58 protein-coding genes and 1 tRNA gene (1 of these 59 cut by a window edge) are annotated in these 54,523 nt (G+C 63.2%); 22 read left to right on the top strand and 37 right to left on the bottom strand.

The window, feature by feature from the left end:
• Positions 1 to 987 carry the 3' portion of a pyridoxal phosphate-dependent decarboxylase family protein gene (locus NKH06_RS26955; protein WP_023810283.1) on the top strand. It extends 393 nt beyond the left edge of the window, so 987 of the gene's 1,380 nt are visible here — the last part of the coding sequence; the start codon falls outside the window, past its left edge; it ends in the stop codon at positions 985 to 987.
• 23 nt (positions 988 to 1,010) lie between these two features.
• Here the strand turns inward: NKH06_RS26955 and NKH06_RS26950 are convergent, their stop codons facing one another.
• Complete coding sequence (locus NKH06_RS26950) at positions 1,011 to 2,114, bottom strand: NAD(P)/FAD-dependent oxidoreductase (RefSeq protein ID WP_128305447.1); 1,104 nt, start codon at positions 2,112 to 2,114, stop codon at positions 1,011 to 1,013.
• Between the two features lie 103 nt (positions 2,115 to 2,217).
• On the opposite strand from NKH06_RS26950, the gene NKH06_RS26945 reads away from it, so the two are divergent.
• A complete protein-coding gene (locus NKH06_RS26945; RefSeq protein WP_352442570.1) occupies positions 2,218 to 3,468 on the top strand; it encodes a cytochrome P450 in 1,251 nt (416 codons plus the stop codon).
• 66 nt (positions 3,469 to 3,534) lie between these two features.
• Positions 3,535 to 4,251: a transporter substrate-binding domain-containing protein gene (locus tag NKH06_RS26940; RefSeq protein WP_031212921.1), complete on the top strand. Its 717-nt coding sequence runs from the start codon at positions 3,535 to 3,537 to the stop codon at positions 4,249 to 4,251.
• Positions 4,252 to 4,321: 70 nt separating this feature from the next.
• Here NKH06_RS26940 and NKH06_RS26935 read toward each other — a convergent pair whose 3' ends face one another.
• The 6 genes from NKH06_RS26935 to NKH06_RS26910 all read right to left on the bottom strand — a co-directional run bounded on the left by NKH06_RS26935 (position 4,322) and on the right by NKH06_RS26910 (position 8,753).
• On the bottom strand, positions 4,322 to 4,669 hold the full coding sequence (locus NKH06_RS26935; RefSeq protein WP_023810280.1) for a cupin domain-containing protein: 348 nt from the start codon (positions 4,667 to 4,669) through the stop codon (positions 4,322 to 4,324).
• A gap of 95 nt (positions 4,670 to 4,764) precedes the next feature.
• Positions 4,765 to 6,045 (bottom strand): O-acetylhomoserine aminocarboxypropyltransferase, encoded by a 1,281-nt coding sequence (locus tag NKH06_RS26930; protein ID WP_023810279.1) that lies wholly within the window; start codon positions 6,043 to 6,045, stop codon positions 4,765 to 4,767.
• A 159-nt stretch (positions 6,046 to 6,204) separates the two neighbouring features.
• Positions 6,205 to 6,726: a CoA-binding protein gene (locus NKH06_RS26925; protein WP_023810278.1), complete on the bottom strand. Its 522-nt coding sequence runs from the start codon at positions 6,724 to 6,726 to the stop codon at positions 6,205 to 6,207.
• A complete protein-coding gene (locus NKH06_RS26920; RefSeq protein WP_352894670.1) occupies positions 6,723 to 7,499 on the bottom strand; it encodes an AAA family ATPase in 777 nt (258 codons plus the stop codon). The genes NKH06_RS26925 and NKH06_RS26920 overlap by 4 nt, the downstream gene beginning before the upstream one ends.
• Complete coding sequence (locus NKH06_RS26915; RefSeq protein ID WP_023810276.1) at positions 7,499 to 7,921, bottom strand: VOC family protein; 423 nt, start codon at positions 7,919 to 7,921, stop codon at positions 7,499 to 7,501. The genes NKH06_RS26920 and NKH06_RS26915 overlap by 1 nt, the downstream gene beginning before the upstream one ends.
• A 10-nt stretch (positions 7,922 to 7,931) precedes the next feature.
• On the bottom strand, positions 7,932 to 8,753 hold the full coding sequence (locus NKH06_RS26910; protein WP_023810275.1) for an enoyl-CoA hydratase: 822 nt from the start codon (positions 8,751 to 8,753) through the stop codon (positions 7,932 to 7,934).
• Between the two features lie 150 nt (positions 8,754 to 8,903).
• On the opposite strand from NKH06_RS26910, the gene NKH06_RS26905 reads away from it, so the two are divergent.
• The 3 genes from NKH06_RS26905 to rpsI all read left to right on the top strand — a co-directional run bounded on the left by NKH06_RS26905 (position 8,904) and on the right by rpsI (position 10,533).
• Positions 8,904 to 9,368: a PaaI family thioesterase gene (locus NKH06_RS26905; protein WP_023810273.1), complete on the top strand. Its 465-nt coding sequence runs from the start codon at positions 8,904 to 8,906 to the stop codon at positions 9,366 to 9,368.
• Between the two features lie 216 nt (positions 9,369 to 9,584).
• Positions 9,585 to 10,049 (top strand): 50S ribosomal protein L13, encoded by a 465-nt coding sequence (gene rplM / locus NKH06_RS26900; protein WP_013532205.1) that lies wholly within the window; start codon positions 9,585 to 9,587, stop codon positions 10,047 to 10,049.
• 1 nt (position 10,050) lies between these two features.
• Positions 10,051 to 10,533 carry a 30S ribosomal protein S9 gene (gene rpsI, locus NKH06_RS26895; RefSeq protein ID WP_352442562.1) on the top strand — a complete coding sequence of 161 codons (483 nt, stop codon included), beginning with the start codon at positions 10,051 to 10,053 and terminating at the stop codon, positions 10,531 to 10,533.
• 156 nt (positions 10,534 to 10,689) lie between these two features.
• On the opposite strand, the gene NKH06_RS26890 is transcribed toward rpsI, so the two are convergent.
• Positions 10,690 to 11,589, bottom strand: a complete 900-nt coding sequence (locus NKH06_RS26890; RefSeq protein ID WP_023810271.1) for a LysR family transcriptional regulator — start codon at positions 11,587 to 11,589, stop codon at positions 10,690 to 10,692.
• A 91-nt stretch (positions 11,590 to 11,680) separates the two neighbouring features.
• Here NKH06_RS26890 and NKH06_RS26885 point away from each other — a divergent pair, with 91 nt between their 5' ends.
• Positions 11,681 to 12,553 carry an aldo/keto reductase family oxidoreductase gene (locus NKH06_RS26885; protein ID WP_023810270.1) on the top strand — a complete coding sequence of 291 codons (873 nt, stop codon included), beginning with the start codon at positions 11,681 to 11,683 and terminating at the stop codon, positions 12,551 to 12,553.
• Positions 12,554 to 12,834: 281 nt separating this feature from the next.
• On the opposite strand, the gene NKH06_RS26880 is transcribed toward NKH06_RS26885, so the two are convergent.
• The gene (locus NKH06_RS26880) at positions 12,835 to 13,893 is read right to left on the bottom strand and encodes a glycerophosphodiester phosphodiesterase family protein (protein WP_023810269.1); all 1,059 of its coding nucleotides are present in this window, start codon (positions 13,891 to 13,893) and stop codon (positions 12,835 to 12,837) included.
• A gap of 97 nt (positions 13,894 to 13,990) precedes the next feature.
• Positions 13,991 to 15,199 carry an acyltransferase family protein gene (locus tag NKH06_RS26875; protein WP_023810268.1) on the bottom strand — a complete coding sequence of 403 codons (1,209 nt, stop codon included), beginning with the start codon at positions 15,197 to 15,199 and terminating at the stop codon, positions 13,991 to 13,993.
• 123 nt (positions 15,200 to 15,322) lie between these two features.
• Here NKH06_RS26875 and speB point away from each other — a divergent pair, with 123 nt between their 5' ends.
• The 4 genes from speB (at position 15,323) to NKH06_RS26855 (ending at position 18,522) form a co-directional block, all read left to right on the top strand.
• Entirely contained in the window at positions 15,323 to 16,330 is a 1,008-nt protein-coding gene (gene speB / locus NKH06_RS26870) for an agmatinase (protein WP_023810267.1), read from the top strand.
• Positions 16,331 to 16,360: 30 nt separating this feature from the next.
• Positions 16,361 to 17,287, top strand: coding sequence for an N-acetyl-gamma-glutamyl-phosphate reductase (gene argC / locus NKH06_RS26865; protein ID WP_023810266.1), 927 nt, complete (start codon positions 16,361 to 16,363; stop codon positions 17,285 to 17,287).
• Entirely contained in the window at positions 17,284 to 18,126 is an 843-nt protein-coding gene (locus NKH06_RS26860; protein WP_352677836.1) for an aminoglycoside phosphotransferase family protein, read from the top strand. The genes argC and NKH06_RS26860 overlap by 4 nt, the downstream gene beginning before the upstream one ends.
• Before the next feature lie 78 nt (positions 18,127 to 18,204).
• On the top strand, positions 18,205 to 18,522 hold the full coding sequence (locus tag NKH06_RS26855; protein ID WP_023810265.1) for a hypothetical protein: 318 nt from the start codon (positions 18,205 to 18,207) through the stop codon (positions 18,520 to 18,522).
• A 19-nt stretch (positions 18,523 to 18,541) separates the two neighbouring features.
• On the opposite strand, the gene NKH06_RS26850 is transcribed toward NKH06_RS26855, so the two are convergent.
• Positions 18,542 to 19,633, bottom strand: a complete 1,092-nt coding sequence (locus tag NKH06_RS26850) for a COX15/CtaA family protein (protein WP_023810264.1) — start codon at positions 19,631 to 19,633, stop codon at positions 18,542 to 18,544.
• Between the two features lie 198 nt (positions 19,634 to 19,831).
• Here NKH06_RS26850 and NKH06_RS26845 point away from each other — a divergent pair, with 198 nt between their 5' ends.
• Positions 19,832 to 20,047, top strand: coding sequence for a DUF2842 domain-containing protein (locus NKH06_RS26845; protein ID WP_023810263.1), 216 nt, complete (start codon positions 19,832 to 19,834; stop codon positions 20,045 to 20,047).
• Between the two features lie 15 nt (positions 20,048 to 20,062).
• Here the strand turns inward: NKH06_RS26845 and NKH06_RS26840 are convergent, their stop codons facing one another.
• On the bottom strand, positions 20,063 to 21,121 hold the full coding sequence (locus tag NKH06_RS26840; protein ID WP_128305460.1) for a polysaccharide deacetylase family protein: 1,059 nt from the start codon (positions 21,119 to 21,121) through the stop codon (positions 20,063 to 20,065).
• A 91-nt stretch (positions 21,122 to 21,212) separates the two neighbouring features.
• On the opposite strand from NKH06_RS26840, the gene NKH06_RS26835 reads away from it, so the two are divergent.
• Both NKH06_RS26835 and NKH06_RS26830 read left to right on the top strand, forming a co-directional pair.
• Entirely contained in the window at positions 21,213 to 22,436 is a 1,224-nt protein-coding gene (locus NKH06_RS26835; RefSeq protein ID WP_352774739.1) for a GNAT family N-acetyltransferase, read from the top strand.
• Between the two features lie 4 nt (positions 22,437 to 22,440).
• Positions 22,441 to 23,277 carry a GNAT family N-acetyltransferase gene (locus tag NKH06_RS26830; protein ID WP_352611707.1) on the top strand — a complete coding sequence of 279 codons (837 nt, stop codon included), beginning with the start codon at positions 22,441 to 22,443 and terminating at the stop codon, positions 23,275 to 23,277.
• A gap of 46 nt (positions 23,278 to 23,323) precedes the next feature.
• On the opposite strand, the gene NKH06_RS26825 is transcribed toward NKH06_RS26830, so the two are convergent.
• Positions 23,324 to 25,594, bottom strand: coding sequence for a GumC family protein (locus tag NKH06_RS26825; RefSeq protein WP_352894664.1), 2,271 nt, complete (start codon positions 25,592 to 25,594; stop codon positions 23,324 to 23,326).
• A gap of 257 nt (positions 25,595 to 25,851) precedes the next feature.
• Between NKH06_RS26825 and NKH06_RS26820 the strand changes: the two genes are divergently transcribed.
• The 5 genes from NKH06_RS26820 (at position 25,852) to NKH06_RS26800 (ending at position 30,584) form a co-directional block, all read left to right on the top strand.
• Positions 25,852 to 26,415, top strand: a complete 564-nt coding sequence (locus tag NKH06_RS26820; protein WP_013532220.1) for a polysaccharide biosynthesis/export family protein — start codon at positions 25,852 to 25,854, stop codon at positions 26,413 to 26,415.
• Positions 26,416 to 26,425: 10 nt separating this feature from the next.
• Entirely contained in the window at positions 26,426 to 27,556 is a 1,131-nt protein-coding gene (locus NKH06_RS26815) for a glycosyltransferase family 4 protein (RefSeq protein WP_352894661.1), read from the top strand.
• A gap of 94 nt (positions 27,557 to 27,650) precedes the next feature.
• On the top strand, positions 27,651 to 29,186 hold the full coding sequence (locus tag NKH06_RS26810) for an undecaprenyl-phosphate glucose phosphotransferase (RefSeq protein ID WP_128305463.1): 1,536 nt from the start codon (positions 27,651 to 27,653) through the stop codon (positions 29,184 to 29,186).
• The gene (locus NKH06_RS26805) at positions 29,183 to 30,451 is read left to right on the top strand and encodes an O-antigen ligase family protein (protein ID WP_128305464.1); all 1,269 of its coding nucleotides are present in this window, start codon (positions 29,183 to 29,185) and stop codon (positions 30,449 to 30,451) included. Before NKH06_RS26810 ends, NKH06_RS26805 begins: the two co-directional genes overlap by 4 nt.
• 56 nt (positions 30,452 to 30,507) lie before the next feature.
• Positions 30,508 to 30,584, top strand: a tRNA-Pro gene (locus NKH06_RS26800).
• Positions 30,585 to 30,703: 119 nt separating this feature from the next.
• Here the strand turns inward: NKH06_RS26800 and NKH06_RS26795 are convergent.
• Entirely contained in the window at positions 30,704 to 31,165 is a 462-nt protein-coding gene (locus NKH06_RS26795) for a YbaK/EbsC family protein (protein WP_352894659.1), read from the bottom strand.
• Positions 31,166 to 31,342: 177 nt separating this feature from the next.
• Positions 31,343 to 31,627: a helix-turn-helix domain-containing protein gene (locus tag NKH06_RS26790; protein WP_023810249.1), complete on the bottom strand. Its 285-nt coding sequence runs from the start codon at positions 31,625 to 31,627 to the stop codon at positions 31,343 to 31,345.
• 283 nt (positions 31,628 to 31,910) lie between these two features.
• On the opposite strand from NKH06_RS26790, the gene NKH06_RS26785 reads away from it, so the two are divergent.
• Both NKH06_RS26785 and NKH06_RS26780 read left to right on the top strand, forming a co-directional pair.
• Positions 31,911 to 32,525 carry a hypothetical protein gene (locus NKH06_RS26785; RefSeq protein WP_352894657.1) on the top strand — a complete coding sequence of 205 codons (615 nt, stop codon included), beginning with the start codon at positions 31,911 to 31,913 and terminating at the stop codon, positions 32,523 to 32,525.
• Positions 32,526 to 33,016: 491 nt separating this feature from the next.
• Positions 33,017 to 33,229 carry a hypothetical protein gene (locus NKH06_RS26780; protein ID WP_352629799.1) on the top strand — a complete coding sequence of 71 codons (213 nt, stop codon included), beginning with the start codon at positions 33,017 to 33,019 and terminating at the stop codon, positions 33,227 to 33,229.
• Between the two features lie 65 nt (positions 33,230 to 33,294).
• On the opposite strand, the gene NKH06_RS26775 is transcribed toward NKH06_RS26780, so the two are convergent.
• The 7 genes from NKH06_RS26775 to NKH06_RS26745 all read right to left on the bottom strand — a co-directional run bounded on the left by NKH06_RS26775 (position 33,295) and on the right by NKH06_RS26745 (position 38,038).
• The gene (locus tag NKH06_RS26775; RefSeq protein ID WP_023810245.1) at positions 33,295 to 33,597 is read right to left on the bottom strand and encodes a hypothetical protein; all 303 of its coding nucleotides are present in this window, start codon (positions 33,595 to 33,597) and stop codon (positions 33,295 to 33,297) included.
• Positions 33,598 to 33,688: 91 nt separating this feature from the next.
• Positions 33,689 to 34,228 (bottom strand): MerR family transcriptional regulator, encoded by a 540-nt coding sequence (locus NKH06_RS26770; protein ID WP_023810244.1) that lies wholly within the window; start codon positions 34,226 to 34,228, stop codon positions 33,689 to 33,691.
• Between the two features lie 124 nt (positions 34,229 to 34,352).
• The gene (locus tag NKH06_RS26765) at positions 34,353 to 34,676 is read right to left on the bottom strand and encodes an integration host factor subunit alpha (RefSeq protein ID WP_013532231.1); all 324 of its coding nucleotides are present in this window, start codon (positions 34,674 to 34,676) and stop codon (positions 34,353 to 34,355) included.
• Positions 34,677 to 34,779: 103 nt separating this feature from the next.
• Complete coding sequence (locus tag NKH06_RS26760; protein ID WP_023810242.1) at positions 34,780 to 35,751, bottom strand: beta-ketoacyl-ACP synthase III; 972 nt, start codon at positions 35,749 to 35,751, stop codon at positions 34,780 to 34,782.
• Between the two features lie 9 nt (positions 35,752 to 35,760).
• Positions 35,761 to 36,831, bottom strand: a complete 1,071-nt coding sequence (gene plsX, locus NKH06_RS26755) for a phosphate acyltransferase PlsX (RefSeq protein WP_023810241.1) — start codon at positions 36,829 to 36,831, stop codon at positions 35,761 to 35,763.
• A 113-nt stretch (positions 36,832 to 36,944) separates the two neighbouring features.
• Complete coding sequence (locus NKH06_RS26750; RefSeq protein ID WP_352894655.1) at positions 36,945 to 37,493, bottom strand: YceD family protein; 549 nt, start codon at positions 37,491 to 37,493, stop codon at positions 36,945 to 36,947.
• Complete coding sequence (locus tag NKH06_RS26745) at positions 37,490 to 38,038, bottom strand: ubiquinol-cytochrome C chaperone family protein (protein ID WP_023810239.1); 549 nt, start codon at positions 38,036 to 38,038, stop codon at positions 37,490 to 37,492. The genes NKH06_RS26750 and NKH06_RS26745 overlap by 4 nt, the downstream gene beginning before the upstream one ends.
• A 114-nt stretch (positions 38,039 to 38,152) precedes the next feature.
• Here NKH06_RS26745 and NKH06_RS26740 point away from each other — a divergent pair, with 114 nt between their 5' ends.
• Entirely contained in the window at positions 38,153 to 38,665 is a 513-nt protein-coding gene (locus NKH06_RS26740; protein ID WP_023810238.1) for an outer membrane protein assembly factor BamE, read from the top strand.
• A 267-nt stretch (positions 38,666 to 38,932) separates the two neighbouring features.
• On the opposite strand, the gene NKH06_RS26735 is transcribed toward NKH06_RS26740, so the two are convergent.
• The 15 genes from NKH06_RS26735 to NKH06_RS26665 all read right to left on the bottom strand — a co-directional run bounded on the left by NKH06_RS26735 (position 38,933) and on the right by NKH06_RS26665 (position 54,319).
• Positions 38,933 to 41,074 (bottom strand): sodium-translocating pyrophosphatase, encoded by a 2,142-nt coding sequence (locus NKH06_RS26735; protein WP_128305721.1) that lies wholly within the window; start codon positions 41,072 to 41,074, stop codon positions 38,933 to 38,935.
• A 239-nt stretch (positions 41,075 to 41,313) separates the two neighbouring features.
• The gene (locus NKH06_RS26730) at positions 41,314 to 42,063 is read right to left on the bottom strand and encodes an ABC transporter permease (RefSeq protein ID WP_128305720.1); all 750 of its coding nucleotides are present in this window, start codon (positions 42,061 to 42,063) and stop codon (positions 41,314 to 41,316) included.
• Entirely contained in the window at positions 42,060 to 42,998 is a 939-nt protein-coding gene (locus NKH06_RS26725; protein ID WP_023810235.1) for an ABC transporter ATP-binding protein, read from the bottom strand. Before NKH06_RS26725 ends, NKH06_RS26730 begins: the two co-directional genes overlap by 4 nt.
• A complete protein-coding gene (locus NKH06_RS26720; RefSeq protein WP_352629791.1) occupies positions 42,995 to 44,158 on the bottom strand; it encodes an ABC transporter permease in 1,164 nt (387 codons plus the stop codon). The genes NKH06_RS26725 and NKH06_RS26720 overlap by 4 nt, the downstream gene beginning before the upstream one ends.
• Positions 44,159 to 44,460: 302 nt before the next feature.
• Positions 44,461 to 45,372: a glycine betaine ABC transporter substrate-binding protein OsmF gene (osmF, locus tag NKH06_RS26715; RefSeq protein ID WP_502914507.1), complete on the bottom strand. Its 912-nt coding sequence runs from the start codon at positions 45,370 to 45,372 to the stop codon at positions 44,461 to 44,463.
• Positions 45,373 to 45,548: 176 nt separating this feature from the next.
• Complete coding sequence (locus tag NKH06_RS26710) at positions 45,549 to 46,766, bottom strand: MFS transporter (RefSeq protein ID WP_128305718.1); 1,218 nt, start codon at positions 46,764 to 46,766, stop codon at positions 45,549 to 45,551.
• The gene (nusB, locus tag NKH06_RS26705; protein ID WP_023798402.1) at positions 46,763 to 47,263 is read right to left on the bottom strand and encodes a transcription antitermination factor NusB; all 501 of its coding nucleotides are present in this window, start codon (positions 47,261 to 47,263) and stop codon (positions 46,763 to 46,765) included. The genes NKH06_RS26710 and nusB overlap by 4 nt, the downstream gene beginning before the upstream one ends.
• On the bottom strand, positions 47,260 to 47,754 hold the full coding sequence (ribH, locus tag NKH06_RS26700; protein WP_128305717.1) for a 6,7-dimethyl-8-ribityllumazine synthase: 495 nt from the start codon (positions 47,752 to 47,754) through the stop codon (positions 47,260 to 47,262). Before ribH ends, nusB begins: the two co-directional genes overlap by 4 nt.
• A 107-nt stretch (positions 47,755 to 47,861) precedes the next feature.
• Positions 47,862 to 48,065 (bottom strand): type II toxin -antitoxin system TacA 1-like antitoxin, encoded by a 204-nt coding sequence (locus tag NKH06_RS26695; protein ID WP_023810230.1) that lies wholly within the window; start codon positions 48,063 to 48,065, stop codon positions 47,862 to 47,864.
• Positions 48,065 to 48,682: a riboflavin synthase gene (locus NKH06_RS26690; protein WP_023810229.1), complete on the bottom strand. Its 618-nt coding sequence runs from the start codon at positions 48,680 to 48,682 to the stop codon at positions 48,065 to 48,067. Before NKH06_RS26690 ends, NKH06_RS26695 begins: the two co-directional genes overlap by 1 nt.
• A 12-nt stretch (positions 48,683 to 48,694) precedes the next feature.
• Positions 48,695 to 49,810 carry a bifunctional diaminohydroxyphosphoribosylaminopyrimidine deaminase/5-amino-6-(5-phosphoribosylamino)uracil reductase RibD gene (ribD, locus tag NKH06_RS26685; RefSeq protein WP_023810228.1) on the bottom strand — a complete coding sequence of 372 codons (1,116 nt, stop codon included), beginning with the start codon at positions 49,808 to 49,810 and terminating at the stop codon, positions 48,695 to 48,697.
• 2 nt (positions 49,811 to 49,812) lie between these two features.
• Positions 49,813 to 50,292 carry a transcriptional regulator NrdR gene (gene nrdR / locus NKH06_RS26680; RefSeq protein WP_023810227.1) on the bottom strand — a complete coding sequence of 160 codons (480 nt, stop codon included), beginning with the start codon at positions 50,290 to 50,292 and terminating at the stop codon, positions 49,813 to 49,815.
• Positions 50,293 to 50,452: 160 nt separating this feature from the next.
• Positions 50,453 to 51,103, bottom strand: coding sequence for a hypothetical protein (locus tag NKH06_RS26675; RefSeq protein ID WP_352442549.1), 651 nt, complete (start codon positions 51,101 to 51,103; stop codon positions 50,453 to 50,455).
• Positions 51,104 to 51,179: 76 nt separating this feature from the next.
• Positions 51,180 to 52,493, bottom strand: coding sequence for a serine hydroxymethyltransferase (glyA, locus tag NKH06_RS26670; RefSeq protein ID WP_127288834.1), 1,314 nt, complete (start codon positions 52,491 to 52,493; stop codon positions 51,180 to 51,182).
• A gap of 179 nt (positions 52,494 to 52,672) precedes the next feature.
• Positions 52,673 to 54,319, bottom strand: coding sequence for a Na+/H+ antiporter (locus NKH06_RS26665; protein ID WP_352442548.1), 1,647 nt, complete (start codon positions 54,317 to 54,319; stop codon positions 52,673 to 52,675).
• Positions 54,320 to 54,523: the final 204 nt, after the last annotated feature.

Genomic DNA, 54,523 nt, shown 5'->3' with positions numbered 1-54,523 from the left:
GGATTTACAGGCAGCCTGTGCGGCGGCGGCTCGACGGCGAACCTCATGGCCCTGGCGATGGCGCGGGAAGCGAAGCTACCAGCCAACGAAACAGGCGTGCGGCCCTGCGTGATCTATGCTTCCGAGCAAGTGCACATGTCCATTCCAAAGGCCGTCGCGCTGTTGGGGATCGGTAGAAAAAATCTCCGTTTGATCCCTGTCGACGACAAATTCAGGATGCGGACGGATGCCCTCCAGGCGGCTATCACCGTCGACCGCGAGGCCGGAAACATGCCCATCGCCATCGTGGCCACGGTCGGCACCATCATCTCCGGTGCGATCGATCCCCTTCCCGAGATTGCAGACATCGCCCGGAGGGAGGCGCTGTGGATGCACGTCGACGGTGCCTACGGAGGGCTGGCGGCTCTTGCGGCGCCGGAAAAGTTCCAAGGGTTGTCTTCGGCGGATTCGCTGTCACTGGATGCGCACAAATGGCTCTATCAGCCACTCGATTGCGGCTGCCTGCTCTATCGTCACCCGGACATTGCGCGAAAGACTTTTTCGCACAGCGACGACTACGTCAGGATACTGAGCGATGACCCTACGGAAGCATTTGCGTTCTTTGAGGAGTCGATCGAACTCTCTCGACGCTTCCGTGCGCTGAAGCTCTGGATGTCGCTGCAGTATCACGGACGCCGTGCCTATCGCGAAGCCATCGCCCGCGATCTCAACCATGCCCAGATGTTGGCGCAGGCAATCGCGTCGCAGCCGGAGTTGGAACAGCTTGCACCCGTATCGCTAAGCGCAGTCTGTTTCCGCCACCGCTCAAAGAACAATGAAGCGATCCTGCGCCGCGTGATCGCGCGCGGCCGGGTGTATCTGTCGAATGCGACGATCAACGGCCATTTCGCGCTGCGCGCGTGTTTCGTCAATCACCGAACGACCCCAGATGACGTGCAGGCGATTGTGTCCGAAGTCATTGCCGCCGCAGACGAAATCAATCGCTGAGTGAGTCTTCAACCTGGCGGCGTTCAGGCCACTTCCGCCCGCAGCCATGTCTTCAGGCCGGCGATGTCGCCGTCGCCCACCGCGGCCGCAACGCGCCGGCCGACCGCAGCGCCGAATTTGTAGCCATGGCCGGAGCAGGCCGAGACGATCAGGCATTTTCCTCGCTCGTGAGCGAAGAACTTCTCATCTTCGGTGAAGGTGTAGGCGCAGGTGACCACCTCGGTCACCCTGTATTCCTCGATGCGCGCGATCGGCGGCGAAAACAGGTTGCGGATCGCCTCGCCCTCGCCCGCCACCGGCTGACGGTTCCAATCGGCGTCGCTGGTCGGCACCCTGTGCAGCCCGGACCCGAATTTCATGCCGGCGCCGCCGGAGGGCGGGATCACATAGCCGTCGATCGCGCCGCCGACATCGAGGACAACCGGTGCCACCCGCCAGGCGGCCTTGAGGTCGGCCGGCGGTTCGACATAGGCGAGTGCGGTTCGATAGGTCTTCAGCTCGCCGTCCAGTTCCGGAAACAGTTTCAGCACCCAGGCGCCGGCGGCGACAACGATACGGTCGGCCTGCATCGTCTCGCCGCTTTCGAGCACGATGTGGCCGGCTTCGGCGTCGACTTCGATGACCTTGCTGTTTTCGTAGACATTGGCGCCGTTGGCGCGCAGCCAGTTTGCCATGCCGGAGGCTATCTTGCGGCAATGCAGGGCGCCGCCTTCGGTCGAGAAATAGGCGTAGCGAAACGAGCCGGCTTCGAGAAACGGCCAGCGTTTCACTGCTGCATCGGGCTCCAGCAATTCGAACGGAAAATTGCCTTCTTCCAGGCCCTCGCGATATTCCTCGGCCTCGTCGCCCGGTTCGCGCGAAACGCAGACAAATCCGCGCGCATCAAGATGGCTTTCGCCGAGATCGGCCCACATCTCGTCCCAGGCCTGGTAGGCTTCGGTGATCAGCCGGCCATAGCCGGTCCCCGCGCGGTAAGCGCGGCGGATGATGCGATGATGGTCGCCCGACGCGGCCATCGGGTTTGGGATCGGCCCTTGCTCGACGATCGAAACGCTGTGGCCGGCCTTGACCAGCGACCACGCCGTGGAGAGACCGGCAATGCCCGCGCCGACAACGATCACATTCATCAAATCAGACTTTCCGCAGCCGGTCGGCTGGCTCAACGTATTCGATTGCGGGCGCCAACATACGGTCTGGAACCAGGCTGGCAAGCCGCGCTATTGGTCTGGCATGAGCAAATTGACGCCACCCGCCCTGGTCTTTGATCCAGCCACTCGACGCCTGCGGCTCGACCCGCACGAGCCGGCCTTTTTTCAAAACCCTTATGATGCCTATGCTTTCCTGCATGGCGTATCGAATGCATTCTTCTGGGAAGAATTCGGCTTCTGGTGCTTTGGCGGCTTCGACGACGTCAACCGGCTGCTGCGCGACCGCCGCTTCGGCCGCCAGAACCCGGCCGGCATTCCAGACAGCCGCGGCATTGGACAGGACCGCAGCCATCTCAGGGCCTTCGACGGGCTCGAAGCCAATTCGATGCTGGAACTGGAGCCGCCGGTGCACACGCGTCTGAGAACACTGGTCAACCGCGCCTTCGTCTCGCGCCAGGTCGAAAGGCTGCGGCCGCGTGTCGAGGCCTTGGCCAACGACCTGATCGACCGTTTCGAACCAGGCAAGACGGTCGACCTGTTGCCTGCTTTCGCGGCGCCCTTGCCGATCACCATCATTGCCGAAATGCTCGGCGTGCCGGTCGAAATGGGGCCGCAACTGCTCGACTGGTCGCACCAGATGGTTGCCATGTATATGCATGGCCGCACCCGCGAAATCGAAGAGACGGCCAACCGCGCCGCGCGCGAATTTGCGGATTTCCTCCGTGGCTACGTCACCGAACGACGCAGGAATCCCGGCGACGACCTTTTGTCGCTGCTGATCTCGGCGCAGGAGGATGGCCAAAAGCTGTCGGAGGACGAGATGGTGTCCTCGGCGATCCTGCTGCTCAATGCCGGCCATGAAGCGACCGTGCACCAGACCGGCAATGCCGTCCGCTCGATCCTTGCGCAAGGGGGCGATGTCAGCCGCTTCTTCGGCTCGCCCGAGACGACCGCGGCAACGGTCGAGGAATGCCTGCGGTTCGACGCGCCGCTGCACATGTTCACGCGCTACGCCTATCAGGAGATCGAAGTCTCGCCCGGCATCGTCGTGCAGCCGGGGCAGACGATCGGGCTGCTGCTTGGCATGGCCAATCATGACCCGCGCGCCTTCGCCGATCCCCTCGCTTTCCGGCCCGACCGTGCCGACCAGAAGAACGTCTCCTTCGGCGCCGGTATCCATTTCTGCATCGGCGCGCCGCTCGCCCGGCTCGAATTGCAGGTGTCGCTGAAAACCTTGTTCGAACGGCATCCGAAGCTGCATCTTGCCGAAAGCCCAAGCTTCCGCGACACTTACCACTTCCATGGGCTGGAAACGCTCGCCGTCGGCTTTTGACGATCGCGAACCTGGGGCTGCCTCAGCCAGTTTCCGGCAAAATAGGACGGCGACGCTTTGCCTGACATGACCGAGTTGAAATTCGCCTTCCTGGAAGAGCCGCCATTCTGCTTCACCGGCGCACCGGGCGAGGTCTCAGGCTGTGACGTCGAGCTTGCGCGCAGGCTCGGTGACATGCTCGGATTGGCGAGCTTTAAGCCGATCGAAACCGAATTCGCTGAGCTGCTGCCTGGGTTGGTCGAGGGCCGTTGGACCATGACGACCGGCCTGTTCTTCTCCGAAGAGCGCAGGCAGCTTGTCGACTTCACACGGCCGATATGGGCGTTGCAGGACGGGTTGCTGGTCGCGGTGGACAATCCGTGCGGCTTTCGCGGCTACCAATCCATTGCCGAGGACGGAACAGCGTTGATTGGTGTCATAAACGATCAGGTTCAGCACCTTACGGCGCTGCACAACGGAATTGCGCCTGGGCAGATCAGGATGTTTGCAACGCAGGCGGATGCGGCGGACGCAGTGGCCAACGGCGTCGTGCACGCCGATGCCAGCGTCGCCATGGCGCATCGAGGCTATCTGACCCGGCGGCCCGAAATGCGGCTTGGACTTGTCGAGGTTCCCTCGATTGAAAAGCAGCCGTCGGCCGGTGCCTTCGCGATCGCCAAAGGCAATTCAGCCCTGCTCCGGCGCATCGATGCTTGCCTCGATGAATTGGTGGGCAGCGACTGGCACCGACAGATGATGGCGCGATACGGATTCTCGGACAGCGATATCGATCGCATCGTTTGATCCGCACATCTGTTGTTGTTCGACCATGATCTCTACCCGAAAACCGGCCTCCACTTTTCGGGATCATGGTCTACAGCTTGATCACATATTCCTTGCGAGTCGTTTCAAGCACTTCCCAGCTGCCTTTGAAGCCGGGCCTCAGCACGAAGCTGTCGCCGGCCCGAACGGTGCGCGCTTGCCCACCGTCCTCCGCGATCACCGAAACGCCGGACAGGATGTGGCAAAACTCCCACTCGTCATAGACGATGCGCCATTTGCCCGGGGTCGATTCCCAGATGCCGGCGTAGAGGCCGCCGTCGCGCTCCTCGACATTCCAGGTGCGGAATTTGGGATCGCCCGAGATCAGCCGGTCCGGCGCCGGCGCGCCAGATTCAGGCTCGACGGCGTCAGTCGCTATTGTCAGGTAATGCGCGGACAAGAACTTGCCTCCATGAAAGAGCCGGCTTCGCGTCGGCTCACCCCCACCCCGGCGCTGCGCGCCGACCCTCCCCACAAGGAGGAGGGTAAAAAAGATCAGACCTTGGCAAGCGCCTGTTCGAGGTCGGCGACGATGTCGTTGACGTCCTCGATGCCGATCGAAAGCCGCACCGTGTCCGGTCCTGCGCCGGCCTTGACCTTCTGCTCGTCGGAAAGCTGGCGGTGCGTGGTCGAGGCCGGGTGGATGACCAGCGACTTGGTGTCGCCGACATTGGCCAGGTGCGAGAACAGTTCGAGCGCCTCGACGAATTTGACGCCGGCGTCATAGCCGCCCTTGAGAGCGAAGGTGAACACGGCGCCGGCGCCAAGTGGTGAGTATTTCTTCTGCAGGGCGTTGTTCTTGTCGCTGGGCAGGCCGGGATAGTTCACCGAGGCAACCTTGGGGTGGTTGGACAGCCAGGCAGCAACCGTCACGGCGTTGTCGCAGTGGCGCTGCATGCGCAGCGGCAAGGTTTCCAGGCCGGTCAGGATGAGGAAGGCATTGAACGGCGAGATCGCCGGGCCGAGATCGCGCAGGCCGAGCACACGCGCGGCAATGGCGAAAGCGAAATTGCCGAAGGTTTCGTGCAGGACGAGGCCGCCATATTCGGGGCGCGGTTCCGACAGCATCGGATATTTGCCCGACTTCGACCAATCGAAGGTGCCGCCATCGACGATGGCGCCGCCGATCGAATTGCCGTGACCGCCGATGAATTTGGTCAGCGAATGGACGACGATGTCGGCACCATGCTCGATCGGCCGGATCAGGTAGGGCGAGGCCAGCGTGTTGTCGACGATCAACGGCAGGCCGTGCTTGCGTGCGATGTCGCCGATCTTCTCGATATCGACGAAGGTGCCGCCCGGATTGGCCAGGCTCTCGATGAAGAGAGCCTTGGTCCTGTCGTCGATCTGGCTTTCGAAGGTCGAGATGTCGTTGGTGTCGGCCCAGCGCACCTCCCAGCCGTAATTCTTGAAGGCATGGCCGAACTGGTTGATCGAACCGCCATAGAGCTTGTTGGCGGCAACAAAATTGTCGCCAGGCTGCATCAGATTGTGGAACACGATCACCTGCGCGGCATGGCCGGAGGCGACCGCAAGAGCCGCCGTGCCGCCTTCGAGGGCCGCCATGCGCTCTTCCAGCACCGCCTGGGTGGGGTTCATGATGCGGGTATAGATGTTGCCGAAAGCCTTCAGTCCGAACAGTGAGGCGGCATGGTCGGCATCGTCGAAGACGAAGGAGGTCGTCTGGTAGATCGGCGTGGCGCGAGCGCCGGTCGCCGGGTCGGGCTTGGCGCCGGCATGGACGGCGAGCGTGTTGAAACCTGGCGTGCGGGTCACTGAAAACCTCCCTGAAAAACCTTCTGAAATTCGCCGGGCATTCTTGGCGAAGCCCGGCCTCGAATGCAAAGAAGAAAATACCCTTCCGTGCAGGACCTTCTATCAAGCGGCAGGAAAATACGGCGTTTGCCGGAATAATTTTGCGCTTTCGCCCCTCGCCTATTTCTGGCGGACGCCAAAACTCTGGAAGCCAGAGCGCATCAGCGGCTTCTTCGACGACAGCACGCCGGAATTGACGCCGGTCCAGCCGATCTCGCCGGACAGCTTGCCATATTCGATTTTGGGGCAGCGGTTCATCACCACCTTGATGCCCGCGGCCTCGGCGCGCGCGGCTGCCTCGTCATGGCGCACGCCAAGCTGCATCCAGATGACTTTCGGCAGGGGATCGAGCCGCAACACCTCGTCGACGATGCCGGGCACTGCCGCCGGCGCGCGAAAAATGTCGACCATGTCGACCGGCTCCGGAATATCGGCGAGCCTGGCATAGGTCATCCGACCGAGTATCTCCTTGCCGGCCTGGCCGGGATTGATCGGGAACACCGAAAAGCCCTTGGCCAGCAGATATTTCAGCACGAAATAGCTTGGCCGCACATCATTGGCGGACGCGCCGACCATGGCGACGGTCTTCACCGAATTGAGGATGCCGGCGATGTAGGTGTTGTCGTAACTATCGTGGATCATGCCTCGTCCTCATACAACGCCTCGTCGAGAAAGCCATCCGGGTCATTGCTAAAATCGCGCAGCATGCGGAAGTGGTCCGTGTCGCGAAAGTCGGCGGGTTCCAGCCCGAACCGGCTGATGCGGAACAGCCGCGCGCCGGGACAGGCCATCAGCAGCGGCGAATGCGTCGCCATGATCACTTGCGCGGTGCCCGACTGGTCCATGCGCCGCAGCATCTTGAGCAGTTCGATCTGGCGCGTCGGGGACAGTGCGCTCTCGGGTTCATCGAGGATGTAGATGCCTTGCCTGCGGCAGCGCTCCTCGAAAAATCGGATAAAGCCCTCGCCATGCGACCAGGACAGGAAGTCCGGCGGCGCCCCGCCAGACTCCAGCACTGCCTGATCGAGATAGCGGGCCACGGAGTAGAAGGATTCGGCACGAAAGAACCAGCCGGCGGTGACTTTCGGCAGCCAGTGACCGCGGAATGTGTTGGCCAATGCAGCACCACTCTTGTCGATGGCGCTGGAATGGTCCACCGGCCGATAGCCCTTGCCGCCGCCGACCTCATCATAGCCGGCCAACGCGCCGATCGCCTCGAGCAGCGTCGATTTGCCGGTGCCGTTCTCGCCGACAATGATGGTGATCGGCGTGGTGAATTCGAGCTCGAACTCATGGCCGCGAAACAGCGGCAGGTTCCAGGGATATTTTTCCCAATCCTCGACCCGCGCGGGATCAAGCAGGATACGCTTGAGGTAGGGAGCTTTGAGCCGCGTCAGCTGCTTGCGATGGGCCATCAGCCGGGGAGCGAAATCGTGCCGTCTTCCGCGATCGGAAAGGCCGGATTGTGCGCCACTTCCCAGACATGCCCGTCGGCGTCGGCGAAGTAGCCGTACCAGCCGCCCCAAAAGGCCCGGCCGGCCGGCTTGACGATGCGGCCGCCGGCTTTTTGCGCCCTGGCGAGCACGTCGTCGACTTCGGCGTCGGAGCGGGTGTTGTAGGCGAGGTAGACCGCCGATGGCGCCGCGGCGAAGGCAATGCCGGAATCCTCTTCTGCGCTGGCACGTGGGAACAGGCCAAGAATGACGCCGCCCATCTGGAAGAAGGCGACACCGTCGGTGATACCGGCATGCCGCTTCAAGCCCATCGCCTCGTAGAAGCGCACCGCACGGTCGAGATCGTCGGTAGCAATGGTGATGATGGAGATGCGCGGTTCCATGACGTTCTCCTTACTCGTCCTTCCATTCCGGCTTGCGCTTGCCGATGAAGGCACCGATGCCCTCCTCCGCGTCGCGTGCCAGCATGTTCTCAACCATGATCCGGCCCGTATAGGCATAGGCGTCCGCCAGGCCCATCTCGGCCTGCGCGTAAAAAGCCTCCTTGCCGGTCTTGACCACCAAAGATGATTTGGAAGCAATGGTTTGCGCGTATTTGGTGACAATCTGATTCAGATATTCGCGCGGCACGACACGGTTGACCAGGCCGAATTCCTTGGCGGTCGCCGCATCGATCGTCTCGCCGGTCAGCAGCATCTCCATCGCATGCTTGCGCGAGACATTGCGCGACAGCGCCACCATCGGCGTCGAGCAGAACAGGCCGATGTTGACGCCCGGCGTGCAGAAAGTCGCCTCATGCGAAGCGATCGCCAGGTCGCAGCTGGCGACCAGCTGCAGCCCGGCGGCGGTGGCCAGGCCGTCGACTTCGGCGATGACAGGCAAGGGATGGCGCACGATGGCCTGCATCAGCGTCGCACAAGCGGCAAACGTCTCCGCGAAGAAGGCCTTGCCATGATCGGCGTCAGTGCGGCGCGCCGTCATTTCCTTGAGATCATGGCCGGCGCAGAACACCTTGCCGGATGCCGACAAAACGATCACGCGAGCCGCCTTATCGGCCTTGGCGCGCTCGAGTTCGGCCGTCAGCGCCGCCATCACCGCCAGCGACAGGGCGTTGGCGGGCGGATTGGCGAGTGTGAGGCGCAGCACGCCCTTGTCCAGTCGTGCAACAACCGGACCCTCAACGGCGGCAGGCTTGATGGCAAGGATTTCGGCCATGGATAAGGTCTCCGCGATTCCGCTGGGGCTGCCAGAGTATCTAATACCGGATCAGGTTTCGTCCAACACCGATCGCTTGCACCAGGGGACGAAGATTGTCAGAAATGCCGCGCCGCGCCCATACAGGTAGGCCAAAAACGAGAGACCGACATGCCCGCCCAAACCAATTTGAAGCCGGTGCTGACCGCGCAACAAGTCAATGCGCTGCTGGAGACCGTCTATCCGCAGCTCAATGAGCAGTTCAAATATTTCGAGGCGATCGACGTGTTCCCCGGCGGCTGCACCGTGCGGCTCAACGCCGGCGAGCGGCACTTGCGTCCGGGCGGCACCGTATCCGGCCCTTCGCTGTTCACGCTGGCCGACATTGGCGGCTACGTCTGCGTGCTCAGCCATGCCGGGCCGGATGCGCTTTCCGTTACCGTCAACCTCGACATCAATTTCGTGCGCAAGGCCGAGGCCGGACCGATCGATGGCCATTGCCGCATCCTGAAGCTCGGAAAGAGCCTGATGGTGTTCGACATCGACATCGTCGCCGGCCCGGACCGGCACACTGTGGCGCACGCCACCGGCACCTATTCGATCCCGCCAAAGCGAAATGGCGATGTGGTAAAATAATACCTTTTAACTAAACTATTGTTTTTGCAGTACTTTACCTGCTATCCACCGTTTCGTGCACCTTGACGCCACAAACACCCTCGCCTATAAGCCCATCACGAAGCAGCGGCCCGCAAAGGCCGCCGTTTTGTTATTGGCGGCGGGCAGCGTCCTTCCGACAATCCAAGCAACAAGAAACGCCTTCCCTCGTGAAGGTCAGAACCGAGAGCAGAAAACATGACAACCTTTTCGCAGAAGCCTGCGGATGTGGTGAAGAAGTGGATCCTGATCGACGCCGAAGGTCTCGTCGTCGGTCGTCTGGCCACCGTCATCGCCAATCATCTTCGCGGCAAGCACAAGCCGACCTTCACCCCGCATGTCGACGACGGCGACAACGTCATCGTCATCAATGCCGACAAGGTGGTGTTCACCGGCAAGAAGTTCACCGACAAGGTCTATTACTGGCACACCGGCCACCCAGGCGGCATCAAGGAGCGCACCGCGCGCCAGCTGCTCGAGGGTCGTTTCCCCGAGCGTGTCGTCGAGAAGGCCGTTGAGCGCATGGTCCCGCGTGGCCCGCTCGGCCGTCGCCAGATGAAGAACCTGCGCGTCTATGCAGGTGCCGAGCATCCGCATGTCGCCCAGCAGCCCGTCGTGCTCGACGTGGCCAAGCTGAACGCCAAGAACAAGAAGGTCGCATAAGATGGCTGAGCTTTCCTCGCTCGCAGAACTGGGCGCCGCCACCGGCAACACCAATACCCAGCCGGCGGCCCCCGTCCACGTCCAGAAGCTCGACAAGTCGGGCCGCGCCTATGCCACCGGCAAGCGCAAGAACGCCATTGCGCGCGTCTGGGTGAAGCCGGGTTCCGGCAAGATCATCGTCAACGACAAGGAATTCGCGACCTATTTCGCGCGTCCGGTCCTGCAGATGATCCTCAACCAGCCGATCGTCGCCTCCAACCGCGCCGGGCAGTACGACATCGTCGCGACAGTTGTCGGCGGCGGTCTCTCCGGCCAGGCTGGCGCCGTGCGTCACGGTATCTCCAAGGCGCTGACCTACTACGAGCCGACGCTGCGCGCCGTGCTCAAGAAGGGCGGCTTCCTGACCCGCGACAGCCGCGTCGTCGAGCGCAAGAAGTACGGCAAGGCGAAGGCCCGTCGTTCGTTCCAGTTCTCGAAGCGCTAAACGCTCCGCAGCTTCAGACCATCGAAAGGCCGCCTCCGGGCGGCCTTTTTGTTTGCGGCTCGGCAGTCACCCCATCCGCGCCTGCGGCGCGACCTCCCCTCGACGGGCAGGTCGGCGCGTAGTGCCGGTGGGGTGATGGCGCCGTCACAAAACAGGTCAGGCCTTGCCGCCCTTGATATAGTCGATGAACGCCCGCAGCGGGGCCGGAACCAGGCGCCGGCCGGGATAATAGAGGAACGGTCCGGGAAAACTCGGCCACCACGGTTCGAGAATGGGCTCAAGCGCGCCGCTTTCGAAGTAAGGGCGAAGCCAGCCCTCGAAGAGGCCGATGATGCCTGTGCCCGCGATGGCCGTATCGACGGCAAGATCGGTCGCGCCGCCGATGCGCACGATCAGCGGCCCTGTCGGATCGACCCGCACCACCTCACCGTCGCGCTCGAACTCCCAGGGCAGCATCGCACCGCTGGCAAAGCGCCCGCGCACGCAAGAGTGGCCAAGCAGATCGCTCGGATGTTGCGGTCGCCCATGGCGAGCAAGATAGGCAGGGCTGGCGGCGGTGGCGAAGCGCTGCACGCGCGGTCCGATCGGCACCGCGATCATGTCCTGCTCCAGCCGCTCATCATAGCGGATGCCGGCGTCGCACCCGGCCGCCAGCACATCGACGAAGTTCTCATCGGCGATCACCTCCAGCCGGATGCCGGGATAGGCGGCGAGGAAACCCGGCACGATATCGGGCAAGATCAACCGCGCGGCGCTGACCGGCACATTGAGACGCAGCGAGCCCGCCGGCCTGTCGCGAAAGCCGTTCACCACGTCCAGCGCCGCCTCCACCTCCGACAGCGCCGGGCCGAGCCGCTCCAGCAGGCTGAGGCCCGCCTCGGTGGGAACAACGCTGCGCGTCGTGCGATTGAACAACCTGACGCCAAGCTGCACTTCCAGGCGACGCACCGCCTCACTCAACCCGGAGGCGCTGCCGCCGCTCGCACGCGCGCCATCGCGAAAACCGCCGGCGCGCGCCACCGCCACGAAGGCGTTCAGATCGCTGAGGTCCATCATTGTTCGCCATTCCGCACGGCCTGTGTGGATTGTACCGGATTATCACGAGGTTGGGCAGCGCCTATCTCTGCCTCCTCAAAGGAGATCAATCATGTCCAACATCCAACAATCCGGCACCTTTAAGCTCGGCAGTCATACCGTGAAGCGGCTCGGCTACGGCGCCATGCAGCTCGCCGGTCCCGGCGTTTTCGGACCGCCTAGGGACCATGACGCGGCATTGGCCGTGCTGCGCGAGGCGATTGCGCAGGGGATCGACCATATCGACACCAGCGACTTCTATGGCCCGCACGTCACCAACCTTTTGATCCGCGAAGCGCTGGCGCCCTACCCTGACGATCTCGTCATCGTCACCAAGACCGGCGCCCGGCGCGGCGCGGATGGATCGTGGTTGCCGGCCTTTTCTGCCGAAGCGCTGACCCAGGCGGTGCATGACAATCTCAGCAATCTCGGGCTCGATGTGCTCGACGTCGTCAACCTACGCATCATGTTCGATACCCATGGTCCAGCCGAGGGATCGATCGAAGCGCCGCTCACCGTGCTGGCCGAGCTTCAACAACAGGGCCTGGTCAGGCACATAGGATTGAGCAACGTGACGCCGGCCCAGATCGCGCAAGGACGCGGGATCGCCGAGATCGTCTGCGTGCAGAACCAGTACAATCTTGCGCATCGCGGCGACGACGCCCTGATCGACGATCTTGCCCGCGACGGCATTGCCTATGTGCCGTTCTTCCCGCTCGGCGGCTTCAACCCGCTGCAATCCTCCACCCTGTCGGACGTCGCAACGCGCCTCGGCGCCACGCCAATGCAGGTTGCGCTCGCCTGGCTGCTGCGCCGCGCGCCCAACATCCTGTTGATCCCCGGTACATCGTCGGTCGGGCATCTCAGGGAGAACCTCGCGGCTGCCGAACTGGTACTTTCAGATGATGTGCTGGGAGAGTTGGATGGGATGGCGACGGCGGCTTGAGGCGCAGGACCTGCATGCAGCTATGGAAGCTAAGGCCGTCTTCGGACGGCCTTTTTAGGGCTCGGCAGTAACCCCGCCCGCTTCGCGCCGACCTCCCCATCAAGGGGAGGTGGGGCGCCGCGCTTTACATCCAGACTACTACCTGGTCGTGCAGGCCCCCGGCGGATCGAAAATAGCCGCGACCTCCTACCTCCCCTCGATGGGGAGCTCGGCGCGCAGCGCCGGGTGGGGTGATGGCGCCGGCGTTCCCAAGGTGGGGTGACTGCGCCAGCATCGGATTGCTAATTGATACTGGCCGTATTCGCCGGCTCAACGGGCCGCGCCTCGTCCGCATAGGGCACGCGAAAACCATTCGCCGCCAGCCAGCCGATGGCCGCCTTCGGCTCGTCGGTCTGGATGATGGTGGCGCCGCGATCGGCCCAGAAACCCCAGGCTTCGCGCGGCAGGCTGGCCTGTATGGCCAGTTCGTCACCGCGGCCGCCCGCCAGGAAGCCGCCCGGTTTGTTGGCGATGGCGTAGGTGTCGGCCCAGATGTGCCAGTTGCCCCTGACCGCGGCCGCGCGCATGCGCGTGCTGAACAGCGGCCCGCCGGCTTCGGTCAGCGTGTCGGCGCCTGCCCGCCAGTTGATGAGCTCGATCGCGCGCGGCGAAAAGGCATGGTCGACCGTCCGGGCGAAGCCGGCATCACGCACCGCATCATCGGCGATGATCGGCATGAACTGGAAGCCGCCGCCGATAGCGGCCATGGCGGCCTTAACCGTGGTGATCCTGGCCTGGTTCCACAAATTCTCCTTGACGATGACCTGCTCGGCCAAGCCGAGATCGCGAGCCACCGCGATCATGCCCGAGAGGTCGCCGACGTCGAGCTTGTTGTCGAGGTTGATGAGGATCCTGTCCCTGGTTGCCATGAGCATCTCGCGCAGCGTCGAAACCGTCTCATTGGTGACGGCGCCGGTGCCCTCGATCACCAGCCTGCAGGTCTTCAGTTCGGCCAGTGTGTATTTGACCACCTCGCCCTTGCAGGTCGTGGTGCGGTCGAGCCAGCTGTCATGCATGACGACGAACTCACCGTCCTTCGAGCGCCTGATATCGACCTCGACGATTTCTGCGCCCATCGCGATCGCCCCCTCCACGGCGGCAATCGAATTTTCCGCGTAGAGCGTCTTGCCCGCCTGCATGCTGCCGGCGCGATGCGCGACCACCATGACGTGGTCGCGCCACTGGTTGGCGTGCTCGAAGCGGTCAAGAATCTGCCTGGCGCGGGTCTCGCCGGCCAATGACTGGCCAGAAAAGGCCGCAAGTGCCGAGGAAAACAGAAGGCTCAGCCAGATGGTCCGCATCGAGAATCGCTCCTTGCCGGATCGAAATCGGGATAGGCGACCCTCGTGACATCCAGGTGAACGAAGCCGGCTAGCGGTTGTTCGCGGGGAGTGCGCGTCAGATGCGTTTTGAGAGCCTGCGGAACCACGCCATGGCCGGCATCTCAATGAGGCGCCAAGTGATCCAGGAGGCGGCAATGGTGGCGGCGAGCATGACGGCGATTGCCACCGCTCCCATCCAGCCGGCACCGAAGCCGGTGGCAGGCTGGCCGCGCAGCGTGAAGTCGCCGATCAGGCCGAGGCCGAGCTTGCGCTCGACGAGCCCGGCGACGTTGATCATGCGCGCCTGAACGAAGACGTGGACCATGTAGATCGAGTAGGACAGCGCGCCGAGGGTCAGCATGAACGGGGCTCTCAGCAAGGCGCTGATCCAGCCGCCTTCATGGGCGAACAGAAACAGCGCCAGCGCGAACACCAGGGGGGCCGCGATGCCAAAATCATTGTCGCCCGCCAGCGAGACGAAAAGCACGATGACCGCCACCATGACGATCTCGGCAAGGGTCCAGGCCATCCGCGGGCCACTCCTGGCGAGGACCTGTCGCGCCCCTGCAATGGAATCATGCTGAAACCAGGCCAGCAAGGCGCCGAGCGAGAAGCCATACAGGCAGCGGATGAAGCCGAAATCGAAGGACACATCCATATGATGGGTCGAGAAGCCGAGCAGGAACAGCGGTGCGGTGACGGCGGCGGCAACGAACCATATCCAGGCGCGCGCGCCGGCGACGAAGACCACGCCGGCAAACAAGAGATAGGCGAAGAACTCGGCCGAAATGCTCCAGCTCGGCGCATTCCAGGTCAGCTGATCCTCGAAGCCGACACCCTGGAGCAGGAGAAGATTGGCAAGCAAACTCTTGAGATCGAAGCCGCCGGTGAAGGGAGCAGCCCCGGTTCCATGCAGTTGCGGCAGCATCAGCCGCAGCAGCTCGAAGCCGGCAAAGGCGGCAAGCATGAGCAGGTGCAGCGGGTAGATGCGGCCGAAACGGACCAAGGCGAAGCGCGCGACCTGTTCCGGCTGGTTCAGCCGATCGCCGTAGCTGCTGGCGATGACGAAGCCGGAAAGGACGAAGAAGAAATCGACGAACAGGTAGGACGAACCGATGAAGGCGCTTTGCGAAATCGTCGAAGCGGTCGGAAAGTGAAACAGCGCCACCAGAAGCGCGCAGATGCCACGCCACGAATCGAGCACCAGGAAGCGTTCACCGGCGACCGTGCCGGTGTGGGTCGACGCCGCGGCACGGGTGGGGTTGAGAAACGCGGTCTGCGTCATGATGATACAATCCTGTCTTGCCGTGGCACTCGGGCAGCGCCATTCCGTCTCGCCAAGCTGTGACTGGCATCTTCCGTGCCGGTTCTGTAGTTGTTGCAACCCGATGAAAAACGAGGATCCGTAATGGCGAACAACAACATCGACAACGCCTTCACCGCCCGTTCCAAAACGGGCGCCGCGTTCGAGCCGACCTATTCCGGCGCGCTGTCGTTCATGCGGCGCAAATACACCAAGGACGTGAAGGGCGCGGATGCTGTGGTATGGGGTATTCCCTTCGATGCCGCCGTCACCAACCGGCCGGGCGCCCGCTTCGGGCCGCAGGCCATCCGCCGTGCCTCGGCGATCCTCGACAACGACCCGCAATATCCGTTTTCACGCGATCTGTTCGAGCATCTGGCGGTCGTCGACTATGGCGATTGCCTGCTCGATTCGGGCAATCATCAGAAGACACCCGGCACGATCGAACGTGAAGCGGCCAAGATCCTGAAGTCGGGCGCCTTCCTGCTGACGCTCGGCGGCGATCATTTCGTCACCTGGCCGCTGCTCAAGGCGCATGCCGCCATCCATGGTCCGCTCGCCTTGGTGCAGTTCGACGCCCATCAGGACACCTGGCCGGACGACGGCAAGCGCATCGATCACGGATCCTTCGTAGGCCGTGCCGTCAAGGAAGGCATCATCGATCCCGACCGCTCGATCCAGATCGGCATCCGAACTCATGCGCCCGACACGTTCGGCATCAAGATCCTCCATGGCCATGAAATCGAGGAGATGCGGGCGTCCGATATCGCCTACGCCATCGTTGACCGCACCGGCGGCAAGAAGACCTATCTCACCTTCGACATCGACTGCCTCGATCCGGCCTATGCGCCGGGAACCGGCACGCCGGTCGCCGGCGGACCGTCCTCGGCGAAAATCCTGTCAACGCTGCGCCAGCTCAACCAGATCGATATTGTCGGCGCCGATGTCGTAGAGGTTGCGCCGGCCTATGATCACGCCGATATAACGGCGATCGCCGGCTCGATGGTGGCCATGCAATATCTCGGCCTGCTGGCTGAGCGAAAGGCCCGGCTTGAAGAGTTGAACAACGGCAACCACAATGGTGCCGCAGTGATTCAAGGTCAGGGCATATAGTGTTGAAATACCAAGGAATTTGATCAACCCATGAAACCGAAAATCTTCATCGACGGCGAACACGGCACCACAGGCCTGCAGATCAGGGCGCTGCTTACCGAGCGCAGTGATCTGGAGATCATTTCCATCCCGACCGAACGCCGCAAGGAAACGGCGGCACGCGCCGAGTTCCTCAACGCCGCCGATGTCGCGATCCTGTGCCTGCCCGACGACGCGGCGAAGGAAAGCGTCTCGCTGATCGCCAACGACACCACCAAAGTCATCGATGCGTCGACCGCGCATCGCGTGGCGGAAGGCTGGGCGTATGGTTTCGCCGAGATGGACAAGGACCAGGCAAAGGCGATCGCCTCGGCAAAACGCGTCGCCAATCCAGGCTGCTGGCCGCAGGGACCGATCGCCACGCTGCGGCCGCTGGTCACATCAGGCCTGCTGCCGGCGGATTTCCCGATCACCGTCAACGGCATTTCGGGCTATTCGGGCGGCGGACGGCCGATGATTGAGGACTATGTCGCCAAGGGCGAGGACGCCTCGGAATTCCTGCCCTACGGCCTCACCCTTCAGCACAAGCACGTGCCGGAATTGAGGGCCTATGCCAGGCTGTCGCATGATCCGATCATGCAGCCGGCGGTCGGCAATTTCGCGCAAGGCATGATCACCGTCGTGCCGTTGCAGCTTGGCGGCCTCGACCATGTGCCGACCGGTGCGGAACTGCATGCGGCGATTGCCGACCATTTCGCCGCTATCAAGGGCGGCGTGGTCGAGGTGGCGCCCTATGCGCATTCGGAGCGCATGCCGGAGATCGATCCCGAGGTCTACAACGGCACCAACCGGATGAAGGTCTATGTCTTCGCCAATGACAAACGGGCGCAGGCCCTGCTGCTGGCGGTCTACGACAATCTCGGCAAGGGTGCCTCGGGCGCCGCCGTGCAGAACATGGATCTGATGCTCGGCCTCTGATGGACACGCCCGCCTTTCCGGCGCGCTGGAAAGTCAGCGCACCCGAACTCATTGCCGAGACCTTTTCGAGCCGCATCTGGAAGGTTTTGCGCGCAGACGGCTCGCCGGCGATCGTCAAGGCGCTCAAGCCTTTCGACGACGTCGCCGACGAGTTGCGCGGCGAGCATTATCTCGCCTGGCGACGCGGCGAAGGCGCGGTGCGCCTGCTCGGCCGCGACGGCCACAGCATGCTGCTCGAATATGCCGGTGAGACCTTGTTGGAGCAGGTGCTCGACCAACAGGGCGACAACGCCGCCACCGAAATCGCGGCCGAGGTGATGGCGAAACTATTTTCACAGGGGAAAGACCCCTTCCCGCCCGAGCTTCAGCCGCTCCGGGAACGGTTTTCAAGCCTGTTCAAGAAGGCGACAATCGACCGCGATTCGGGCCATGACAGCCTCTATGTCGAGGCCGCCATCATCGCCGATCGACTGCTGGCCAATCCGCACGATATCAGGCCCCTGCACGGCGACCTGCATCACGAAAACATCCTGCACGGGCCGCGCGGCTGGCTGGCGATCGATCCGAAGGGCGTTCTCGGCGACCCCGGCTTCGACGCCGCGAACATGTTCTACAACCCGCTCGACCGGGACGAGCTTTGCCTCGATCCGGAGCGGATCGCGCATATGGCCGAGATCTTCGCCAAAACACTGGGCCAGACGCCACCAGCCGTCCTTGATCATGCCATCGCCTATGGTTGCCTGTCGGCTGCCTGGCATCATGAGGACGACAATGAGGTCGAGGAGAGCCGCGAATTGTCGATCGCCGAGGCGATCCGGGCGGTGCGGGCAAGCTTCTGATCGCGGGCTGCGGCGCGGTAATCGCTTGTTCACAGCGATGGGCTACTGACTGGCCTCGGCTCCACTTCGGGATTTGTCATGGTCAGCGCGATTTCGGGTTCCTCCCAGGCAGCCCAGTATTCCTCGTCGAGTTCCTCGAGCAATGCAGCCCAGGAGGCCGCGCTCGAAAAGCAGATCCAGGACCTGGAAGACCAGGCCAAGGCGATCACGGATCAGGTAAAGGCTGCCCAGGTGCAGCAGGATATCGCCGTGGCCCAGGCCAGGCTCGATGCGCTCAAGGCCGCCGACAAGGTAGCCAAAGCCGCTCAGGACCAGTCCGCGCCGTCCGCCGCGGCGTTGCGGCAGGCGGAATTCGATGGCGAGAAGACGACATCTACAAACGAATTCTGGATGTAGTTGGCCGATCGGTTCGAGGTCAGGCCCTGCGTGCGATTTCGTGCGGCAAGGGATAGGCGCCCTTGGTGCCGCGCCAATGGGCGGCTGCAAACCCCAGGACGATGAGCGCAAATCCCTGATGGGTCAGCGCCATATGCAGCGGCACATGCATCAGCAGCGTGCCGATGCCGATCGAGGCCTGCACCAGCACAGCCAAGAACAGCAGCGTCGCGCGGCGCGCATGCGTTGTTTCAGGCAGCCGCCGGCGCGTGGCGATCATGTGCCACAACGCCACGACGAATACCGTGTAAGCGCCAAGCCGATGGACGAACTGCACCGTCTTCGGGCTCTCGAAGAAGTTGCGCCATGCCGGCTCGAGGATCAGCAGATCGCCCGGGATGATCTTGCCATCCATCAGCGGCCAGGTGTTGTAGCTGAGGCCGGCGTCGAGCCCGGCGACCAGGCCGCCGAGATAGATCTGGATCAGCGCCAGCAGCACGATGAAGCCGGCCAGCCTCTGCGTCGACCTATCGGCGGCAGGCTCGGAATGCGGCGCCAACCCTCGCGCGACCACCATGGTGGCGGTGAAGATCAGCGCGGCAAGCGTCAGGTGGGTCGCCAGCCGGTACTGGCTCACGGACACACGGTCGACCAGTCCTGAAGCCACCATCCACCAGCCGATGGCGCCCTGCAGGCCGCCAAGCAGGAGAATGCCCACGAGTTTCGGGCCCAGGCCGCGCTCGATGCGGCGCGTCGCCCAGAAAACCAGCAGCGGCAACGCAAAGACCAGACCGACGCTGCGCGCCAGGATGCGGTGCGCCCATTCCCACCAGAAGATCGACTTGAAGGCCTCGATGCTCATGCCCTTGTTGAGCTCGGCATATTGCGGGATCTGCTGATAGAGCTGGAATTCCTCTTGCCACTCGGCGTCGTTGAGCGGCGGGATCACGCCATGGATCGGCTTCCACTGCGTAATCGACAGGCCGGAATCGGTGAGCCTGGTGGCGCCGCCGACCAGCACCAGCGCAAACAGCACCAGAAGCACCACATAGAGCCAGCCGCGCAGCAGCGCCCGGTTATGCAGGTCGCGGTCGCGGGCGACGTATGGCGCGGCAGCTGATATGGCAGCCATGATCTTGTCCCGGCAGGTTGATTTGGCGGATTGGTGGACCATCGCACCCGTGCTGGCAAGACCATACGGCGCGGCACGCCGTCGCGCCGCGTCTCACCGGTTGCACAGTCTCGCCTCAAGGCATATGCGAGGCCAATACCCCTTGAGCCTGCCAAGCCGCCTGTGCAAATTCCGGCATGCTCGATCAGGAGACCAACCATGCCCCTGCGTCTGAAAAAGCTGATCGGAATGTTTCTGCTGGTGGCGCTGGTCATCGTCTATGCGCTGGTCGCATCGATCTTCGCGGTCGCCCGGCTGTCGGAGTCGGGTCCGTGGGTGCATTTCCTTTTCTTCCTGCTCAGCGGCCTGCTCTGGGTGCTGCCGGCAATGGGCATCATCAAATGGCTGATGCTGGAGCCGAGAGCCAAGCGCTAGGCGAAACCGCCAGCGTCAGATGGTGACGACCATCTTGCCGGCATTGGCGAGCGGCGTCGTCACGCCCGACAGCATGGTGCGGATGTGGGCGAGGCTCTGGTAGCGGCCGTTGACGGAGATGCGCGGCAAGGCGTGCAGGAACCCGGCATGCTCGGCGCGCAGCACGCCGTGGCGCGTCGTCACGGCGGAGGTATAGCCGGCGTCGCGGGCAAAGCCCACTTCGCGGCAGCCGACGGCGCTGGCATAGCCATAGGGATAAGCGAAATGGCGGGGCATTTCGCCCAGTTCGGCCTGCAACATGGCGCGCACGGCGCCAACCTCGTGCCGGGCATCGGCTTCGGAGAGCCGCTTCAGGTTGCTGTGGTTGATCGTATGGGCGCCGATCGTCACCAGCGGATGCGCGGCGATGCGACGGATTTCATCCCAGCTCATCAATGTGCGCAAGCGTGGGCCGTCGGAGTCGATGCCGTTTGCGCGAGCTAGGTCACGCAACACAGCCTGCAGGTCCTCCTCGCGGATTTCGGCGGTGAGATAGGCGTGCAGGCGTGCATTGGCCTGCAGCTTCTTCGCGGGGGTCGAGCAATCGATTGTCAGGGGACCGTTCAGCCGCGTCAGAGTGAGGGTATCGCGCGCGTTGACGATGTCCTCGACAACGTCCCACCACAGGTCGGCTGTGCCGTTGATCAGCCCGGGCGCGACATAGATGGTGATCGGCGCGCCGTGCTTCTCGAGCACCGGCAGCGCCTCGACCATGTTGTCGCGATAGGCATCGTCGGCGGTGATCGTGGCAAACTGACCGCCTTTGCCGCCCACCTTGATGCACTCCACCGCTTCGTCCATGGAGACGAAGGCATAGCCATGCGCCTTCATGTCGGCGATCATGGCGTCAAGGAAGCCGGGCGCGATATTCAGATGCCGGTTGACGCTGTCCGGCTTTTCCGGCGTCGCGGTAACACGGTGCAGCATCAGGATGGCGCCAATGCCGCCGATGAACGGCTTGGCCAGCGGTGCAAGGCCGGTATAGCGGGCGACGTTCAGCGCCAGTTTCCGGATTGCCTCCCCGCCGTCGATCATTCATTCACCTTTTGCGCCTAGGCTGATCCAAGCACGGAATGCGCCTATGCGAACCCCCAAATCGCGATCAATACGCCCTAAGGATTGAGGTATGGTTGACGCAACTGCGTCATTTGACGGCAATCGGCTTGCGGCGACCGAGGCATCGTCGCGGGCCTTGCCACGGGACCATGCCGACCTGTCGATTTCAGTGGCGTCCGCGGACGGACTCGCGGCCTATGCCGAGTTCTGCCGCTCGGCTTTGTTTGGGCCGGCGCAGAGTGCTGCCTGGGTCCAGAATTGGGCGGCCGAGACACGACCGGACCTGCTTGTCGCGACGCTGAGTGTCGAGGGCAAACCGGTTTTTTCGCTGGCGCTGGAGGTTGCCTCCAAGGGGCTGTTCCGGATCGCCCGCTTCATGGGTGGGCGCCACGCCAACGGCAACTTCGTCGCCGCGGACCCGAACTGGCTGGCCAAGGCGGATATACCGGCCCTCCGATCGGTACTGGCGGCCATCGCCAAGGCACGCCCGGACATCGATCTGGTCGCGCTCGAGCGGTTGCTGCCCGATCTCGACGGCGTCGCCAATCCGCTCGCATCGCTCGACCATTTTTCCAGCCCCAATCTGTCGCTGGCCGTCGATCTCGCCGGCGGCTTCGATGCGCTGCTTTCCCGCGCGAGCGGCAAACGCAAACGCAAGAAGCACCGGTCGCAGATCCGGAAATTCGAGGCCGTAGGCAGCTATCGGCGCATCGAGGCCCGCACCCCGGACGAGGTGGACACGCTGCTCGACGCCTTCTTCGAGATGAAGGAGCTCCGCTTCCGCAAGATGGGCATCGCCAATGTTTTTGGCGACGCGCAGGTACGCGGCTTCTTCCGCGCGCTGTTCATGCAGGCGCTTGCCGAGGACAAGCCTTCGTTCGTGCTGCACGGACTTGAGGTTGCCGGCAAGCTGCGCGCCATCACCGGTTCAAGCCGCTCGGGCAAACGCCTGATCTGCGAATTCGGAGCGATCGCCGAGGACGATCTCGGGCACGCCAGCCCCGGCGACTTCCTGTTCTTCGACAACATCCAGGAAGCCTGCGAGACCGGTTTCGAGGTCTATGACTTTTCGGTCGGAGATGAGCCTTACAAGCGGCTGTGGTGCGATATCGAAACGCGGCATTTCGAAGTGCTGGTCCCGTTGACCGTGAAGGGCCGCATGCTGGCGCTGACGCTTCGGCAAGGCGCGCGGCTGAAAGCCTTCGTCAAGAACAGCCCGATGATCTGGAAGCTGACCAAGGTGCTGCGCCGCAAAGCCGCCGGTCAGGCAGCGCCCTCGGAAGAAGATAGCTGACGCCATGAAGCCGATCATCCGCACACTGTCCCTGCAGGAACTGGGGCTTCTCGTCGACTGGGCGGCCGCGGAAGGCTGGAACCCAGGTCTTGAAGACCCGGCGATGCTCCAGGCGGCGGACCCCGAAGGCTTCATCGGCGCCTTTGTCGGCGACGACATGGCCGCGGCAATTTCGGCCGTGGCCTATGGAAGCGAATTCGGTTTCATCGGCCTCTACATCTCCCGGCCTGACATGCGCGGCATGGGCTACGGCAAGACGGTGTGGGACGCCGGCATGAAAAGGCTCGCTGGCCGGACCGTCGGCCTTGACGGCGTCGCCGAGCAGCAGGCCAATTACCGGCGCAAGGGCTTCGCACCGGCCTACGAGACCATCCGCTTCACCGGGCGCAAGGCAGGCCCGGCGGTCAGGGACGATGGGTTGCGGATGATTACAACGCAGCTCCTGTCCGATGTCATCGCCTATGACTCCCATTGTTTTCCGGCGCCCCGAGGCACCTTCCTGAAGCGATGGCTGCAGGAACCGCATCATGGGCTGGCGACAATCGGTTCGCGCGGCGTCACCGGCTTTGGCGTGGCGCGCCGCTGTCGATCCGGCTTCAAGATCGGCCCGCTGTTTGCCGACGATATGGAAACCGCTTTGCAACTCCTGGAGGGACTGGCCGGTGCCTGTGACGGTGGCGAGCTGCACATCGACGTCCCCGCCGACAACACCGGCTTCATAACTGCGCTCGATGCGGCCGGCTTTGCGCCGACCTTCACCACCACGCGCATGTACAAAGGTCCTGCCCCGGAACTGGACCTGCAAAGGGTGTTCGGCGTAACGACGCTTGAACTGGGATAGATCGGGCGAACCGCAGAACGGTTCCGCCAAGCGATCCGCGGCTCCCTCAGGCAGCGGCAGTGCGCCGTCCCGGCACCGGATTGCCGGGCGGTTCGTGGCCGAGCGGCGTCACCAGCGTCAGGTCGGGGTAGCCGTTCTCGATCAGCTTGACCGCAGCCTGCGTCACCTCATCGTCGGCCTCCAGCATGGAGAGAAAGACCTCGGTGGCATCGCCGGTCAGGCGGCCGATGCCTTGCGCGTCGGCCGGTCCGCACTCGACCAGGACGAGGTCGTAGGCTGTCGTCAGCGACTGCATGATGATCGGCAGCCGGTCGGCGGCACGCATGGCACGAACCGGATCGGCGGTTCCGACGGGAATGACGTGACAGTCCGAGTAGAGATCGGCGTGGATGACGTCGCTGAACTGCGCTTCCGAAGCGAGCAGGTTGGTGATGCCCGGGAAAAGGCCGCTGTCCAGCATCGGCCGCGAGGCGGCCCCCGACGCGGTGAGGTCCAGCAACAGCACGCGCAGGCCGGCGTCGGCGACCTCGCGCGCCACCAGGATCGCGGATGCAGCCGCCTCGTCGCCTTCCGGCGAGACGAATATGGCGCGCGCCGCACCGCTGGAGATCAGCTTTTCGGCAGCTTTCTCGATATCGATCTCGCCCAGGGTGGAACGCGCCGGTTCGGGCTCGACAGCCGTTTGCTCTGTCGCCGCAGTTGCGGGCATTGCGACCACATCCGGCGCCTCGGCCATGGCCGGCATCGCGGCGGCATAGGGCTCCGCATCTGCTTCATCCGCAGGTTCAGGCAGCTCCTGGCGAACGACGGGGTCCTGCAAAACGGCAGGCTCCTGGCGGAGAAATGGCTTGGCGACCGGCGCCTGCGCCACATGGGGCATTGCGACCTCATCGATCCGTTCGAAACGGGAACCGCTCGCCGGCCGCATCGCGCGGCCTGAAAACAGCTCCCGCAGAAGCGTCACGATGGCCATGATCAGCAGCGATGCGGCGAAAGCCGCGCCGACGATCGGCCCGACCTTCGGGAAATAGGCCTCGGAGGGAACAGAAGCCTTCGAGGCGATCCGGGCGTCGACCGGCAGATAGTTGCGATCCTGGCGCGATGCCGCTTCGCGGTAGTTGGTCAGGTAGAGCTCGAGTTGCTGTCGCTTGGCGGTCGCGTCGCGCTGCAGTGCGTCGAGATCGACCTGCTGTTCGCCGGCCTGCGCCGAAGCGGCCTTCAACGTGTTGACGTCTGCGACAAGCTGGTTCTCGCGGGCCTTTGCGGTCTCGGCCTGCATCAACAGGCCTTTCATGATCTTCTGGGCCTCGCTGCGGATCTGCGCGTCGAGATCGGACAGTTGCGATTTCAGCGCGCGAATGCGCGGATGATTGCCAAGCAGTGTCGTCGACAGATCGGCGATGTTGGAGCGCAATTCGACCTGTCGCTCACGCAAGCGTTGGATCAGGTCCGATGACAGAACCTCCGGCACGGCATCCAGCGAACCGCCATTCTGCAGCGCCCTGCGCACACCGTCGGCGGTCGCTTCCGCAGCGGCGCGGTTGGCGCGCACTTTCGACAGTTCGCTCGACAGTTCTGAAAGCTGCTGGGTGGCCAGCACCGAATTGTTGCCACCCATCAGAAGATCGGACTGGGCGCGATAAGCGGCGACCTTCGCCTCGGCATCCTTGACCTGCCGCTGCAGGTCGGCGATCTCGGGCGCCAGGAAGTCGGCGGCGGCGCTGTTCGATTCGAGCTTGGCCGCCCCTTGCCCCGCTATATAGGCGGCGGCGATGGCGTCTGGTATGGCGGCCGCGAGCTTGGGATCTTCCGATGAGAACTCGATGGCAATGATGCGGGTCTTCTCGACGCCATAGACGTTGAGCTTCTCGTGCATTTTCTTGAGCACGCGCTCTTCCGTCGGAATTTCCATCGGGTCGCTTTTCAGGCCGACCAGGACCAGAGCGCGGCTCAGCGCCGACATGTCGAGCGCTTCATTGAACTCGGGCAGTTTTTCCAGACCGAGCTTTTGCGAGACCTGCTTGAGGATTTCGTTGGAGGAAATGATCTGGACCTGGGTGGCGACGCCCTGTTCGTCGAGAATAGGCTTGTCGGTGTCGTTGTTGTTGCTGGCCGGCCGCGTGTAGATGGATTCGCGCGGCGCGATCTCCACCTGCGTCTCGGCCTTGTAGTGCCGGGTTGCCAGCAAGGCGAAAGCGAAGGCCAGCCCGGTTGCCAACAGGACGACGAGGACTATACGCAGCCAGTTCCTCGCCAGGCTGGCGAAGAGCTGCCTGAGATCGACATCGACATCTGCGGCCGCGGACTGAACGGACATGCATCCCTACTCCGATACTGGGTCAGCACGCACCGTAAACAACTATGGTAACTCAGCCGTTAAGATCGTGGTAAGTTTCCGTTAGGGTTTACTGGCGGGTGACAAACAAAACCGCCAGAAATCACAAAAACTCTTGCCGATGCGCCACGTGTCGGCCGCTCCCTTTACCGGCCATTAACCCTAACAGGATGATAACGGACCTCGATCCTAGAGTTGCTGCGACGTTGCAGCGACCAGTCGAAGGTACCTGTCCGGCCATGAAAAGCACTGCTTCCCTGTTTCGCGCGCTGCTTGCCGTATCGATGCTGGCTGGCTGTTCCAGCTACCGGCCGACGCCGGCCGCCTTCCATGAGGTGCTCGATCAGCCCTACCGTCTTGGCGCCGGCGACCGCGTCCGCGTGACCGTGTTCGAGCAGGACGGGCTGACCAACACCTACAGCGTCGATCAATCCGGCTATCTCTCCTTCCCGCTTGTCGGCGCCATACCAGCGCGCGGCCACACCGCGCAGCAAATGGAAAAGGAGATTGCCGACAAATTGCGGCAAGGCTATCTGCGCGATCCCGACGTTTCGGTCGAGATCGACCGCTACCGCCCGATCTTCGTCATGGGCGAAGTGGGTGCCGCCGGCCAATATTCCTATGTTCCCGGCCTGACGGTGCAGAAGGCGATCGCCATTGCCGGCGGCTTCACGCCGCGCGCCAACCAGGAAAGCGTCGACATCACCCGCGACATCAACGGCAAGGTGATGACCGGCCGCGTGGTCACCTCCGACCCGCTGCTGCCCGGCGATACGGTCTACGTCCGCGAACGTCTGTTCTGACAGATATCAAGTGGCGGACAGGCTCAGGATCGTCCATTGCTTTCGCTCACCCGTCGGAGGAATTTTCCGGCATGTGCGCGACCTGGCCGAGGCGCAGGTCGCCGCCGGGCATTCCGTTGGCATCGTCTGCGATTCGACGACAGGCGGCGCGTTCGAGGAACATTTGTTCGAGCAGATGAAGGACATGCTGGCGCTCGGCATTCATCGCACGCCGATGCAGCGCCACGTCGGTCCCGGAGACCTTGCCTCGGCTTGGCGCACGTACAGGATCATCAAGGAATTGCGGCCGGACGTACTGCACGGGCACGGCGCCAAGGGTGGCGCCTATGCCCGTCTGTTCGGCTCATTGTTGCGGGTATCAAGGTCTCGCGTAGCCCGCCTTTATTCGCCGCATGGCGGCTCGCTCCACTATGACGAGAACACGGTCATCGGAAAGCTGTTCTTCGCGCTCGAGCGCTTCATGGCTCGCTTCACCGACTCTCTGCTGTTTGTCTCGGACTATGAGCGGCGGACCTATCGCCACAAGGTCGGCGAACCGCCCATTCCCAACACCCTCGTCTATAACGGCCTGCGCGCCACTGAATTCGAGCCGGTGATCACCGCGCCGGACGCAGCCGACCTGCTTTATATCGGCATGATGCGCGACCTGAAGGGACCGGACATTTTCATCGACGCATTGGCCCTTGCCGGCCCGCGGTTCGGCCGCGCGCTGACCGCGGTGATGGTTGGCGATGGCGACGACCTTCCGCGTTACCACGGGCAAGTGAAACGCCTCGGGCTCGAGCGCCATGTCCGGTTCCTACCGCCGATGCCGGCCAGGGAGGCCTTTGCCCTTGCCGCGCTTATCATCGTTCCCTCGCGCGCCGAAGCCATGCCCTATATCGTCCTGGAAACGCTTGCCGCGGGAAAATCGATGATCGCAACCGCGGTCGGCGGCATTCCGGAGATATTCGACACCGGTTCCCCTGCCCTGATCCGACCTGACGCGATCGAGCTCGCCGACAGGATGAGCCAGGCGCTGGCCGACCCGGCCGCCTATCGCGACCTGATGCCCGATGGCGCCAACCTCAAGGCACGCTTCGGCGCCGATGTGATGGCCGCCGACATCGAGAAGGCCTATTTCGCCGCACTCGACAGGTAGGCGCAGGACCAAGCCGTTCCAAAGCCATGCGTTGTTTCAAGGGTTTCTTAGCTCTCTTTTGCTATGACCGGGGGGAAGCTTGCGGAAAGCGCTTATGAACGAGATCGACCCCGCGCGCCGCTTTTCAGCAGAGGCGGTGCGTAAATTCGACGGCCCGGCCGACGGCGACACGCCAAGCGGCATGAACGATGTCGCCCGCCAGGTCGCCTCGCAGTACCGGCGCGATACGATGTCGCCGATCATGGTCAGCGGTGTCCTGCGCATGGTCGAATTCGGCTTGCTGTTCCTGTCCGGACTCGCCGTCTATTTCCACTATGTCGGGTTCTTCAACTATCTCGCCTGGCAATATCCGGTGACGATCGCAGCGGGCTCGTTCCTTGCCGTGGTGCTGCTCGACGTCACCGACTGCTACCAGATCGTCGCCCTGATGCGGCCCATCGCCAATTTCGGCCGCGTGCTGCTCGTCTGGGCCGGCACTTTCGCCCTGATGGCGCTGACGGCATTCGTCATGAAGATGTCGCAGGACTATTCGCGCCTTTTGTTCGGCAGCTGGTTCGTCATCGGCTTCGTTCTCATCTTCGGCCTCAGGCTGGTGATGTCGAAGCTGATCCGGGCCTGGGCGCGCGATGGCCGCATGGAGCGGCGCGCCGTCATCGTCGGCGGCGGCAAGGCGGCGGAAATCCTGATCCGCTCGGTCGAAAAGCAGCCCTACAACGATATCCGCATCTGCGGCATCTTCGACGATCGCGGCGACAAGCGCTCGCCGCCCATCGTCGCCGGCTACCCCAAGCTCGGCACCATTTCGGAACTGATCGAATTCGCCCGCATCGCCCGTATCGACATGCTGATCGTATCGCTGCCGCTGACCGCCGAATCGCGCGTTCTGCAGTTGCTGAAGAAGCTGTGGGTGCTGCCGGTCGACATCCGGCTTTCGGCGCATTCCAACGCGCTGCAGTTTCGCCCGCGCGCCTATTCCTACATCGGCGCGGTGCCGATGCTCGACATCTTCGACAAGCCGATCAACGACTGGGATTCGGTCGCCAAGCGCGCCTTCGACATTGTCTTCAGCCTGATCGGCATCGTCGTGTTCTCGCCGGTGATGCTGGCGACCGCCATCGCCATCAAGCTCGACAGCAAGGGGCCGGTGCTGTTCCATCAGAAGCGGCACGGTTTCAACAATGAGATCATCGAGGTCTACAAGTTCCGTTCGATGTATACGGACAAGGCCGATCCGACCGCCAAGCAGACGGTGACCAAGAACGACCCGCGCGTCACCCGCGTCGGCCGCTTCATCCGCAAGACCTCGATCGACGAGCTGCCGCAGTTCTTCAACTCGCTGCTGGGTTCGCTGTCGCTGGTCGGTCCACGCCCGCATGCCATCGCCGCACAGTCGCATAATTTGCTCTACAACGAGGTTGTCGACGGCTATTTCGCCCGCCACAAGGTCAAGCCCGGCGTCACCGGCTGGGCGCAGATCAATGGCTGGCGCGGCGAGATGGACACCAACGAGAAGATCCGCATGCGAACCGAGTATGATCTCTTCTACATCGAGAACTGGTCGCTGCTGTTCGATTTGCGGATTCTGTTCCTCACGCCGCTCCGGCTGCTCAACACGGAAAACGCCTATTGAGCGCGATCAGCCATGATCTGCCGCGCGCGGCGGTCAACGCCAAGCTGGTCGCGCTGATTTCCTCGGGCGCGGTCTTCCTCGGCATTCTGCTGTCCGGCTTCGTCATCAGCGAGCCGGCGCCCTATGAGCTCTACATGGCCGGGCTGATCGCCATCTGTGCGCTTTTCGGCTTGCGGATTTCCCGCGCGGCCACGCCGCTGCTGGTGCTGCTGGTGACGATGAACATCGGCGGCATGATCTCTATGACGCAGATGGCGGACCTCGCCAACACACCGCTCTATCTCGCCGTCTCGCTGTTTCTCGCCTTCAGCGCGGTGTTCTTCGCATCGATCACCGCCGTACAGCCGGGCCTCTACCGATTGATCTTCATTGCCTATGTGGTTTCGGCCGTGGCCACCTCGCTGCTTGGCATTGCAGGCTACTTCCATGCCTTTCCGGGCGCGGAGATGTTCACCAAATACGATCGTGCCGCCGGCGCCTTCCAGGACCCGAACGTGTTCGGCCCCTTCCTGGTGCTGCCCGGCATCTATCTGCTCTATCTGCTTTTGACCGGACCGGTGACACGCATGCCGCTGCTGGCGGTACCACTGCTGATCATCACCGCCGGCATCTTCTTTTCCTTCTCGCGCGGTGCCTGGGGCATGTTCGCCGTTTCGGCCGTCCTGCTCACCGGCTGCCTGTTCCTGCAGAGCGCCAGCGGAATGTTCCGGCTGCGCGTGGTGGTGATGACGATTGCAGCACTGGCGCTGCTGGTCGTCGCCATGATCGTCATCCTGCAGCTGCCCGGCGTCTCGGAGATGTTCTCCAACCGTGCCCATCTCGAGCAGAGCTACGACACCGCCCGCCTCGGCCGTTTCGCCCGCTACGGCATCGGCTTCCAAATGGCGATGGAGCATCCGTTCGGCATCGGCCCGCTGGTCTTCGGCACGATCTTCGGTGAAGACACCCACGACATCTGGCTGAAGATGCTGATGGATTATGGCTGGCTCGGCTTCGTGTCGTTCCTGGCGCTCGTCTTATGGACGATAGCAGCCGGCTTCCGCATCCTGCTGCGCGACCGGCCGTGGCAGCCCTATCTCCTGTGCGCCTATGTCGCCTTTATCGGCAATATCGGGCTCGGCACCTTCATCGACATCGACCACTGGCGCCACGTCTATCTGCTGCTCGGCCTGATCTGGGGCGCCATCGCGCTGGAATACAGCCATCAGCGGCTGTTGCGGCCTGCCTTGCAGGGCTCGCCGGCACCGGCAATCGCAGCGGGATAAAAGTCGCGGAATTCGGTTGACCCGCACGGGGTTATCACGATACATCGCGACCGGTCCGGAGTGTAGCGCAGCCCGGTAGCGCACTTGACTGGGGGTCAAGGGGTCGTCGGTTCGAATCCGGCCACTCCGACCAATTCAAAGCAGGACTTGCCCCCGAAGTCCGCCCCTCCAGATGCCCCGGTCAGCCCGGCCAAATCTCGGATCTGGGCAACCATGTCCTCTCCCATTTGAACTCCGGCTTGGGCGCCAACTCTACCCTTGGCACACATCAACCCATTCAGCCCCAATGAGCTCAACCATGCGCTGCGGCGCAATCCGCACGGCCGCATTGGTGGCGCCGGCAGCGGGCACGACTTCGTCGAATTCGCGCAGCGATACGTCGCAATAGACCGGCAGTGGCGCCGGCAGGCCGAACGGGCAGACACCGCCGACCGGGTGGCTGGTCGCTTCGACAACTTCGGCGGCGTCGAGCATTCGCGGCTTGCCGCCGAACTGGTCCTTGAACTTGCGGTTGTCCAGCCTGGCGATGCCGCTGGTCACCACCAGCATGGTGCGGTCGCCAACGCGCAGGCAGATCGTCTTGGCGATCTGGGCCGGCAGGACGCCATGGACCTCGGCCGCCAACATCACCGTCGCCGAACTCGCCTGCGTGACGATGACGTCGATGTCGGGCGCATGGGCGGCGAAGAAGGCACGAACGGATTCCAGGCTCATATCGAAAAACCGACGGTTCAAAAACGTTGTGGAGGGCGAATTACGGTCCAGCAGCCAGACGCATAGGCACGTGCGATAGACAGATCGGCAAGTGCCAGGCTGAAGCAAAGCGCTGCGGCAGGTACAAAGAAGCCCGCCAAGGGGCCTTGGCGGGTTCTCTGGAAGCGTGGTGCGGATCTACGCCAGCGATCGACCTTGCGCCGCCGGCGTCGGCGCAGCCGGGGTGATCAGAGCTTCCTGGGGAAGGTGAAGCGCGGACACAATACGACGCAGCTTCGACGGGTCGGTCACTCTGCCGCTTTCGATATCCTCAATTTCGTCCACCGCTAGGCCGCATGTCAGGGAGAGCTCTTCCACGCTGTAACCGCGGGTCTCCCGCATCGCTCTGAGGGTGTTGTAATCTGGCCCGCTCCCGTTGGTTGCCGGTTCGGAGAGGGGTTCGCTTTTCGCATTATGGGGCATTGGCAACTCCATGACTGAAAGAGTTTGATCAAATGAGGAGTGTTGCCTGAGACGGTCGGGAAGATGCCCTGTCGCCGGCGATTTGCCAAGAGCCAAAAGGGCCGTCACGGGATCGTGAACCAGGCGCCTGGCGCGGCCCTCTCGCGTACACGTCGCGATCAAGTTGTTTTGAAGGTCCGATCGGCCTTTTGCCGGCAGTTTCGCCGCGCACGTTCGTTATCTCCGGGTCGCTGGCGTGAAACCATCCGGTTCCAGCCAGCTCGTTCCCGGAAGGATTTTTGCAATGAACTTGAAGACAGTCATGGTCGTGCTCGGCACGATTTCCAGCCTTTCCCTCACCGGCGCCGACGCCGCCCAAGCCGCAGACGCGCTGCGTGTGCGCGGCACGGTGATCAGTTTTGAGCCCACGCTGCTCACCGTGAAAACCCGCCAGGGCGATACCGTCGCGATCAAGCTCAAGGCTGGCTGGAAGATCTCGGGCGTCGCCAACGCCTCGGCAAAAGACATCAAGCAGGGCGATTTCCTCGGCATTGCCTCCGTTTCGAAAGCGGATGGCGGCAGCGGCGCCCTGGAGGTGGTGGTCTTTCCGGCCGCGCTGAAAGGCACTGGCGAGGGTGACCGCCCCTGGGACCTACAGCCAAACAGCCGGATGACCAACGGCACAGTCGCCGACGTTACCGACATAAGCGGGCGATCGGTCACGCTGACCTATGACAATGGCCAGACCAAGAAGATTTCGATCCCCGACACCACGCCCGTCGTGACCTTCGCGTCGGCGACGCCGACCGACCTCAAGCCGGGTGCGACGGTCTTTGTCACCGCTGAGCGGGGCAGTGACGGCGCGCTGAGCGCCAGCCGCGTCGTGGTCGGAAACAACGGCGTCGTGCCGCCGATGTAGTGGGACAGGCGGCCAATGGCCGCCTCTCGATCTTGCCGTGCATGGTGGCGGGAGGCTGAATTGGGCAGAAACAGTACAGAAACAAAATTCTACAATCGGGAAATACTGACGAAAAAATTCAGGCGCGTAATTCCATTCGCGGCGACCGGGCTATTGCCCCGATCCATACGCCCGCGAAACAAAAGGAAACGATCCATGAAGAAGTCCCTCCTCTCGGCCCTCGGGCTTGCAGTTGCATTGGCTTTCACGGTGCCCGTCATCGGTGCGACGAGTGCGGATGCCGCCCCGATGGCAAAGCATCATCGTCACCACCATCATCATCGCCACCATGTCCGCCACCACCATCATCACCGCCACCACCACCATGTGATCGGAAACAAGGCCTAAGCTCCGCAGACCGCCACCGAGAAGACCGGCCGTGGGGTCCTGTGCAAGGCCGGCTACTCCGCCCCGCGAGGCTCGATCGCGGATCGACAATTCACGCAAATCCAATGCGCGACGCCGGTGAGATCGTCGTCTATCCCGGCGCTGGCTATGGCACCACCACCAATCCGGCGTTCACCGGCGAAATCGAGCGGCCCTGGCGGCTTGACCAATCCGCATTCCTGCGCCGGCGACACAGAGGTGCTGGGCGCCTCTATGCCGACACGCTCCTCGCCAGATGCCGGAGCGACAACAGACATGGCCGATCGCAAGGAAAATGACGGATCACCTTAGGGCGAGCCGTCACTTCTTCTTGCTCGTATCTGTGGGATTTGGGTTTTAGAATTCAGCGCCGGCTGAACAGCAGACTGGCGACAAGACCGAGCACCACAAGGCCGACCGCCGCGGCAGCCGCCGGATGGTCGCGGGCCGACCTCTCGATCACCCTGCCCTGTTTGCGGATTGCCGGCATGGCGTCGCGCAGGCGCCCGGCAAGATCGGAATAGGTGTCGAGCGCGGCATCGCGACCGTCCTCGTAGTAGGCGCCGCCTCGCTTCGCCACAGCCCTCTTCAAGCTGGCCAGTTCCTTGCTGAGAACCGCGACCTGCCTGTCGAGATCGATGTCCGAGAGGGTCGAAAATGATGCCATGATGTGTTTCCTTCACTTGCAGAAGGAAACGTAACGCCTCACCGGAAGACGGGTTCCGGTTTCGAACTATCGATGTCGCGTCGGGCTGCGGTCAGCGCACCTGGTCAAGCAGGCGCTTGCATTCCAGGAGGTCGAACAGCGCCTCCTGCAGCAAGGCCCTGTTGTCGCGCGAGAGTTTCGATGCATCCGGCTGCACCGGACCGTCCTCGTCGCTCTTGCCCAGGCCGAAAAAGCGGCGGCTGGGCTTCACCCGCGGCTGGCCGACCAGTTCGTCGTCCATGCCACGCGGCTGGGCCGCCGGCGTCAGCGGCACTTGGTCAGCCTGCCTTCGCTGTGAGATCGCCTCGACGGCGGCCATGTCGCCATTGCCGATGGCAACCAGGAAATGGTTGCCGTTCTCGCGCAACAGCTTCTGCACGCCCTTGATGGTGTAGCCCTGGTCGTAGAGCATGTGGCGAATGCCCTTGATCAGTTCGACATCCTGCGGCCGGTAGTAACGACGGCCGCCGCCGCGCTTCATCGGCTTGATCTGGTTGAAACGCGTTTCCCAGAAACGCAGCACATGCTGCGGCAGATCGAGATCTTCGGCGACCTCGCTGATGGTACGAAAGGCGTCGGGGCTCTTGTCCATGGGCGAATCCTCACGCTGGACGATGATCCGGCCTACCTGCCGAATCGGGGCTTATTTCAGCGGTTTATGAAGCAATATTCAAGCCCGGCGTCATGGCGGCGGCAGTTTTCAACCGCGCAATGGACTACTTGCCGCTTTTGGCCTTGCCGCTCTGATGGGAGCGCAAGATACGGCTCTTCAGCACATTCGACGACTTGAAGGTCATCACCCGACGCGGCAGGATCGGCACTTCCTCGCCGGTCTTGGGATTGCGGCCGATGCGTTCGTTCTTGGAGCGGACGTGGAATGTCGCGAAGGACGACAGCTTCACCGTTTCGCCGCGCACGATGGCTTCGCAGATTTCATCCAGCACCGCTTCGACGAGCTCGGCCGATTCAGTGCGCGACAGGCCGACCTTCCGGTAAACTGCCTCGGCAAGGTCGGCGCGCGTAAGTGTCTTTCCCCCCATGCGACCGTCCCATCAGCTCAAAACATAAAATTCGGCACAACAACGGCAGAGCCTAAGTAATTGATCCGTCAAGGTCAAGGACCGAAACTGGACCGTTCGGCACTTACCAGCGAACCAGGACAGCGCCCCAGGTGAAGCCGCCACCCATCGCTTCCAGGAGGACGAGATCGCCCTTCTTGATGCGGCCGTCGGCGACGGCCACCGACAGCGCCAACGGCACGGAAGCAGCCGAGGTGTTACCGTGCAAATCGACCGTAACCACCACCTTTTGCTCAGCTATCCCGAGCTTCTTGGCGGAAGCGTCAATAATTCGTTTATTGGCCTGGTGGGGCACGAACCAGTCGAGATCATCGGCCGAGATACCGGCTTGCGCGAACGTCGCCTCGATGACGTCGGTGATCATGCCGACCGCATGCTTGAAGACTTCGCGACCCTCCATCCGGAGATGGCCAACCGTACCCGTGGTCGACGGCCCGCCGTCGACGAAAAGCTTGTCCTTGTGCGTGCCATCGGAGCGCAGGCTGGCCGCCAGAACGCCATGGTCGGCGATCGTGCCCGCCCCCTCGCCTGCTTCCAGAATCATGGCGCCGGCGCCGTCGCCGAACAGCACACAGGTCGAGCGGTCGCTCCAGTCGAGGATGCGCGAGAATGTTTCCGAACCGATCACCAGGACACGCTTGGCCAGGCCGCCGCGGATGTAGAGATCGGCGGTGGTCACGGCATAGACGAAGCCCGAACAGACCGCCTGCAGGTCGAAGGCAAAGCCGTGATGCATGCCGAGCCGGTTCTGGATCTCGACGGCGGTGGCCGGGAATGTGTTGTTTGGCGTCGAGGTCGCCAGCACGATCAGATCGATGTCGGCGGGCGTGAGGCCCGCATTGGCAAGTGCGGCACGTGCCGCTGCTTCCCCGAGCGAAGCCGTGGTCTCGTCGTCACCAGCGATATGGCGCTGGCGAATACCGGTACGCTGGGCGATCCACTCGTCAGAGGTCTCGACCATGCCTTCGAAATCGGCATTCTTCATGATTCGGCGGGGCAGCGCGGCGCCCGTGCCGCGCACGACTGATCTGATCAAAGTTCTTTCCTATTCCTTTGCGTCGGTGACGACGTCGGATTTCCTAGCTGACAGGGCACGCGGGTTGCGCGCATGAAACAGGTCTAGATCGGCCTCGATGCGGTCGAGTAGGTTGTTGCGGACCATGTCATAGCCGAGTTCGATCGCGGCGGCGAACCCGTCAGAATCAGCACCGCCATGGCTTTTGACGACGATGCCGCTCAGCCCCAGGAAAACGCCGCCATTGGAGCGGCCGACATCCATTTTTTCGCGCAGGCGATCGAAGGCGCCCTTGGCGAAGATATAGCCGATCCTGGCCATCAGAGTCCGGCTCATCGCGGCGCGCAGATAGCCACCGATCTGGCGCACCGTGCCTTCCGCCGTCTTCAGCGCGATGTTGCCGGCAAAGCCTTCGGTGACGACGACGTCGACCACGCCCTTGCCGATATCGTCACCCTCGACGAAACCGTGATAGTTCATCGAGGCCATGTTGGCTTCGCGCAGCATGCGCCCGGCCTCCTTGACCTCTTCCTGGCCCTTGATCTCCTCGACGCCGACATTGAGCAGGCCGACGCTGGGCCGGGCTATGCCGAAGACCGAGCGCGCCATGCCGGTGCCGAGAATGGCAAAATCAATGAGCTGTTGCGCATCGGCCCCAATGGTCGCGCCGACGTCCAGCACCACGCTTTCGCCGCGCAATGTCGGCCAAAGGGCTGCGATCGCCGGGCGATCGATGGTGGCCATGGTGCGCAGGCAAAATTTCGACATCGCCATCAGCGCGCCGGTGTTGCCGGCGGAAATGCAGGCGTCGGCCGTGCCGGCCTTGACCGCTTCGACGGCCTTCCACATTGATGACTTCCAGCGGCCGTGGCGCAGCGCCTGGCTCGGCTTGTCGTCCATCCTGACCGCAATTTCGCAATGGAAGAATTCACTGATCTCGGCGAGCTTGGGAAATTTGGCAAGCTCCGGGCGCACGACCTCCTCACGCCCGAAGATGACGAAGCGGATGTCGGGACGACGGGTCGCGACCGTCATGAGCGCTGGAATGACCACGGCTGGTCCGTGATCGCCGCCCATGGCATCGATGGAAATCCTGATCACGCGGTATTTATCTCACGGTTAGGCGGCAGGTCGCTTTAGCGACCGCGAAGGTTCGGCGAAAATAACGGTTTTGGGCTGCCGCACAACCGACTTTTCCGTCGCGGGCGAGCTTTTCAGGATTTTCCCAGCAAGGATCGCAGTTTTTGCTGAAACTCATTCTCCGCCGGTTCGTTCTCGCTGCCGGTGTTGAGCGATGCGCCCTGCTTGCGCGGATAGGGGTCGATGGCGAGCCCGAAATACTGTTCGGCGATTGCCCCGACATCGATCGTGTCACCGGAAAATGTCTCTGGACTGTCAGGGCCTTCCGCGTCGAGCAGGATCTCGCCGCCACCATCGAAACCCTGCCGTCCAAGCTTGGAATCCTCGGGCAGCAGCAGCGCTTCGACCGGTTCGTCGATATGCGCCTCGACAGGCTCGAGCGTGACGATGCAGGTCTGGGTGATGTCGGCTTCGACGCGACCGCTTATCTTCACGCCATTGCGCTTCCACGACGCGACCAGAAGCTCGGCGCGATAGGATTCGACCGAAATCAGCCCGTGCTCCTCGGCCAGTGCCGCACGCTGCGCGGCATCGGCCTCGATAACCAGCGGCAGGCCCTTCTGCGGCAGGCGCGTAACGTTTGCCCGGAAGGAGACCGGGCTTTGCGGGTCAACATGCTTCATTGTTCAACCTCCTTGGCGGCGGGAAAGGTCAGCGTGCCGGAGACAATCGATTCGGATGTCTGCGCGGCCAGATGACTGCGCGCGTCGGTAACATAGTTGGCCAGCAGCGATGCTTCCAGCCAGGCGCCCGCGTCGGGCCGGACATTGCGGGCAAGAGCCGCGGTCAGCCCTTCATGGTCGTTTCTTTTCAGGGCATCGTCATAGGCAGCGGTTCGGCCATAAAACATCTTTGCCAGCTTTTTCATGCGTTTGGGCACGCCCACGTCGCCAATGCCCAATTCCCGCAACGAATGGTCGACGTCGAGGAAGAACTCGTCGATCAGCACCTGGGCGACCTCTTGCGCCGCACCGCCCTCCCCGCGCAACCTGTGCTGGAACAGGAACATGTGCAGCGACAGCATCTCGAAACGGCCAAGCGGCGTGTCTGGCACATTCCAGTGGGAATAAAACACGGTCTGCCGCGCCGCCGCCACGATTTGTGCGTAAAGCGCCTCGGTGATAGCGCGGTTGGCGTAGCGTTCGCGGCCAAAAAAGCGCTGGAACATTGGGGATGGTCTCCTGGGGACCGTTTGTTGAAGTGGGCTTGTTGCATCGGCAAGCAAGCTGGTTTACCGGTTTCGCGGCCCAGCGCAAGTTGCGGCCAGCTAATGGAGTTGTTGTTGCGCGCGCTGAATTTCAAGTCGACCTTCTCGTCCAGGCCCGCCGGCGCGATCTCGCTGCTGATGATCGTTTCGGCACTGTCCGCCTGCCACACCTCCAAGATGATCGGCGACCTCAGCCCAAGTGAGACGCTGACGCAAGGTTACGTCATAGACCAGCAGGCAATCGACCTGGTGCCGGTCGGTTCGAGCCGCGAGCAGGTGCTTCTGGCGCTCGGCACGCCGTCGACGACCGCGACCTTCGACAACGAGGCCTTCTATTACATTTCGCAGACGCGCAAGCGCTACGTCGCCTTCGACAAGCCACGGCTGATTGACCAGCATGTGCTGGCGGTCTATTTCGGCGCCGATGGCCGCGTCACCCAGATCGCCAATTACGGGATGAAGGACGGCAAGATGTTCGACTTCATCTCGCGCACCACACCGACCGGCGGCAAGGACCAGAACTTCCTCAGCCAGATCATCAACGGTGCCAGCAAGCTGGCACCCAGCATTCCGGGCGGCGGCGTCTAATTCCTTTCGGCTTTCATTCCGGAAGCCTCATCATCTCAGGCGACCAAAAACCCGCGGGAGCGATCCTGCGGGTTTTTGTTACGGGGATCGGTCACCGGTGTGGCCGTGGCCAAGGAAACGCGAGCCGAGCCTGGATGAGATGCTTGCACACCACGCACTGGAGGACCCAGGCGAAGCGAAGCGCTGAAGGGTCGACGTTGTCATCGCTTCAACAAAAAACCCGCGGGATCGCTCCCGCGGGTTCTGTTTTCGAGTGGATGCTTTTGATCAGCCGTGCGCGAGCACGGCCAGCAGCAAGAGCGCGACGATGTTGGTGATCTTGATCGCCGGGTTGACGGCCGGGCCAGCGGTGTCCTTGTAGGGATCGCCGACCGTGTCGCCGGTCACCGAAGCCTTGTGCGCCTCGGAACCCTTGAGATGCTTGACGCCGTCCTTGTCGACAAAGCCGTCTTCGAAGGACTTCTTGGCGTTGTCCCAGGCACCGCCGCCAGAGGTCATCGAGATGGCGACGAACAGGCCGTTGACGATGACGCCGAGCAGCGAGGCACCAAGGGCGGCAAAGGCGGACGCCTTCGAGCCCGAGATCAGCAGCACGCCGAAATAGACGACGAGCGGCGCCAGCACCGGCAGCAGCGACGGGATGATCATTTCCCTGATTGCCGCCTTGGTCAGCAGGTCGACCGCGCGTGCGTAGTTCGGCTTCGAGGTGCCAGCCATGATGCCCGGATCCTCGCGGAACTGCTTGCGCACTTCCTCGACGATGGCGCCCGCCGCGCGGCCGACGGCCGTCATGGCGATGCCGCCGAACAGATACGGGATCAGACCGCCGAAGATCAGGCCAGCGACGACGTATGGGTTGGAGAGATCGAAGGAGATCTCGCCCATGCCCTGGAAGTAGGGATATTTGTCGCCATTGGCGGCAAAGAACTTCAGGTCGTTAGAGTAGGCGGCAAACAGCACCAGTGCGCCGAGACCGGCCGAACCGATGGCGTAACCCTTGGTCACCGCCTTGGTGGTGTTGCCGACCGCGTCGAGCGCGTCGGTGGACTGGCGCACTTCCTTGGGCAGGCCGGCCATTTCGGCAATGCCGCCGGCATTGTCGGTGACCGGGCCGAAGGCATCGAGCGCAACGATCATACCGGCAAGACCGAGCATCGTCGTGACGGCGATCGCCGTACCGAAGAGGCCGGCAAGCTGATAGGTCGAGATGATGCCGCCGACAATGACGATCGCCGGCAGCGCCGTCGATTCCAGCGAGACCGCAAGGCCCTGGATGACGTTGGTGCCGTGACCGGTGACCGACGCCTGGGCGATAGAGTTGACCGGGCGCTTGTTGGTGCCGGTGTAGTATTCGGTAATGACCACGATGAGACCGGTCACCACGAGGCCGACCAGGCCGCATATGAACAGGTTCTTGCCGGTGATGACCATGCCGGCGACGGTGCCGATCTCGCCCCAGCCGAGGGTGACATGGGTGGCGACGCCGAGGCCGACGATGGACAGCAGGCCGGTGACGATCAGGCCCTTGTAGAGTGCGCCCATGATCGAGCCGTTGGAACCGAGCTTGACGAAGAAGGTGCCGACGATCGAGGTCAGGATGCAGGCGCCGCAGATAGCGAGCGGATAAAGCATGGCTGCACCCAGAACGGCGGTACCGCCAAAGAAGATGGCAGCCAGAACCATGGTGGCGACAACGGTCACCGCATAGGTTTCGAACAGGTCAGCGGCCATGCCGGCGCAGTCGCCGACATTGTCGCCGACATTGTCGGCGATGGTGGCCGGGTTGCGCGGATCGTCTTCGGGAATACCGGCTTCGACCTTGCCGACGAGATCGCCGCCAACGTCGGCGCCCTTGGTGAAGATGCCGCCGCCGAGACGGGCGAAGATCGAGATCAGCGATGCGCCGAAGCCGAGCGAGACCAGCGAGTCGATGACGATGCGATCATTGGGCTGGAGGCCCATGAAGTGGGTCAGGATGAGGTAGTAGATCGAAACGCCGAGCAAGGCCAGGCCAGCAACCAGCATGCCGGTGATGGCGCCCGATTTGAACGCGATGTCGAGGCCGGCAGCGAGGCTGTTCGATGCGGCCTGCGCCGTACGAACATTCGCGCGAACGGAGACATGCATGCCGATGAAGCCGGCGGCGCCTGAAAGCACTGCACCGATCAGGAAGCCGATCGCGGCGGTGATGGACAGCAGCCACCAGGCGAGCACGAGGACGACGACGCCAACGATGGCGATGGTGGTGTACTGACGCGCCAGATAGGCCTGTGCGCCCTCGCGGATAGCCGCGGAGATTTCCTGCATGCGTGCATTGCCCTGATCGGCCGCAAGGACCGAACGTGTCGCCCAGATGGCGTAAAGGATTGAAAGCAGGCCGCAGGCGATGACGGCGGAAATAATTGTCATTGCCGGATTTTCCTCGATTGATGGCCCAAAAGAACCCCTCCCTGGGCCGTTGAGACAAAGACCGGATTCCGTGCACGGAATCCGCCTCTTCGCAGCGGTGTATGCGAAACAGGGCTGCGAACGTCAAGATATTGTTCGGTTTTTGCCCGGCTTTCGCCTAAATGGTTGGGGCCAAGCGGCGGCTGCCGTTAGCACTCTCCTATTAGATCGATTGAAATTGGCCTTGACGCAAGACGCGGCTACTCGGTCTCCCGGCCCATGCGGCGCGCCGTGTAGCGCTCGATCGCCGATAGACCGTCATAGATCAGCACGGCAAGGGCTGCCACGATCAGGCCGCCCTGCAGGACGAAGGCGAGATTGTTGGACAACAGCCCGGCGATGATCACTTCGCCCAGCGTTTTGGCTGCCACGGTCGAACCGATGGTCGCGGTGGCAAGACTGATCACCACCGACAGCCTGATGCCGCCGAGAATGATCGGGGCGCTGAGCGGCAGCTCGACCTTGGTGAGCCTTTGCCAACCGGTCATGCCGGCGCCGCGCGCCGCTTCGACGACATTGGCCGGCAGCGTCGTCAGGCCGGTCAGCGCATTTTCGAAGATCGGCAACAGGCCGTAGAGAAACAGGGCGATCAGCGTCGGCTTCTCGCCGAAGCCGACGGCCGGCACCGCAAGCGCCAGCACCGCCACCGGCGGAAAGGTCTGGCCGATGTTGACCAGGCTGCGCGATAGCGGCAGGAATTCGGCGCCGGCCGGCCTGGTGACCAGGATGGCAAGCGCCACCGCGACGATGGTTGCGGCCACGGTGGCGATCAGAACCGTGCGCAAATGCAGCAATGTCAGTGTCAGCAGGCTGCCCTGATTGTAGATCACCGGCGCATTGTTTTCGGTCAGCGGCTTCAGCAGCGGCTCGAACCAGCCCGGATTGGTGACGAAGGCAACGAGCAGCACCACCAAGGCTAGCCTGAGCAGCGATGGAAGCCAGGCCTTCATGCCGGCCTCGCCGCGCGCTTCACCAGCCCGTCGATGGTCACGCGGCCAAGCGGCTTGCCGTCGGTGCCTGAGACCGGCAGCGCCGGCCGGCCCGACCACAGCAATTCGGCCAGCGCGTCGCGCTGGCTGGCATCGCCGGGGATCGCCTCGCCTTCGGCGGAGCCCTTCTCCACGGCATCGCGGACCCGGCCGAGCGACAGCAACCGGAACGGCCTCTCGCTGGCGCCAACCAGGGTCTCGACGAAGGCGCTTGCCGGCTTTGCCAGGATCTCGGCTGGCTTGGCGTATTGCACCAGCTTGCCGGCATCCATGACCGCGATCTTGTCGCCCATATGCACGGCCTCTTCCATGTCGTGGGTGACGAGGATGATGGTGGTGCCGAAGCGCTTCTGGATCGCCAGCAGATCCTCCTGCGCCTTGGTGCGGATGATCGGGTCAAGGGCGCCGAACGGTTCGTCCATCAACAGCACGTTGGGCTCGGCGGCGAGTGCGCGGGCAACGCCGACGCGCTGCTGCTGGCCGCCGGACAGTTCGTGCGGATAGCGCGGCCCGAAGGCTTCGGGATCGAGCTGATAGAGCGTCATCAGCTCGTCGACCCGGGCCTTGATACGGTCCTTGTCCCAGCCAAGCAGCACCGGCACGGTGGCAATGTTCTGTGCCACCGTGCGATGTGGAAACAGGCCGTGGCCCTGGATGGCGTAGCCGATGCTGCGGCGCAGCTCGTAACCGGGCAGCGAACGATTGTCGGCGCCGTCGAGCTTGATGATGCCCGAGGTCGGCTCGACCAGCCGGTTGATCATGCGCAGCAGCGTCGTCTTGCCGGAACCGGACGTGCCGACAATGACGGCGATGGTGCGCGGCTCGATGACCATCGACACGTCATCGACCACGGTCGTCGCGTCATAGCGCTTAGTGATGCCTTCGATCTCGATCATGCCGTTTCAACCCTGCGCTTGGTGGCGGTCATTTCGATCACCGCATCGAGGATGATGGCGGCGGCAAAGGCGAGCGCGACCGTCGGCACGGCGCCGAGCAGCACAAGGTCCATTGCCGTCTGACCCACACCCTGGAAGACGAACACGCCGAAACCGCCGCCGCCGATCAGCGCGGCAATGGTGGCGAGGCCGATGTTCTGCACCAAAACGATACGGATGCCGGTGAGGATGACAGGAAAAGCCAGCGGAAACTCGATGCCGAACAGGCGCTGCCTGTCGGTCATGCCCATGCCGCGCGCCGCGTCGTTGGCCGCGCGCGGCACGCCGGCGAGACCGACCACCGTGTTGGCCACCACCGGTAGCAGCGAGTAAAGGAACAACGCGACGAAGGCGGGAGCGGTGCCGATGCCGCGAATACCGAGCGCGGCAGCCCCCGGCACATGCGCGGCAACCCAGCCGAGCGGCGCGATCAAAAGGCCGAACAGCGCGATCGAGGGAATGGTCTGGATGATGTTGAGCACGTTGAGGACGCCGGCGCGCAGACTTTCGACACGATGGCAGAGAATGCCGAGTGGTAAGCCGACGACCACCGCCGCAAGCAGCGATCCTAGCGCCAGCATTACATGCTTGGAGCCCTCTGCCCAGAAGCTGTCGGCGCGGTTGAAATATTCCTTCAGGATCGACAGATTGTCCCAGCTTCCCGAAATCAACAGCAGCCCGATCGCCAAAGCCGCGACCACAAGCACGCCAACCCGCGCCAATGGCGACAGGTTCAGCCTTGTCAGCACGTCGGCGAGCAAAAGCGTGAAGGCAAAGATCAGAATCCAGAAACCGGAGGCTGGCGAAACTCTGGCGAAGGTGTTGCCCGCCGGCGTGAGAAATGTTCCGGCGACACCGATCAGCAGCGCGAGCGCGGCAAGCGCCATCACGCTGGCGGCAAGGCGCAGCACAAGTGGTGTCTTGAACAGCGCGATGAGTGCTGCGGCGACAATGATGGCGAGCAGCAGCGTCCCGGTCGTTGCCGGCAGCGCCTCGAGAATCGAGCGCGCCTGGCCGGGGACGATGCGGTTGGCACGGAACGTGGCAAAGGGCGCGGCAAAAGCCGCGTAGGCTGATATCGCGGCGATGACCACGCCGAGCTTGTCGAAGCGGGGAGTCATGGTTGCCCCTCATGAGGGGCGATTTGCCACATCGCGCAGCTTTCTTTGGGGATTGGCGAAAACCGACGCGATATCCGATCTCCCCCCTTGCGGGGGAGATGGCCGGCAGGCCAGAGGGGGGTGTGAAGGATCGCCAACTTTCGGGTGTCGGCTTGTTCAGAAGCAACCCTGTCGAGGCACGCACCTTTGACGGGTTGAGAGGTCGGCGGGACAGCACCCCCCTCTGTCCTGCCGGACATCTCCCCCGCAAGGGGGGAGATCAGCAGCTTCCAGAGGGGGGTGCCTTGCACCGGTGTCACTGACTACTTCAAAAACCCGTTCTTCTTCAAAAAGTCCTCGGCGACGCCCTTGACCGGCTCGCCGCCGACCTGCACGCGACCGTTCAGTTCCTGCAGCGTGACGAGGTCGAGCTTGGCGAAGACCGGCTTCAGCAGCGTCTCGATCTCGGGATGTTCCTTCAGCACCGCTTCGCGGATGATCGGCGCCGGCTGGTAGACCGGCTGCACGCCCTTGTCGTCGTCGAGCACGACGAGGCCGGACGGTGCGATGCCGCCATCGGTGCCGTAGACCATGGCTGCATTGGCGCCGTTGGTCTGGTTGGCGGCCGCGGCGATGGTTGCTGCCGTGTCGCCGCCCGAAAGGGTGATCAGTTGGTCCGGCTTCAGCGTGAAGCCATAGGTGGTCTGGAAAGCCGGAAGTGCAGCCGCCGAATTGACGAACTCGGCGGAAGCCGCCAGCACCACCTGACCGCCGCCCGCGATATATTTGCCGAAGTCGGTGAGCGTGGCAAGTTTGTTGGTCTCGGCGACTTCCTTGCGCAGCGCGATCGCCCAGGTGTTGTTTGCGGGCGACGGCGACAGCCAGACGATCTTGTTGGCGTCGTAGTCGAGCTTCTTGGCCGTTTCATAGGCCTTGGCGGCGTCTTTCCAGACCGGGTCGTCGGCCTTTTCGAAGAAGAAAGCGGCGTTGCCGGTATATTCGGGATAGATGTCGATCTCGCCGGCGGTGATCGCCTTGCGCACCACCGGCGTGCCACCGAGCTGGATACGGTCCGATGTCTTGATGTTGTTGGCGTTGAGCACGAGCTGGATGATGTTGCCGAGCACGCCGCCCTCTGTGTCGATCTTGGAAGAGACAACCACCTGGGCATTGGCGGTAGCCACCGTAATGCCGAGCGCCAATGCCGCGCCGGCCAGAAACTTGACTGAAAACATTGTGAAACCCCTTGCTATGAACCGAAACGCGGTGCCGCATATGAGCATGGCTTCAACGGCCAGTCGGGGCACACGGTTTCATAACAATAGGTACAGACGCAATATTTTTGTTACGGAGCGGTAAATTCGACCGACATCGTGCTGACAGCGCCGTGTCAGGTGAAACGGCGGATGGATCAGGCTTCGGCTTTGCGCAAGCTCGTCAGCTTGAGCGCGCCGAGCGCCACGAAGCACAGGACGGTGACCGGAAAGACTATCCAGTTCAGCATCTCCCAGCCCCAGGCATTGTAGACCATGCCCGACATCAGCGAGGCGCAGGCGACGGAGCCGAACAGGACGAAGTCGTGGAAGCCTTGCACCTTGCCCTTTTCCGACGGCCGGTAGGTGGCGGCCACCATCGCGGTCGCGCCAATGAAGCCGAAGTTCCAGCCAAGGCCTAGCAGGATCAGCGACGTCCAGAACTGCCACAGCGCCAGGCCCGACAGAGCGACAATGGCGCAGCCGATGAGCAGGATCAGGCCGGTGGCCACAATGCGTTCGGCGCCAAAGCGATGGATCAGCGAGCCGGTGAAGAAGCTTGGCGCGAACATCGCCATGACGTGCCAGGAGATGCCGAGCGTCGCGTCGTTCTCCGACAGGCCGCAACCGACCATGGCCAGCGGTGCGCCCGTCATGACGAAGCTCATCAGCGCATAGCTGCCAACCGCGCAGAAAAGCGCGGCGACGAAACGCGGCTGCGTGACGATTTCAGCCAGCGGCCTGGCGTCGCTGTCGGCGATCTCCACCTTGCCGGATGCTTTCGTCGGCAGCCGCAGGAACGACAGGATGATGGCGCCGACCGCTGCCAGCGGCAGGATGGAGACGAACGAACCGGCAAACATGACCGGCGCAAGCAATTCGCGGGTGAAGATGACGATCTGCGGTCCGAGGATGGCGGTGACGATGCCGCCGGCCAGCACGAAGGAGATGGCGCGCGCCTTGAATTCAGGCGGTGCGTTGTCGGCGGCGGCGAAGCGGAACTGCTGGACGAAGGCGCCGCCGACACCGATCGTGAGCAAGCCAAAGGCAAACAGCCAGAAGCTGCCTTGAAAAAGCGCTAGCGTGGCGATCAGGCCACCGAGCGCCGTGACGATCGTGCCGGTCATGAAACCGCCGCGCTGGCCCATACTACGGATGATAGCCGCCGCAGGCAGCGCGCCGAGCGCCACGCCGATGTTGAAGCCGGTGATCGGCGCTGTCGCCAATGATTTGTCGGGACCAAGCAGATATTGCCCGGCCAGCGCCCCCACGGAGATGGCGATGGGGGCCGCCGAGCCGATGATCGCCTGCGAGGCGGCGAGGATCAAAGCGGTGCGGCGCGCCTCCTGACCAGCCTCGAAGGCGATGGCCGTCATGATGCGTCCTTGCCGCGCCCTTCGCCACGCACCCGGCGTGACACACGGTCGAGCACGGCATTGACCAGCTTCGGCTCGTCCTCCTCGTAGAAGGCCTTGGCGATGTCGACATATTCGGAGACGATGACCGCGACGGGGACATCCTCGCGCTTCATCAACTCGTAGACGCCGGCACGCAGAATGGCACGCAGCGTCGAATCGAGCCGCGACAATGGCCAGTCCTCGGTCAGCGCCTGGCGGATGATCGGATCGATGGTCTTCTGGTTCTCGACGACACCCGCCAGAATAGCGCGAAACCATTGCGCATCGGCCTCGCGGTAGAGCGCACCGTCGACTTCCTTGCCAAGGCGAAACGCCTCGTATTCGGCGGTGATCTCGAAGACGCCGCTACCGGCCACATCCATCTGGTAGAGCGCCTGTACGGCGGCCAGACGGGCAGCACCGCGCTTGTTGGCGTGGCGCACCGCAGGCTGGCCAGGCGAAGCGGGTTCGCTCACGATCGCGCTCCCAATTGTTCTTTGAGGGCGATCATGGTCAGCGCCGCACGCGCCGCGAAACCACCCTTGTCACCCTCCGAGCGCTTGGCCCGCGTCCACGCCTGTGCGTCGTTCTCGGTGGTGAGGATGCCATTGCCTATGCAGACCGAGTCCTGCACGCTCAAATCCATGAGCGCGCGGCTGGATTCATTGGCGACAATGTCGAAATGATAGGTGTCGCCGCGGACGACGGTGCCGAGCGCGACAAAGCCGTCATAACTCGTGCCGCCTTCCGTCGCGCCGTCCAACGCGAAGGTAATCACCGCGGGGATCTCGAGCGAACCTGGAACGGTGACGACATCATAAGTCGCGCCCGCTTCATCGAGCGCGCTTGTCGCGCCATCGAGCAGCGCGTCGGCAAGGTCGTCGTGAAAGCGCGCTTCGACAATGAGCAGATGCGCCTTCGCCTTCGGACGAATGAAGGCTTTGCCGTGTTGGGATGTACCAGCCATAAAAGTCTCCGGGGAGTTGCCGGTGACTTAGGCCGAAGCCGGGTTCATCGCAAGCGGAAGATTGTCCACGTTGCCGAAGGTCCGCAGAACTTATTGGTTTCCAGTGCTCACACGCCTGTATTGTGACGGTAGCCACGCACGGTATCGCGCAGACGATCGTTCACCGATCGAGGATTGATCAAGGCTTCAACGAAGACTCTGCTGTCGTTGACGGACAGATCGAGTTGCGAGTGCTCTTCGGTGTTCACATCGGCCTGCACCTCACGCATCAACTTGTCTTCCTGCGTGGAATTCACCCTGTCCTTGGTCATCAAAGCCCCTCTTTCGTCGCCTCCACCAGCCGCGCCGCATAGCGGGCCATGGTGTCGATCTCGAGGTTGACGCGGTCGCCGACCTTGCGCTCGCCCCAGGTGGTCACGGTCAGCGAATGGTGGATCAAAAGCACGTCGAAGCGCGTGCCTTCGACCTTGTTGACGGTGAGCGAGGTGCCGTCGAGCGCGACGGAGCCCTTGGGCGCGATGAACTTCGCCAGGTCGCGCGGCGCCTCCAGCGTGAAGCGCACGGCGTCGCCCTCATCCTTGCGCTCGACGATTTCGGCCATGCCGTCGACATGGCCCGAAACGATGTGGCCGCCGAGTTCGTCGCCGATCTTCAGCGCCCGCTCCAGATTGACCTTGGTGCCGGATTTCCAGCCCGAGGCCGTCGTCAGCCTCAGCGCCTCTTCCCAAGCCTCGACCTCGAACCAGCGCGCGTTCGAGCCGCTGTCGGGCAAGGCAGTGACTGTCAGGCAAACACCGCCGCAGGAGATCGAGGCGCCGATGGCGATGGTCTGCGGATCATAGGCGGTGTCGATGCGCAGCCCCACCCCTTCCCTGAGCGGCTCGACGGAAGCGACAGTGCCGACATCGGTGACAATTCCGGTAAACATTGGTGTTGATCCCTAGAGGTCTCTTATCCACTCGGCGTAGCTGTCTTCGCCGAAACGCATGTCGCGCAGTTTGCGAAATCCTGCCGGGATATGGTCGGCGTCGATCGGCGATGCAATGCCGTCGTCGCCGATCGCTTCCGGCCCCTGGAACAGCACAACGCGGTCGACCAACCCATCGGCCAGGAAGGCGCTCGCCACCTTGGCGCCGCCCTCGACCAGCACGCTGCCCATGCCGAGCGCGGCCAGATCCTCGAGCAGTTCCGGCAGAGCGATGCCGCCCTCATGTGTTTCAGTGCCGATGAAGCGCACGCCTGCGCGTTCGAGTGCTGCCCGCCGCAGCGGATCGGCCTCCAGGCAAGCGGCGACATAGAGCGGCACCCGGTCGACGCCCGAAACCAGCTTCGAGGCCTCCGGCAACCGGATCTGGCGGTCGAGCACGATGCGGGCAGGCGAACGGTTCTCCAGCCCCGGCAAACGCACCGTCAGGGCCGGATCATCCTCAAGGGCCGTCCCGATACCAACCAGTATGCCATCCGCCTCGGCCCGCATCAGATACACTTCGCGGCGCGCGATATCTCCGGTGATCGACACCTGCCCACCGCCTTCCCTGCCGATCTTGCCGTCGCTGGAAAGCGCAAGCTTGAGAATCACTTCCGGGCGTTTTCTCAATGATCGGATCAAATAGCCGGCCATCTGCTCGGCGGCTTGCTCGGCCAACACCTTCTCGACCACCTCGACACCGGCGGCACGCAGGATCGCGTAACCCTTGCCGGATACGCGCGAATCGGGATCGCTGGCCGCACCGACGACGCGTGCGACACCGGCATTGACCAGCGCATTGGCGCAAGGCGGCGTGCGGCCGTGATGGGCGCAAGGCTCCAGCGTAACGTAAGCGGTGGCGCCGCGCGCGAGGTCGCCGGCCTCGGCCAAGGCCTCGGTCTCGGCATGCGGGCGGCCGCCGACAGCGGTGACGCCGGTGCCGACGATCATCGGGCCATTGCCGTCATCGCGTACGATCAGCGTGCCGACGGAGGGGTTGGTCGCGGTGCGCCCGGCATTTTTTCGCGACAGTCTGAGTGCCGCCGCCATGAAGCGGCGATCAAGGGCGGCCTGTTCGCTTGCAGTCATGCTCAGCTGGCTTCCTCTTCACCCTTGATTTCGTCGCCCTTGAGCTCGCCCAGCAGTTCGTGGAAATCCTTGGCCTCGCGAAAATTGCGGTAGACCGAGGCGAAACGCACATAGGCGACATCGTCGAGCGATTTCAGCGCTTCCATGACCAGCCGGCCGACTTCTCCCGAAGCAACCTCAGTCTCGCCGGAACTTTCGAGCTGGCGCACGATGCCGGTCACCGCGCGGTCGATGCGCTCGGGATCGACATTGCGTTTGCGCACGGCGATCTCCACCGAACGCAGCAGCTTGTCGCGGTCGAAGGGTACTTTGCGGCCCGATTTCTTGACCACGACGAGGTCGCGCAACTGCACGCGCTCGAAGGTGGTGAAGCGACCGCCGCAATCGGGGCAGACGCGCCGCCTGCGGATCGCCGCGCCATCCTCGGCGGGGCGCGAATCCTTCACCTGCGTATCTTCTGACTGGCAATAGGGACAGCGCATGGAGAAGCCTTTGGTTGGCGAATCTGGTGAAGCGAAAGGCTTAGAGGTTTTTGCAGCGATGGCAAAGTGTCGCCAACAATCGCCCTTCATCGCACAGAGATAGCGAGGCGCAAGCAGGATTGCCAGCCTCGCCAGGCGGCCGCACAGCGTACCGATGTCTTCAGGGAGCGACGTCGGCGGTCGGAAATCCGCATGATGTGCCGAGACTGCGATAGGCCTTGGTGAAGCCGTCCATGGATATGCTTCCAACCGGCGCGTCGCCGAAGGAGACGTCAAGCACCGATGCCCGCCGCATGGCGCGCAGGAGCGCCAGGCTGGTCTTGGCCTGATTGTCCACGGTCCAGCTGAGCCGGCCGTTGACGGCGCCATCAGAATGGAGTTTTGCGGCAACACGGCCCTTGTCGTCGCCGAAGGTGGCGGCAACCGACTTGCCGGCCGGCAAGGCCTTGTTGTCGACGGCGATCGTTACGGACGGGTAGGCATCCGGCGGCAGAGCATCGCCATTCGTGATGATGAGCGTCAGAACGCCGCTCTCGCCGCCAGCGCCGATAAAGGCGGTCGAGGCCGCGCAGGTCTTGCGCAGATCCTCACCGGTGTCGACCTCGTCGACCAGGGTCGACCATCTGCCGAAAGTTTCGAGCTTGGGTGCCGCCTGGGCGGGCGCCGCCGGCTCGGCCTGAGGTGCGGGTTGCGCGGGCGCGGGTTGAGCAGAGCCGGTTTGCGCCAAGGCGATGCCGGGGAAAGGCACGGCGATCAAAGCGGCCAGAGCGCCAACGGCACCAAGGTCGGCGAAACGAAATGGTCGCATCATCAAGGCTCCTGCCGGTCGCCCCGGCCTGCTGAAACGACGCTTGTCGTTGCAGCAGGCGGTAAGACTTCCTATCGCGTCAGCCGAGATAGGGATAGAGCGGGAAGCGATCGGTCAGCGCCACGACCTTGGCCTTGACCGCAGCTTCGACAGCGGCATTGCCCTCGTCGGAATTCGCAACCTTGAGACCGTCCAGCACTTCGGCGATCAGCTTGCCGATCTCGCGGAATTCGGCCTGGCCGAAGCCGCGCGTGGTGCCGGCCGGGGTGCCGAGACGCACGCCCGAGGTGACGAAAGGCTTTTCCGGGTCGAACGGGATGCCGTTCTTGTTGCAGGTGATGTTGGCGCGGCCCAGCGCCGCCTCGGCGCGCTTGCCGGTGGCGTTCTTGGGCCTGAGGTCGACCAGCATGAGATGGTTGTCGGTGCCGCCGGAGACGATGTCGAGACCAGTCTCCTTGAGGCTGGAGGCGAGCGCCTTGGCGTTGGCGGCGACGCTCTCGGCATAGACCTTGAAGCTCGGCTTCAGCGCTTCGCCGAAGGCCACCGCCTTGGCAGCGATGACATGCATCAGCGGGCCGCCCTGCAGGCCGGGAAACACCGCCGAATTCATCTTCTTGGCGATGTCCTCGTCATTGCACAGGATCATGCCGCCGCGCGGGCCGCGCAGCGATTTGTGCGTCGTGGTGGTCACGACATGGGCATGCGGCAGCGGCGACGGATGCACGCCGCCGGCGACCAGGCCGGCGATGTGCGCCATGTCGACCATCAGATAGGCGCCGACCGCATCGGCGATCTCGCGAAACCGCTTCCAGTCCCAGACGCGCGAATAGGCGGTGCCGCCGGCCAGGATCAGCTTCGGCCTGGTCTCATGGGCGGTCTTCTCGATGGCGTCCATGTCGAGCAGATGGTCGTCCTGGCGCACGCCGTAGGAGACGACCTTGAACCATTTGCCGCTCATGTTGACCGGCGAACCATGGGTCAGATGGCCGCCGGAATTGAGGTCGAGGCCCATGAACGTGTCGCCCGGCTGCAAGAGCGCCAGGAACACCGCCTGGTTCATCTGGCTGCCGGAGTTCGGCTGGACGTTGGCGAAGTTGCAGCCGAACAGCTTCTTGGCGCGCTCGATGGCCAGTTCCTCGGCCACGTCGACGAACTGGCAGCCGCCATAATAGCGCTTGCCGGGATAGCCCTCGGCATATTTGTTGGTCATGATCGAGCCCTGCGCCTCAAGCACGGCGCGGGAAACAATGTTTTCCGAGGCGATCAGCTCGATCTCGTGGCGCTGGCGGCCGAGTTCGTTGCGGATGGCGCCAAAAATCTCCGGATCGGCATCTTCTAGCGTGGTTTCGAAGAAGGATTCGAATTTGTTCGACACTGCCGCTGCTGTTGCCATGGCCTGAAATCCTCGGGGTTCGGGGGCAATTTTCGATTTATGCAAGTCGTTGTCCCAAAACCGCTGCACACTTTTGGGCGACTTGCATTTGCCGGGCCATTAACACAGTTGTTTTCGCCCCGCCACGTTTGCGGCGCGAAATTTGCTGGCCGGATTGCGCCAGCGAAGCCTTCAGGTCGCTATTTCCTCGCCTTGCGGCCTCTCAGCAAGGCCTCGGTGAGCGTGATCTCGGTAAACAGCGCCTGCGACGTGTGGTCGTTGATCTCGCCCCGGCGAAACATGGCGCGTACGGCCTCGCGCTCGGCTTCGATGCCCGCAAATCTCAGCTCGAGTTCCAGCCTTCCGGCTTCGCGCGCCTCAGCGCGGGCCTCATCGGCTTCGTCCGAGGCGGCGATGCGGCGCCGGTAGCCGGCGACGATGCTGTCGGCGGCGGCAAGCCTGGCGCCGGGAACCTCGCCTCCCTCATCGTCACCAACTCCAGCGATGCTCTCGATGCGTGCGATTGCCGCCTTGGCGGCGCCGACACGCGCCAGGCGCTCCTCGGCTGCGCCGGCATCCTCGCCCGGTTCGACCAGCCCCCTGGCGATCGTCGGCAGAGCGAGGCTGGCGAAGACCAGCGAACAGATGATGACGCCAGCGGCCAGGAAAATGACCAGGTCGCGCGCCGGAAAAGGCGAGCCGTCCGGCATGGCGAGCGGCAGCGACAATATGCCGGCCAGCGTAATGGCGCCGCGCACGCCGGCCACCGAACCGGCAAGCCGCACGCGCAACCCGAACGGCTCCACCTTGCGCTTGCCCAGACGCGCGGCGATGCCGGCCGCGATATCGCCCACCCAGATCCACAGGAAGCGCAACGCGATCAGGCACAGCGTCAGCGCGATGACGGTCGCGATCGGCTGGATGATCGGGTGCAGGCTCATGAGTTCCGGCGGCACATGGCGGATGATGTCGGGAAGCTGCAGGCCGAGCACGATGAAGAGAGCGCCGTTGAAAACGAAGGAAAGCGTCGTCCACAGCGACATCGTCTGCATGCGCGCCGAGACACCGAGGAAGCGAAACACGCCGGAGCCGCCGGTGAGCAGGCCGGCGGTGACCGCCGCCAGGATGCCGGAAGCTCCGACATGCTCGGCGCCGAGATAGGCGATGAAGGGCAGCAGGACCATCACCAGCACCTGCGCCTCGGCCGGCACGCCGCCGATCCGGTTGAGCAGTTGCAGCAGCTTGGCGGCAACGAACAGCGCCGCCACGCCGATCAGGATGCCGATCGCCACGGCATAGAGAAAACTGAGCGAAGCCGCGGCAAGGGAAAAGCTGCCGGTCAGCACCGCCGCGACGGCAAAGCGGAACATGACCAGCCCCGACGCATCGTTGAGCAGCGACTCGCCTTCCAGAATGTGCATCAGCCGCGCCGGGACAACATTTCTGTCGACGATCGAGGACACGGCCACCGCGTCGGTCGGCGACAGCACCGCGGCGAGCGCGAAAGCGACGACCAGCGGGATGCTCGGCACCAGCCAGTGCAAGGCGTAGCCGAAGCCGACGATGGTGAAGAAGACGAGCCCTATGGCAAGATCGAGGATCGGTCTGCGCAGCGCCATCAATTCACGCTTCGGCGCGCCATAGGCATCGCCGAACAGCAGCGGCGGAATGAACACCAGCAGAAACAGTTCCGGATTGATCTCGACATGGATGCCGCGCACCGGCCAGGCGAGCGCGGCACCGATCGCAATCTGCAGCACCGGCAACGGTACCCGCACCAGGCGAACCAGAGCGCCGGAAAGCGCCACGAAGACGAGCACGACCAGAATGAAGACGGCGACTTCCATGGTCCGGTTCCAGGCTTTCCGCCGACCATGCGCAAAGCCGGCCGATCCGTCCAGCCGCCCGTCCCGTGAAAAACGCCGCGGCACCCAATCAATAAAAAGGCCGCCCTGAGTGAACTGACCCCCCGAAAGTTGGACACAACCTTCGGGGGTTTTGCATGTCCAAATACAGCGAGAGTTTCAAGCGCTCGGTTGTCGATAGCTATT

Source organism: Mesorhizobium sp. M1342, from assembly GCF_040317955.1.
Classification (GTDB): Bacteria; Pseudomonadota; Alphaproteobacteria; order Rhizobiales; family Rhizobiaceae; genus Mesorhizobium.
Note: the sequence above shows the minus strand (reverse complement) of the source record. Positions and strands in the feature narration are given on the sequence as shown.

What these genes read in the sequence shown, in the direction of transcription:
- NKH06_RS26950 (WP_128305447.1), bottom strand. Translation starts at nt 2,114, where the DNA reads ATGAATGTGATCGTTGTCGGCGCGGGCATTGCCGGTCTCTCCACGGCG.
- NKH06_RS26945 (WP_352442570.1), top strand. Translation starts at nt 2,218, where the DNA reads ATGAGCAAATTGACGCCACCCGCCCTGGTCTTTGATCCAGCCACTCGA.
- NKH06_RS26940 (WP_031212921.1), top strand. Translation starts at nt 3,535, where the DNA reads ATGACCGAGTTGAAATTCGCCTTCCTGGAAGAGCCGCCATTCTGCTTC.
- NKH06_RS26925 (WP_023810278.1), bottom strand. Translation starts at nt 6,726, where the DNA reads ATGATCCACGATAGTTACGACAACACCTACATCGCCGGCATCCTCAAT.
- NKH06_RS26920 (WP_352894670.1), bottom strand. Translation starts at nt 7,499, where the DNA reads ATGGCCCATCGCAAGCAGCTGACGCGGCTCAAAGCTCCCTACCTCAAG.
- NKH06_RS26915 (WP_023810276.1), bottom strand. Translation starts at nt 7,921, where the DNA reads ATGGAACCGCGCATCTCCATCATCACCATTGCTACCGACGATCTCGAC.
- NKH06_RS26910 (WP_023810275.1), bottom strand. Translation starts at nt 8,753, where the DNA reads ATGGCCGAAATCCTTGCCATCAAGCCTGCCGCCGTTGAGGGTCCGGTT.
- NKH06_RS26905 (WP_023810273.1), top strand. Translation starts at nt 8,904, where the DNA reads ATGCCCGCCCAAACCAATTTGAAGCCGGTGCTGACCGCGCAACAAGTC.
- rplM (WP_013532205.1), top strand. Translation starts at nt 9,585, where the DNA reads ATGACAACCTTTTCGCAGAAGCCTGCGGATGTGGTGAAGAAGTGGATC.
- rpsI (WP_352442562.1), top strand. Translation starts at nt 10,051, where the DNA reads ATGGCTGAGCTTTCCTCGCTCGCAGAACTGGGCGCCGCCACCGGCAAC.
- NKH06_RS26890 (WP_023810271.1), bottom strand. Translation starts at nt 11,589, where the DNA reads ATGATGGACCTCAGCGATCTGAACGCCTTCGTGGCGGTGGCGCGCGCC.
- NKH06_RS26885 (WP_023810270.1), top strand. Translation starts at nt 11,681, where the DNA reads ATGTCCAACATCCAACAATCCGGCACCTTTAAGCTCGGCAGTCATACC.
- NKH06_RS26880 (WP_023810269.1), bottom strand. Translation starts at nt 13,893, where the DNA reads ATGCGGACCATCTGGCTGAGCCTTCTGTTTTCCTCGGCACTTGCGGCC.
- NKH06_RS26875 (WP_023810268.1), bottom strand. Translation starts at nt 15,199, where the DNA reads ATGACGCAGACCGCGTTTCTCAACCCCACCCGTGCCGCGGCGTCGACC.
- speB (WP_023810267.1), top strand. Translation starts at nt 15,323, where the DNA reads ATGGCGAACAACAACATCGACAACGCCTTCACCGCCCGTTCCAAAACG.
- argC (WP_023810266.1), top strand. Translation starts at nt 16,361, where the DNA reads ATGAAACCGAAAATCTTCATCGACGGCGAACACGGCACCACAGGCCTG.
- NKH06_RS26855 (WP_023810265.1), top strand. Translation starts at nt 18,205, where the DNA reads ATGGTCAGCGCGATTTCGGGTTCCTCCCAGGCAGCCCAGTATTCCTCG.
- NKH06_RS26850 (WP_023810264.1), bottom strand. Translation starts at nt 19,633, where the DNA reads ATGGCTGCCATATCAGCTGCCGCGCCATACGTCGCCCGCGACCGCGAC.
- NKH06_RS26845 (WP_023810263.1), top strand. Translation starts at nt 19,832, where the DNA reads ATGCCCCTGCGTCTGAAAAAGCTGATCGGAATGTTTCTGCTGGTGGCG.
- NKH06_RS26840 (WP_128305460.1), bottom strand. Translation starts at nt 21,121, where the DNA reads ATGATCGACGGCGGGGAGGCAATCCGGAAACTGGCGCTGAACGTCGCC.
- NKH06_RS26835 (WP_352774739.1), top strand. Translation starts at nt 21,213, where the DNA reads ATGGTTGACGCAACTGCGTCATTTGACGGCAATCGGCTTGCGGCGACC.
- NKH06_RS26830 (WP_352611707.1), top strand. Translation starts at nt 22,441, where the DNA reads ATGAAGCCGATCATCCGCACACTGTCCCTGCAGGAACTGGGGCTTCTC.
- NKH06_RS26825 (WP_352894664.1), bottom strand. Translation starts at nt 25,594, where the DNA reads ATGTCCGTTCAGTCCGCGGCCGCAGATGTCGATGTCGATCTCAGGCAG.
- NKH06_RS26820 (WP_013532220.1), top strand. Translation starts at nt 25,852, where the DNA reads ATGAAAAGCACTGCTTCCCTGTTTCGCGCGCTGCTTGCCGTATCGATG.
- NKH06_RS26810 (WP_128305463.1), top strand. Translation starts at nt 27,651, where the DNA reads ATGAACGAGATCGACCCCGCGCGCCGCTTTTCAGCAGAGGCGGTGCGT.
- NKH06_RS26795 (WP_352894659.1), bottom strand. Translation starts at nt 31,165, where the DNA reads ATGAGCCTGGAATCCGTTCGTGCCTTCTTCGCCGCCCATGCGCCCGAC.
- NKH06_RS26790 (WP_023810249.1), bottom strand. Translation starts at nt 31,627, where the DNA reads ATGCCCCATAATGCGAAAAGCGAACCCCTCTCCGAACCGGCAACCAAC.
- NKH06_RS26785 (WP_352894657.1), top strand. Translation starts at nt 31,911, where the DNA reads ATGAACTTGAAGACAGTCATGGTCGTGCTCGGCACGATTTCCAGCCTT.
- NKH06_RS26780 (WP_352629799.1), top strand. Translation starts at nt 33,017, where the DNA reads ATGCGCGACGCCGGTGAGATCGTCGTCTATCCCGGCGCTGGCTATGGC.
- NKH06_RS26775 (WP_023810245.1), bottom strand. Translation starts at nt 33,597, where the DNA reads ATGGCATCATTTTCGACCCTCTCGGACATCGATCTCGACAGGCAGGTC.
- NKH06_RS26770 (WP_023810244.1), bottom strand. Translation starts at nt 34,228, where the DNA reads ATGGACAAGAGCCCCGACGCCTTTCGTACCATCAGCGAGGTCGCCGAA.
- NKH06_RS26765 (WP_013532231.1), bottom strand. Translation starts at nt 34,676, where the DNA reads ATGGGGGGAAAGACACTTACGCGCGCCGACCTTGCCGAGGCAGTTTAC.
- NKH06_RS26750 (WP_352894655.1), bottom strand. Translation starts at nt 37,493, where the DNA reads ATGAAGCATGTTGACCCGCAAAGCCCGGTCTCCTTCCGGGCAAACGTT.
- NKH06_RS26745 (WP_023810239.1), bottom strand. Translation starts at nt 38,038, where the DNA reads ATGTTCCAGCGCTTTTTTGGCCGCGAACGCTACGCCAACCGCGCTATC.
- NKH06_RS26735 (WP_128305721.1), bottom strand. Translation starts at nt 41,074, where the DNA reads ATGACAATTATTTCCGCCGTCATCGCCTGCGGCCTGCTTTCAATCCTT.
- NKH06_RS26730 (WP_128305720.1), bottom strand. Translation starts at nt 42,063, where the DNA reads ATGAAGGCCTGGCTTCCATCGCTGCTCAGGCTAGCCTTGGTGGTGCTG.
- NKH06_RS26725 (WP_023810235.1), bottom strand. Translation starts at nt 42,998, where the DNA reads ATGATCGAGATCGAAGGCATCACTAAGCGCTATGACGCGACGACCGTG.
- NKH06_RS26720 (WP_352629791.1), bottom strand. Translation starts at nt 44,158, where the DNA reads ATGACTCCCCGCTTCGACAAGCTCGGCGTGGTCATCGCCGCGATATCA.
- osmF (WP_502914507.1), bottom strand. Translation starts at nt 45,372, where the DNA reads ATGTTTTCAGTCAAGTTTCTGGCCGGCGCGGCATTGGCGCTCGGCATT.
- NKH06_RS26710 (WP_128305718.1), bottom strand. Translation starts at nt 46,766, where the DNA reads ATGACGGCCATCGCCTTCGAGGCTGGTCAGGAGGCGCGCCGCACCGCT.
- ribH (WP_128305717.1), bottom strand. Translation starts at nt 47,754, where the DNA reads ATGGCTGGTACATCCCAACACGGCAAAGCCTTCATTCGTCCGAAGGCG.
- NKH06_RS26695 (WP_023810230.1), bottom strand. Translation starts at nt 48,065, where the DNA reads ATGACCAAGGACAGGGTGAATTCCACGCAGGAAGACAAGTTGATGCGT.
- NKH06_RS26690 (WP_023810229.1), bottom strand. Translation starts at nt 48,682, where the DNA reads ATGTTTACCGGAATTGTCACCGATGTCGGCACTGTCGCTTCCGTCGAG.
- ribD (WP_023810228.1), bottom strand. Translation starts at nt 49,810, where the DNA reads ATGACTGCAAGCGAACAGGCCGCCCTTGATCGCCGCTTCATGGCGGCG.
- nrdR (WP_023810227.1), bottom strand. Translation starts at nt 50,292, where the DNA reads ATGCGCTGTCCCTATTGCCAGTCAGAAGATACGCAGGTGAAGGATTCG.
- NKH06_RS26675 (WP_352442549.1), bottom strand. Translation starts at nt 51,103, where the DNA reads ATGATGCGACCATTTCGTTTCGCCGACCTTGGTGCCGTTGGCGCTCTG.
- glyA (WP_127288834.1), bottom strand. Translation starts at nt 52,493, where the DNA reads ATGGCAACAGCAGCGGCAGTGTCGAACAAATTCGAATCCTTCTTCGAA.
- NKH06_RS26665 (WP_352442548.1), bottom strand. Translation starts at nt 54,319, where the DNA reads ATGGAAGTCGCCGTCTTCATTCTGGTCGTGCTCGTCTTCGTGGCGCTT.